Annotated in this window: 48 protein-coding genes, 2 tRNA genes, 1 other RNA gene and 2 pseudogenes (2 of these 53 running past the window's edge); 22 read left to right on the forward strand and 31 right to left on the reverse strand. The window is 72.2% G+C overall.

The features are described 5' to 3' along the window. The 4 genes in view from NMK34_RS29245 to NMK34_RS29260 are tightly spaced (at most 13 nt apart) and all read left to right on the forward strand, a layout consistent with a single transcriptional unit that may run on beyond the window. On the forward strand, positions 1-866 hold the 3' portion of the coding sequence (locus NMK34_RS29245; protein WP_318336016.1) for an acyl-CoA dehydrogenase family protein. The gene continues 274 nt to the left of window position 1, outside the view; 866 of the gene's 1,140 nt are visible here — the last part of the coding sequence; its start codon lies beyond the left edge, outside the window; its stop codon occupies positions 864-866. Then, positions 863-2,470: an acyl-CoA carboxylase subunit beta gene (locus tag NMK34_RS29250; RefSeq protein ID WP_262013421.1), complete on the forward strand. Its 1,608-nt coding sequence runs from the start codon at positions 863-865 to the stop codon at positions 2,468-2,470. Before NMK34_RS29245 ends, NMK34_RS29250 begins: the two co-directional genes overlap by 4 nt. Positions 2,471-2,483: 13 nt before the next feature. Beyond that, on the forward strand, positions 2,484-4,496 hold the full coding sequence (locus NMK34_RS29255; protein WP_318336017.1) for a biotin carboxylase N-terminal domain-containing protein: 2,013 nt from the start codon (positions 2,484-2,486) through the stop codon (positions 4,494-4,496). Further along, positions 4,493-5,656 (forward strand): acyl-CoA dehydrogenase, encoded by a 1,164-nt coding sequence (locus tag NMK34_RS29260; RefSeq protein WP_318336018.1) that lies wholly within the window; start codon positions 4,493-4,495, stop codon positions 5,654-5,656. The genes NMK34_RS29255 and NMK34_RS29260 overlap by 4 nt, the downstream gene beginning before the upstream one ends. Before the next feature lie 58 nt (positions 5,657-5,714). On the opposite strand, the gene NMK34_RS29265 is transcribed toward NMK34_RS29260, so the two are convergent. Continuing rightward, a complete protein-coding gene (locus NMK34_RS29265; RefSeq protein ID WP_318336019.1) occupies positions 5,715-7,493 on the reverse strand; it encodes an alpha/beta hydrolase in 1,779 nt (592 codons plus the stop codon). A gap of 235 nt (positions 7,494-7,728) precedes the next feature. Here NMK34_RS29265 and NMK34_RS29270 point away from each other — a divergent pair, with 235 nt between their 5' ends. Next, a complete protein-coding gene (locus tag NMK34_RS29270; protein ID WP_318336020.1) occupies positions 7,729-8,193 on the forward strand; it encodes a hypothetical protein in 465 nt (154 codons plus the stop codon). On the opposite strand, the gene NMK34_RS29275 is transcribed toward NMK34_RS29270, so the two are convergent. The 7 genes from NMK34_RS29275 to NMK34_RS29305 all read right to left on the reverse strand — a co-directional run bounded on the left by NMK34_RS29275 (position 8,180) and on the right by NMK34_RS29305 (position 15,893). Further along, entirely contained in the window at positions 8,180-9,655 is a 1,476-nt protein-coding gene (locus NMK34_RS29275) for a serine/threonine-protein kinase (RefSeq protein WP_318336021.1), read from the reverse strand. The genes NMK34_RS29270 and NMK34_RS29275 overlap by 14 nt on opposite strands. A 30-nt stretch (positions 9,656-9,685) precedes the next feature. Further along, a complete protein-coding gene (locus NMK34_RS29280; protein ID WP_318336022.1) occupies positions 9,686-10,144 on the reverse strand; it encodes a hypothetical protein in 459 nt (152 codons plus the stop codon). A 134-nt stretch (positions 10,145-10,278) separates the two neighbouring features. Then, positions 10,279-13,860 (reverse strand): adenylate/guanylate cyclase domain-containing protein, encoded by a 3,582-nt coding sequence (locus NMK34_RS29285; RefSeq protein ID WP_318336023.1) that lies wholly within the window; start codon positions 13,858-13,860, stop codon positions 10,279-10,281. Continuing rightward, on the reverse strand, positions 13,857-14,651 hold the full coding sequence (locus tag NMK34_RS29290) for an MBL fold metallo-hydrolase (protein WP_412098934.1): 795 nt from the start codon (positions 14,649-14,651) through the stop codon (positions 13,857-13,859). The genes NMK34_RS29285 and NMK34_RS29290 overlap by 4 nt, the downstream gene beginning before the upstream one ends. Before the next feature lie 116 nt (positions 14,652-14,767). After that, positions 14,768-15,229: a RidA family protein gene (locus tag NMK34_RS29295; protein WP_135242382.1), complete on the reverse strand. Its 462-nt coding sequence runs from the start codon at positions 15,227-15,229 to the stop codon at positions 14,768-14,770. 5 nt (positions 15,230-15,234) lie between these two features. Beyond that, complete coding sequence (locus tag NMK34_RS29300; RefSeq protein ID WP_013289021.1) at positions 15,235-15,390, reverse strand: DUF4177 domain-containing protein; 156 nt, start codon at positions 15,388-15,390, stop codon at positions 15,235-15,237. A 62-nt stretch (positions 15,391-15,452) separates the two neighbouring features. Next, positions 15,453-15,893: a hypothetical protein gene (locus tag NMK34_RS29305; protein WP_318336024.1), complete on the reverse strand. Its 441-nt coding sequence runs from the start codon at positions 15,891-15,893 to the stop codon at positions 15,453-15,455. A 336-nt stretch (positions 15,894-16,229) separates the two neighbouring features. Here NMK34_RS29305 and NMK34_RS29310 point away from each other — a divergent pair, with 336 nt between their 5' ends. The 3 genes from NMK34_RS29310 to NMK34_RS29320 are packed head-to-tail and all read left to right on the forward strand — an operon-like array spanning position 16,230 to position 19,035. Then, the gene (locus tag NMK34_RS29310; RefSeq protein ID WP_318336025.1) at positions 16,230-16,808 is read left to right on the forward strand and encodes a hypothetical protein; all 579 of its coding nucleotides are present in this window, start codon (positions 16,230-16,232) and stop codon (positions 16,806-16,808) included. Positions 16,809-16,857: 49 nt separating this feature from the next. Next, a complete protein-coding gene (locus NMK34_RS29315) occupies positions 16,858-17,832 on the forward strand; it encodes an ArsA-related P-loop ATPase (protein WP_318336026.1) in 975 nt (324 codons plus the stop codon). Positions 17,833-17,886: 54 nt separating this feature from the next. Further along, a complete protein-coding gene (locus NMK34_RS29320) occupies positions 17,887-19,035 on the forward strand; it encodes an ArsA family ATPase (protein WP_318336027.1) in 1,149 nt (382 codons plus the stop codon). A 9-nt stretch (positions 19,036-19,044) separates the two neighbouring features. Here NMK34_RS29320 and NMK34_RS29325 read toward each other — a convergent pair whose 3' ends face one another. Next, a complete protein-coding gene (locus NMK34_RS29325) occupies positions 19,045-19,365 on the reverse strand; it encodes a WhiB family transcriptional regulator (RefSeq protein WP_043327856.1) in 321 nt (106 codons plus the stop codon). A 402-nt stretch (positions 19,366-19,767) separates the two neighbouring features. On the opposite strand from NMK34_RS29325, the gene NMK34_RS29330 reads away from it, so the two are divergent. Beyond that, entirely contained in the window at positions 19,768-22,212 is a 2,445-nt protein-coding gene (locus NMK34_RS29330) for a transglycosylase domain-containing protein (RefSeq protein WP_318336028.1), read from the forward strand. Positions 22,213-22,289: 77 nt separating this feature from the next. Here NMK34_RS29330 and NMK34_RS29335 read toward each other — a convergent pair whose 3' ends face one another. Beyond that, the gene (locus tag NMK34_RS29335) at positions 22,290-22,745 is read right to left on the reverse strand and encodes a GatB/YqeY domain-containing protein (protein ID WP_194801991.1); all 456 of its coding nucleotides are present in this window, start codon (positions 22,743-22,745) and stop codon (positions 22,290-22,292) included. Between the two features lie 25 nt (positions 22,746-22,770). Here NMK34_RS29335 and NMK34_RS29340 point away from each other — a divergent pair, with 25 nt between their 5' ends. The 4 genes from NMK34_RS29340 to NMK34_RS29355 all read left to right on the forward strand — a co-directional run bounded on the left by NMK34_RS29340 (position 22,771) and on the right by NMK34_RS29355 (position 25,808). Beyond that, a complete protein-coding gene (locus NMK34_RS29340; protein WP_318336029.1) occupies positions 22,771-23,664 on the forward strand; it encodes a metallophosphoesterase in 894 nt (297 codons plus the stop codon). 131 nt (positions 23,665-23,795) lie between these two features. Next, a tRNA-Pro gene (locus tag NMK34_RS29345) sits at positions 23,796-23,872 on the forward strand. A gap of 81 nt (positions 23,873-23,953) precedes the next feature. Next, a complete protein-coding gene (locus tag NMK34_RS29350) occupies positions 23,954-24,628 on the forward strand; it encodes an HAD-IA family hydrolase (RefSeq protein WP_318336030.1) in 675 nt (224 codons plus the stop codon). A 76-nt stretch (positions 24,629-24,704) separates the two neighbouring features. After that, complete coding sequence (locus NMK34_RS29355; RefSeq protein WP_318336031.1) at positions 24,705-25,808, forward strand: ionic transporter y4hA; 1,104 nt, start codon at positions 24,705-24,707, stop codon at positions 25,806-25,808. Between the two features lie 49 nt (positions 25,809-25,857). Here NMK34_RS29355 and NMK34_RS29360 read toward each other — a convergent pair whose 3' ends face one another. Continuing rightward, complete coding sequence (locus NMK34_RS29360) at positions 25,858-26,331, reverse strand: hypothetical protein (protein ID WP_318336032.1); 474 nt, start codon at positions 26,329-26,331, stop codon at positions 25,858-25,860. Between the two features lie 110 nt (positions 26,332-26,441). Between NMK34_RS29360 and NMK34_RS29365 the strand changes: the two genes are divergently transcribed. Continuing rightward, on the forward strand, positions 26,442-27,731 hold the full coding sequence (locus NMK34_RS29365; protein ID WP_318336033.1) for an MFS transporter: 1,290 nt from the start codon (positions 26,442-26,444) through the stop codon (positions 27,729-27,731). A gap of 90 nt (positions 27,732-27,821) precedes the next feature. On the opposite strand, the gene NMK34_RS29370 is transcribed toward NMK34_RS29365, so the two are convergent. The 3 genes from NMK34_RS29370 to NMK34_RS29380 all read right to left on the reverse strand — a co-directional run bounded on the left by NMK34_RS29370 (position 27,822) and on the right by NMK34_RS29380 (position 31,450). Continuing rightward, a complete protein-coding gene (locus NMK34_RS29370; RefSeq protein ID WP_318336034.1) occupies positions 27,822-29,564 on the reverse strand; it encodes a bifunctional metallophosphatase/5'-nucleotidase in 1,743 nt (580 codons plus the stop codon). Between the two features lie 401 nt (positions 29,565-29,965). Next, the gene (locus NMK34_RS29375; RefSeq protein ID WP_318336035.1) at positions 29,966-30,658 is read right to left on the reverse strand and encodes a histone deacetylase; all 693 of its coding nucleotides are present in this window, start codon (positions 30,656-30,658) and stop codon (positions 29,966-29,968) included. A gap of 12 nt (positions 30,659-30,670) precedes the next feature. Continuing rightward, the gene (locus tag NMK34_RS29380; protein WP_318336036.1) at positions 30,671-31,450 is read right to left on the reverse strand and encodes a phosphodiesterase; all 780 of its coding nucleotides are present in this window, start codon (positions 31,448-31,450) and stop codon (positions 30,671-30,673) included. Between the two features lie 178 nt (positions 31,451-31,628). On the opposite strand from NMK34_RS29380, the gene NMK34_RS29385 reads away from it, so the two are divergent. Further along, positions 31,629-33,086 carry a diguanylate cyclase gene (locus NMK34_RS29385; RefSeq protein ID WP_318336037.1) on the forward strand — a complete coding sequence of 486 codons (1,458 nt, stop codon included), beginning with the start codon at positions 31,629-31,631 and terminating at the stop codon, positions 33,084-33,086. Between the two features lie 159 nt (positions 33,087-33,245). Here NMK34_RS29385 and NMK34_RS29390 read toward each other — a convergent pair whose 3' ends face one another. Both NMK34_RS29390 and NMK34_RS29395 read right to left on the reverse strand, forming a co-directional pair. Further along, a complete protein-coding gene (locus NMK34_RS29390) occupies positions 33,246-34,307 on the reverse strand; it encodes an aspartate-semialdehyde dehydrogenase (protein ID WP_318336038.1) in 1,062 nt (353 codons plus the stop codon). 6 nt (positions 34,308-34,313) lie between these two features. Then, positions 34,314-35,579, reverse strand: a complete 1,266-nt coding sequence (locus tag NMK34_RS29395; RefSeq protein ID WP_135242401.1) for an aspartate kinase — start codon at positions 35,577-35,579, stop codon at positions 34,314-34,316. Between the two features lie 238 nt (positions 35,580-35,817). On the opposite strand from NMK34_RS29395, the gene NMK34_RS29400 reads away from it, so the two are divergent. Next, positions 35,818-36,579: a hypothetical protein gene (locus tag NMK34_RS29400; RefSeq protein WP_412098935.1), complete on the forward strand. Its 762-nt coding sequence runs from the start codon at positions 35,818-35,820 to the stop codon at positions 36,577-36,579. 10 nt (positions 36,580-36,589) lie between these two features. Here NMK34_RS29400 and NMK34_RS29405 read toward each other — a convergent pair whose 3' ends face one another. Beyond that, complete coding sequence (locus NMK34_RS29405; protein WP_318336039.1) at positions 36,590-37,576, reverse strand: ArsR/SmtB family transcription factor; 987 nt, start codon at positions 37,574-37,576, stop codon at positions 36,590-36,592. Positions 37,577-37,654: 78 nt separating this feature from the next. Between NMK34_RS29405 and NMK34_RS29410 the strand changes: the two genes are divergently transcribed. Next, positions 37,655-38,929, forward strand: coding sequence for an MFS transporter (locus tag NMK34_RS29410; RefSeq protein ID WP_052165683.1), 1,275 nt, complete (start codon positions 37,655-37,657; stop codon positions 38,927-38,929). Positions 38,930-39,167: 238 nt separating this feature from the next. After that, a complete protein-coding gene (gene leuA, locus NMK34_RS29415) occupies positions 39,168-40,913 on the forward strand; it encodes a 2-isopropylmalate synthase (RefSeq protein ID WP_318336040.1) in 1,746 nt (581 codons plus the stop codon). 121 nt (positions 40,914-41,034) lie between these two features. Here the strand turns inward: leuA and NMK34_RS29420 are convergent, their stop codons facing one another. Beyond that, positions 41,035-42,480 carry an MFS transporter gene (locus NMK34_RS29420; RefSeq protein WP_318336041.1) on the reverse strand — a complete coding sequence of 482 codons (1,446 nt, stop codon included), beginning with the start codon at positions 42,478-42,480 and terminating at the stop codon, positions 41,035-41,037. 108 nt (positions 42,481-42,588) lie between these two features. Between NMK34_RS29420 and NMK34_RS29425 the strand changes: the two genes are divergently transcribed. Together NMK34_RS29425 and NMK34_RS29430 are read left to right on the forward strand one after the other, a co-directional pair. Beyond that, the gene (locus NMK34_RS29425) at positions 42,589-43,248 is read left to right on the forward strand and encodes an HNH endonuclease family protein (RefSeq protein WP_318336042.1); all 660 of its coding nucleotides are present in this window, start codon (positions 42,589-42,591) and stop codon (positions 43,246-43,248) included. Continuing rightward, positions 43,230-43,676, forward strand: a complete 447-nt coding sequence (locus NMK34_RS29430) for a hypothetical protein (protein WP_318336043.1) — start codon at positions 43,230-43,232, stop codon at positions 43,674-43,676. Before NMK34_RS29425 ends, NMK34_RS29430 begins: the two co-directional genes overlap by 19 nt. Before the next feature lie 52 nt (positions 43,677-43,728). On the opposite strand, the gene NMK34_RS29435 is transcribed toward NMK34_RS29430, so the two are convergent. The 9 genes from NMK34_RS29435 to ffs form a co-directional block, all read right to left on the reverse strand. After that, positions 43,729-44,832, reverse strand: a complete 1,104-nt coding sequence (locus NMK34_RS29435; protein WP_318336044.1) for an oligopeptide/dipeptide ABC transporter ATP-binding protein — start codon at positions 44,830-44,832, stop codon at positions 43,729-43,731. Continuing rightward, positions 44,829-45,944, reverse strand: a complete 1,116-nt coding sequence (locus NMK34_RS29440) for an ABC transporter ATP-binding protein (RefSeq protein ID WP_194803311.1) — start codon at positions 45,942-45,944, stop codon at positions 44,829-44,831. The genes NMK34_RS29435 and NMK34_RS29440 overlap by 4 nt, the downstream gene beginning before the upstream one ends. 11 nt (positions 45,945-45,955) lie before the next feature. Continuing rightward, positions 45,956-46,924: an ABC transporter permease gene (locus tag NMK34_RS29445; protein WP_135242407.1), complete on the reverse strand. Its 969-nt coding sequence runs from the start codon at positions 46,922-46,924 to the stop codon at positions 45,956-45,958. Next, positions 46,921-47,925: an ABC transporter permease gene (locus NMK34_RS29450; protein WP_135242408.1), complete on the reverse strand. Its 1,005-nt coding sequence runs from the start codon at positions 47,923-47,925 to the stop codon at positions 46,921-46,923. Before NMK34_RS29450 ends, NMK34_RS29445 begins: the two co-directional genes overlap by 4 nt. A 78-nt stretch (positions 47,926-48,003) precedes the next feature. Further along, entirely contained in the window at positions 48,004-49,665 is a 1,662-nt protein-coding gene (locus tag NMK34_RS29455; RefSeq protein ID WP_318336045.1) for an ABC transporter substrate-binding protein, read from the reverse strand. Between the two features lie 321 nt (positions 49,666-49,986). Beyond that, entirely contained in the window at positions 49,987-50,580 is a 594-nt protein-coding gene (recR, locus tag NMK34_RS29460) for a recombination mediator RecR (RefSeq protein ID WP_013289050.1), read from the reverse strand. A gap of 8 nt (positions 50,581-50,588) precedes the next feature. After that, on the reverse strand, positions 50,589-50,897 hold the full coding sequence (locus NMK34_RS29465) for a YbaB/EbfC family nucleoid-associated protein (RefSeq protein ID WP_228533033.1): 309 nt from the start codon (positions 50,895-50,897) through the stop codon (positions 50,589-50,591). Between the two features lie 110 nt (positions 50,898-51,007). Beyond that, complete coding sequence (locus NMK34_RS29470; protein WP_318336046.1) at positions 51,008-53,959, reverse strand: DNA polymerase III subunit gamma and tau; 2,952 nt, start codon at positions 53,957-53,959, stop codon at positions 51,008-51,010. Between the two features lie 107 nt (positions 53,960-54,066). Then, positions 54,067-54,156, reverse strand: an RNA gene (gene ffs / locus NMK34_RS29475) — signal recognition particle sRNA small type. An 81-nt stretch (positions 54,157-54,237) separates the two neighbouring features. Here ffs and NMK34_RS29480 point away from each other — a divergent pair. Further along, positions 54,238-54,322 (forward strand) — tRNA-Ser (locus tag NMK34_RS29480). Between the two features lie 89 nt (positions 54,323-54,411). Here the strand turns inward: NMK34_RS29480 and NMK34_RS29485 are convergent. Then, positions 54,412-55,353, reverse strand: a pseudogene (locus NMK34_RS29485) (tyrosine-type recombinase/integrase); the annotation flags it as partial. Here NMK34_RS29485 and NMK34_RS29490 point away from each other — a divergent pair. Beyond that, positions 55,349-55,951 (forward strand): annotated as a pseudogene (locus NMK34_RS29490) (HAD family hydrolase); the annotation flags it as partial. The pseudogenes NMK34_RS29485 and NMK34_RS29490 sit on opposite strands and share 5 nt — an antisense overlap. A gap of 91 nt (positions 55,952-56,042) precedes the next feature. Here the strand turns inward: NMK34_RS29490 and NMK34_RS29495 are convergent. The 3 genes from NMK34_RS29495 to NMK34_RS29505 all read right to left on the reverse strand — a co-directional run. Further along, the gene (locus tag NMK34_RS29495) at positions 56,043-56,420 is read right to left on the reverse strand and encodes a hypothetical protein (RefSeq protein ID WP_318336047.1); all 378 of its coding nucleotides are present in this window, start codon (positions 56,418-56,420) and stop codon (positions 56,043-56,045) included. A 1-nt stretch (position 56,421) separates the two neighbouring features. Continuing rightward, positions 56,422-56,964, reverse strand: coding sequence for a hypothetical protein (locus NMK34_RS29500; protein WP_318336048.1), 543 nt, complete (start codon positions 56,962-56,964; stop codon positions 56,422-56,424). Between the two features lie 306 nt (positions 56,965-57,270). Next, positions 57,271-57,303 carry the 3' portion of an IS5/IS1182 family transposase gene (locus NMK34_RS29505; protein ID WP_013285023.1) on the reverse strand. The gene runs 750 nt beyond the window's last position, so 33 of the gene's 783 nt are visible here — the last part of the coding sequence; its start codon lies beyond the right edge, outside the window; the stop codon is at positions 57,271-57,273.

A 57,303-nucleotide genomic window follows, 5' to 3' on the forward strand; every position in this document is an offset into this window, starting at 1 on the left:
ACGGGATCGCGCTGCCGCACATGGTCGAGACCCAGGACGAAGGGCTGATCGACAGGTACGTCCGCCCCGCGCTCGCCGGGACGATGATCGGCGCACTGGCGATCACCGAACCGGACGGCGGCTCGGACGTGGCGGGCATCCGCACCTGCGCGGTCCGCGACGGCGACCACTACGTGGTCAACGGCGCCAAGACGTACATCACCAGCGGGGTCCGCGCCGACTTCGTCACCACTGCGGTCTGCACCGAGTTCCCCGGTTCGGACTCGGTCAGCCTGCTCGTCATCGACAAGGGCACGCCCGGGTTCACGGTGGGGCGGCGGCTGGAGAAGCTGGGCTGGCACTGCTCCGACACCGCCGAGTTGTCCTTCGTCGACGTGCGGGTGCCGGTGACGAACCGGGTCGGCCCGGAGGACACCGGATTCCTCGCCATCATGCAGCAGTTCGCCAACGAGCGGCTGTCGCTCGCCACCCAGGCGTACGCGACTGCGCAGCGCTGCGTGGACCTGGCCGTGCAGTGGTGCCGGGACCGCCAGACGTTCGGCCGGCCGCTCGTCGGGCGCCAGGTGGTCCGGCACAAGCTGGCCGAGATGCACAGCCGCACCGACGCGGCGCGGGCGTACGTGCACGACGTCGCCGAGCGGGTGGCCGCCGGGCAGCCGGTGGTGACCGAGGTGGCGATGGCGAAGAACGTGGCGGTGGCCACCTGCGACTGGGTGGTCGACGCCGCGCTGCAACTGCACGGCGGCTTCGGCTACATGCGCGACGCCGAGGTGGAGCGGCACTACCGGGACGCCCGTCTGCTCGGCATCGGCGGCGGCACCACCGAGATCATGAACGAGATCATCGCGAAGGGCATGGGCCTATGAGCACGACTGTCCTGCAGAGCACCATCGACCCGTCCGCGCCCGCCTTCACCGCCAACCGGGAGGCGCTGCTGGAACGCCTGGCCGAGCTGGAGGAGGCGCTCGACCAGGCTCGGGGCGGTGGCGGCGAGAAGTACGTGACCCGCCACCACGGTCGCGGCAAGCTGCTCCCCCGGGAGCGGATCGAGCTGCTGCTCGACCCGGACAGCCCGTTCCTGGAGCTGTCGTCGGTGGCCGCGTACGGCACGGACTTCCCGGTCGGCGCCAGCACCGTGACCGGTATCGGCGTGGTCGAGGGCGTCGAGTGCCTGATCGTGGCGAACGACCCGACGGTACGCGGCGGCGCGATCAACCCGTGGTCGCTGGCGAAGACCCGGCGGGCGGGTGAGATCGCGGCGGCGAACCGGCTGCCGATGGTGAACCTGGTCGAGTCGGCCGGCGCGGATCTGCCCACCCAGGCGGAGATCTTCATTCCCGGCGGCCGGGTGTTCCGTGACCTGACCCGGCTGTCGGCGCAGCGGATCCCGACCGTCAGCGTGGTGTTCGGCAACGCCACCGCCGGCGGCGCGTACGTGCCGGGCATGTCGGACTTCACCGTCATGATCCGGGACCGGTCGCAGGTCTACCTGGCCGGGCCGCCGCTGGTGAAGATGGCCACCGGTGAGGTCACCGACGACGAGTCGCTCGGCGGCGCGGCGATGCACGCCACCACGTCCGGCCTGGCCGACTTCCTCGCCGAGGACGAGCGCGACGGCATCCGGCTGGCCCGGCAGTGCGTGCGCCGGCTCAACTGGCGCAAGCACGGCCCGCCGCCACGCAACCCCCACCCGCTGCCACCCCGGTACGACCCGGAGGAGCTGCTCGGCATCGCCAGCGCCGACCTGAAGGTGCCGTTCGACCCGCGCGAGGTGCTGGCCCGGGTGCTCGACGACAGCGCGTTCGACGAGTTCAAGCCCGGCTACGGCACCGCGCTCGTGACCGGCTGGGGTGAGCTGCACGGCTACCCGGTCGGTGTGCTCGCGAACGCGCGGGGCGTGCTGTTCAGCCAGGAGGCGCAGAAGGCGGCCCAGTTCATCCAGCTCGCCAACGCGGCGGACACACCGCTGGTCTTCCTTCAGAACACCACCGGCTACATGGTCGGCACCGAGTACGAGCAGCGCGGCATCATCAAGCACGGCGCCCTGATGATCAACGCGGTGTCGAACTCGAAGGTGCCGCACCTGACGGTCAACCTGGGCGCCTCCTACGGCGCCGGCAACTACGGCATGTGCGGCCGCGCGTACGAGCCCCGGTTCCTGTTCACCTGGCCGAACGCGAAGTCGGCGGTGATGGGCCCGGCGCAGCTCGCCGGCGTGCTGTCCATCGTGGCCCGGCAGGCCGCCGCCGCCCGGGGACGCGAGTACGACGAGGACACCGACGCCGCCATGCGGATGATGGTCGAGCAGCAGATCGAGTCGCAGTCCGGGGCGCTGTTCCTGTCCGGGCGGCTCTACGACGACGGGGTGATCGACCCCCGGGACACCCGTACCGTCCTCGGGCTGTGCCTGTCGGCGATCCACAACGGACCGGTGAAGGGCGCCGACGGTTTCGGCGTCTTCCGGATGTAGGGGGCGTACTCAATTGATCACGAAGCTTCTGGTCGCCAACCGGGGCGAGATCGCCCGCCGGGTCTTCGCCACCTGCCGCGCCCTCGGCGTGGCCACCGTCGCCGTGCACTCCGACGCGGACGCCGACGCGCCGTTCGTGGCGGACGCCGACCAGGCCGTCCGGCTGCCGGGGAACACGCCGACCGAGACGTACCTGCGCATCGACGCCATCCTGGACGCGGCCCGGCGTTCCGGCGCGGACGCCGTCCACCCCGGCTACGGGTTCCTGGCCGAGAACGCCGAGTTCGCCGCGGCGGTGACCGACGCGGGCCTGACCTGGGTCGGGCCGTCCGCGAAGGCGATCGCCGCGATGGGCGACAAGATGGCCGCCAAGGCGCTGCTCGCCGACGCGGGCGTGCCGATGCTGCCCACCTGGACCGACCCGGCCGAGGTCACCGCCTTCCCGGTGCTGGTCAAGGCCGCTGCCGGTGGCGGCGGCCGGGGCATGCGGATCGTCCGCGACGCGGCCGGCCTGGCCGAGGCCGTCGCTGGTGCGCGCCGCGAGGCGGCGGCGTTCGGCGACGGCACCGTCTTCATCGAGCGGTACGTGGAACGTGGCCGCCACGTCGAGGTGCAGATCTTCGGCGACACCCACGGCACCGTCGTGGCCCTCGGGGTCCGCGACTGCTCGATCCAGCGCCGCCACCAGAAGATCGTCGAGGAGGCGCCGGGTATGCTGCCCGACGACGTGCGGGCGGCGCTGCACGAGGCGGCGGTGGCGGCCGGGCGCGCAGTCGACTACGTCGGCGCGGGGACCGTGGAGTTCCTGCTCGCGCCGGACGGGCAGGTGCACTTCCTGGAGATGAACACCCGCCTCCAGGTGGAGCACCCGGTCACCGAGCTGACCACCGGGCTGGACCTGGTGCGGCTGCAACTGCTCGTCGCCGAGGGCGAGCCGCTGCCGGTCACCACCACGCCGCCGGCCGACGGTCACGCCATCGAGGTACGGCTGTGCGCCGAGGACCCGGCTCAGGGTTTCCGACCGGCCACCGGCACGCTGCACCGGTTCGCGATCCCCGGGGTGGCAGCCGAGTTCGGCCCGGCCCGGGGGCTGCGCCTGGACTCGGGTGTGGTGGACGGCTCGACGGTGAGCGTGCACTACGACTCGATGCTGGCGAAGCTCGTCGCCTGGGCGCCCACCCGCACCGAGGCGGCCCGCGCGCTCGCCGGCGCGCTGGCCCGCGCCGAACTGCACGGCGTGGCCACCAACCGGGACCTGCTGGTCCGTGTGCTGCGCAGCCCGGAGTTCGCCGCGGTGGACGTGGACACCGGCTTCCTGGACCGGCACCCGGAGGTGTTCGCGCCGCTGCTGCCGGCGGAGCAGCTTGCGGTGGCGGCGCTGGCCGCCGCGCTGTCCGGTGCGGCCGCGCGCCGGGCCGCCGCACCGGTGCTGGCCGGGCTGCCGTCGGGCTGGCGCAACGTGCCGTCCGTCCCGCAGGTCACCCGCTTCACCGGCCCGGACGACGAGGAGATCGAGGTGCACTACCGCCTCGACCGCACCGGCGCCCTCGCCGAGTGGGGAAGGAAGGGCCCCCTCTTAACGGATCCGGTAGAGGAAGGGTCCCCTGTTAACACCGAGCTGCCGGTGGTCGAGCTGGTGACGGCCACCCCGGACCGGGTGGTGCTCGACGTCGACGGGGTGCGGCGGGCCTTCCGCGTACACCGGGCGGGGTCGTCGGTCTTCGTGGACGGCCCGGACGGGGCGGCGAGCCTCACCGAGCTGCCCCGCCTGCCCCTGCCCACCGCGGAGCTGGCGGCCGGGTCGCTGCTCGCGCCGCTGCCCGGCGCGGTGACCCGGGTGCACGTCGAGGTCGGTCAGCGGGTCGCCGCCGGTGACCTGCTGCTGACCCTGGAAGCGATGAAGCTCGAACATCCCGTGCTCGCCCCCGCCGACGGCGTGGTGACGGAGCTGCCGGTGCCGGCCGGCGGCCAGGTCGAGACGGGTGCCGTACTTGCCGTGGTGGACCCCGAGGAGGACCCGCAGTGAACTTCGACCTGACCCCCGAGCAGGACCAGCTCCGCGACGCCGTGCGGGCGTTGGGCCGCAAGTACGGCCACTCCTACTTCGTCGAGAAGGCCAGGTCGGGGGAACACACCACCGAGCTGTGGCACGAGGCCGGACGGCTGGGCTACCTGGGCGTGAACATCCCCACCGAGTACGGCGGCGGGGGCGGCGGCATCACCGAGCTGGCGCTGGTGTGCGAGGAACTGGCCGCGACCGGCTGCCCGCTGCTGCTCCTGGTGGTCTCCCCCGCCATCGCCGCCACGATCATCAACAAGCACGGTACGGAGGAGCAGCGCAAGAAGCACCTCCCCGGCCTCGCCGACGGCTCCCAGAAGATCGTCTTCGCGATCACCGAGCCGGACGCCGGATCGAACTTCCACCGCCTCGCCACCGTGGCCCGGCGCGACGGCGACGACTGGCTGCTCAGCGGCCGGAAGATCTACATCTCCGGCGTGGACGAGGCCGGGCACGTGCTGGTGGTGGCCCGCACCGAGGACGCGTCCACCGGGAAGCTGAAGCCGGCGCTGTTCATCGTGCCGACCGACGCGCCCGGGCTGGAGAAGTCCAAGCTGGACATGGAGATCCTGTCGCCGGAGAACCAGTTCCTGCTCTTCCTCGACGACGTCCGGCTGCCCGCCGACGCGCTCGTCGGCGAGTCGCTCGACGCCGGGCTGCCCGCGCTGTTCGCCGGGCTCAACCCGGAGCGCATCACCGTCGCCGCGATGGGCGCCGGCACCGGCCGGTACGCGATCGAGAGAGCCAGCGACTACACGTCCACCCGCAAGGTGTGGGGCGGGCGTTCGATCGGCTCGCACCAGGGCGTCTCGCACCCGCTGGCGCACGCGGCAGTGCAGGTCGAGCTGGCCCGTCTGATGATCCACAAGGCGGCGACGCTCTACGACGCGGGCCGCGACCTGGAGGCCGGCATCTCCGGCAACATGGCCAAGTACGCGGCCGGCGAGGCCGCCGCGCTCGCCGTCGACACCGCCGTCCAGGCGCTCGGCGGGGCCGGCATGACCACCGAGTACGGCGTGGCGACGCTGCTCGGCGCGGTACGCGCGGGCCGGATCGCCCCGGTCAGCCGGGAGATGATCCTCAACTTCGTCGCCCAGCACGTCCTCGGCCAGGACAAGTCCTACTGACCGAGGTGGGCCCGGGGTACGGCGGGTGCCCGATCACCCGCCGTACCCCGGGGGTCCGTCAGCGGACGGTCAGCGTGCCGACCGCCGGGCGCGGCGTCGCCACCGGCGGCAGCCGCTTCGGCTCGCCCCGGCGCGGCTCGCCCGCCCGGGCCAGCTCGCTCTTCGACGCGTCCGCCCGGCCGGCTGCCGCGTCCTCCTGGAACGGCTGCGCGTCACCGACGCAGAGCGTGCCCTTGGCCGGCAGCTTGCCGGTGAGCAGGTACGCGTCGATCCGGCCGGTCACGCACGCCGAGGTGCCGTACGCGGTGTGGCCCCAGCTGTCGCTGCTCAGCAGGCGGCTGTTCGGCAGCAGCTTCGCCGAGCTGACCGCGCCCTGGTAGTTGGTCGCCGGATCCCAGTAGTTGCCGACCACCAGCACCGGGGCGGCGGTGACCCGGTTGAACGGCCCGGTCCAGGCGTCCTCGTCCCGCACCGTCCAGGTGTTGCGGGCGCAGGGCGAGGTGCCCCAGGCCCACGCCCGCCCGAAGTACGGCGCCCGCTTGTCCTCCTTCGCCGACAGCGCCGGCCAGGCGTCGGCGCTCTTCGGGTGGTACGCGTCGGTGCAGTCGACGGTCAGGAACGTCTCCAGCCCGTTGTCGTACGGGAAGTCGTACCCCCGCTGTTGCCGTGCCTGAGCGGCGCGGGCGGCGAGTGCCTTGCGGGCCGTGGCGGTGGCGGCCTTGCCGGCGGCCGGGTCGGTCAGGGCCAGGAGCTGGACGGTCAGGTCCACCACTGACTGCCAGCCGTACGGGTCGTAGAGCGCGCCGAGCGTGGCGCCGACGAAGTCGGCGTAGCTGACGGTGAAGGAGCCGAAGTCCGGGTCCTCGATCACCACCGGCTTCTTGCGGAGTCGCTTGGCCACCGTGTCGTACGCGGCCAGCGGGTTGCCGGTGGCGGCCAGCTCGCACTGCTCGGCGCCGGCCTTGCCGCACCGGACGAGGATCTCCCGCAGCGCCCGGTACGCGCCGTCGGCGCTGCGCAGACGCGTCTCCTGGAGCTGGTTGCGAGCGCTGCCCTGGCCGACCCAGGCGTTCGGGTCGAGCACGCCGTCGACGACGAGCGCGCGGAAGCGGTCCGGGAACATGTTGGCGTAGTACTGGCCGAGCGCGGTGCCGTAGCTGAAGCCGAGGTAGCTGAGCAACTTGTCACCGACGGCGCGGCGCAGCACGTCCATGTCGCGGGCCACCTCGGCGGTGGAGGCCGCGCCGGTGAGCGGCTTGCCGGTGGTGGAGCACGCCTTGCCGACCGCCTTGGACGCGGCGACGTACGCCTTCTCCTCCGCCTTGGTCCACGGGAACGCGACGTTCAGCCCGGCGTACGCCCGGGTCTGGTCCTTCACCGAGCGGAAGCACTTGATGTTCTCGCTGGCCTCGACACCGCGCGGGTCGACGCCGACGATGTCGAAGCGGTCGAGCAGGTCGTCGCCGAGGAAGTAGGGCGCGGCGAGCGCGATGCTCGTGCCGGAGCCACCCGGGCCACCCGGGTTGAGGAAGAGGCTGCCGACCTTGCGCTGCTGGTCGCGGGCCTTGACCCGGAGCAGTGCGACCTCGGTGGTGGCGCCCTTCGGGTTGTCGTAGTCCAGCGGGAGCCGGACCGTGGCGCACTCGGCGTAGTCGTAGCAGGCGTACCAGTCGAGCTTCGGCGTCGGCACGCGGTCCACCCGGCGTGCCTCGGCGGCGGTGGTCCGGTCGTGCGCGGGTGGTTGCGGAGTCGCCGCCGCGGCGGGCGCGACGGCCGGTCCGGCGAGGAGGACGCCGGCGATCCCGGTTGCGGCCAGGGATCGGATTGCACGGGGCATGAGGCTGCCTTCCGTCGGGGAACAGTTCCGTCGAGGAGACCTCGACCCCCGTCACTGTAGGGATGGACGCCCACGTTAGTGGCCCCCAAACGTGGATCGATACGGCAAACAACCAGATGATGTAACGACTTTTTCTCGATCGTCGCTACCTGCGACTCCGAAGTGGAGTGTCGGTGACGGGAAGCTGTCTCATCCCGCCGGTTGACAGGTGGACGCGCTGGGCCATGCTTGTCGGGTGAGATCGTTCCCGAAGCCCGATGCGCGGGCGAAGGCCGTCGTCGCGTCCCTGGCGACGGTGGCGGCGGTGATGACCCTCGCCGTGTGGCGTCCGCCCGGCATCCTGTCGGTCGTGCTGGCCCTGGTCTGCGTGCTGCTCGCCATGATCACGGGAGTGACGATCACCGCCGCGCGCCAGCCCGGCGGCACCGGCGGGTCCGCCCCGCAGGCCGAGACCTGGCCGGTCCCCCACCAGGGGTACGGAGTGGACGCCGACACGCTGGAGGCGATCGACCCGCGCGCGGTGCGGAACCTGCGCACCCCGGCGGGCCACCCGATCGACGCGGACACGCTGGAGACGCTGGACCCGCGCGTGGTACGCGGCATGCGTGCGCCGACGGCGGTGGACGCCGACACGCTGGAGACGCTCGACCCGCGGTCGGTGCGGCAGAGCCGGACCGTGAACGGGCTCAGCGACCGGTGAGCGTGGGACCGGCGAGCGCGTTGACGCCCCGGCCGGCCAGACAGCGGTAGGTGCGGTCCGCCCCGGCCTCCGGCGGCAGCACCTCCAGGTTCCACCCGCTCGCCGACTTGCCGCCGCTGACCAGCCGGAACGTGTCGGCGTTGCACACCCTGCCGACGGCCGGGTCGGCCGCGACCGTCTCGTGGCGGGCCCCGGCGAGCGCGGCCGGCAGGTCACCGGCGGCGTAGGTCTCCCAGGTGTGCTGGCCGTCACACGGCACGCGGCTCGCCTCGGCCCGGTCGCGGCGCAGCCGTACCGGACCGAAGCACTCCAGTTCCGTCGCGCAGCGCGCCCCGGCGGGCAGCCGCACGTCGGCGGACGCGCAGCCGGGCACCGGCGCCACCCCGGCCACCCCGCTGGTCGCCGGCGTGGGCGTGACGGCCGGCGCGTGGCCGCCGGCGACCCAGCCACCGCCGGCCGAGGCCGCCAGCGCCAGCACGCCGGCGCCGCCGAGGAACCAGCGCTTGGGCCAGCGCCGGCCACGCGAGGCCACCGTCGGGTGGTCGTCGTCCGCGGGCGGTCGCGGGTTCGGCCCACCCGTGCGGTGGAAGCGGTCGCCGGTGCCGTCGTCGTACCGGCCGCCGGTCGCCGGGGCGCCGTCGAGCGGCAGCGAGGTGAGCAGGCCGCGCAGCTCGACCGCCGAGGGCCGCGCGCCCGGGTCGTTCGACATGCCCAACCGGAGTACGTCGATCAGCTCGCCCGGTACGCCGGGCAGACCCGGGATCGGCTGCTGGAACATCTCCAGCACGGTCACCAGACTCGGGTTGCGTTCGGAGTGCCAGCGCGGCGGACGGCCGTACATCAGCGCGTAGAGCGTGGCGCACAGCGAGTACACGTCGACGGCGGGCGTGGGCGGGCTGTGGTTGAACGTCTCCGGTGGCGCGTACGCCGGGGTGAGCGCCTCCAGCATCACCGAGGAGTCGCGGAACTCGGCGAGCACAGCCAGGCCGAAGTCGGCCAGGACCGCGGAGTTGAACTCGGAGTGCAGGATGTTCGCCGGCTTGACGTCGCGGTGCAGGACGCCCGCCGCGTGCGAGTGGGCCAGCGCGTCGGCGATCTTCACGCCGAGGTCGCGGGTCTCCGCCGGACCCAGCGGTGAGGTGCGCATCCGCTCGGCGTACGAGCCGTCGCACAGCTCCATGATGAGGTAGGGGTGCTGGTCGACGGTGACCCCGACGTCGAACAGGTCGACCACGTGCGGGTGGGACGACATCCGCCCGGCGGCACGGGCCTCGCGCAGGAAGCGGGCCTGGTCGCGTTCGCTGTCCAGCGTGCGGTTCTCGATCTTGACCGCGACCTCGCGTCCCACCGAGATCTGGGTGGCCCGGTAGATGGTGGCGTAGCCGCCCCGGGCGAACACCTGCAGATCGGTCAGACCGGGCACGATGGGCAGCCGCAGGGCGCCGGGCGGGGTCTCGGTCACGACTCGAAAATACCCAACGATCCGGACCCGTCAGCGGGCCGCGTCGGTGGCCGGCGCCGGCTCCGGCGCGGACACGGCAGTGGCGGGAGCCGCCCGGCGGGCGTCCCACCACAGGCCGGCCGCCGTGGCGAGCGCGCCCAGGCCCTCCCACGCGGCGACCGCGAAGAAGCGGTCCGGCGCGACGTCGGAGAGCACCGCGATGGTGAACACGGTGAAGGTGACCAGGCGGAACCACACGGTGAACCGGTAGAACGGCCGCCACTCGGTGGCGACGGCGAGCAGGTAGTAGACCCCCATGTTGAACGAGGCCATCGAGGACGCGGTGAGGAACGTGCCGGTGTAGTCGCCCGGAGCGCGCTCGGCCGGCACCTCGAAGCCGAGCAGGCGCAGCTGCGTCTCCGGCCAGATCAGACCGAGCGCGCCGAGCAGCAGCGCGAGGAGCCCGAAGACCGCGATCGTCCAGCCGGCGCCCGAGCGCGGCAGCCTCATCGTTCCTCCCCAGCGTGATCTGCCGGTGGCGCAGGCGCGCACCGGGAGGCGACAGCCGATCCACGACTGTGGCCGCCCCACGCTAACCGGCTCCACCGACGAACACATCCCCGGAACCGTCAGAACACGGGCGATCAGCCGCCGGCGAGCCGTACCCGCAACGCGTCCGCGACCATCCGCTCACTGCGCTGCTCGGTGGCGTACGCGAGGCGTACCGCCTCCTCCGCGTGCGTCAGCGCCTCGGCCCGGCGACCGCAGGCATCAAGCGCCTCGGCCAGCACGAGCAGTGCCACCACCTGGCTGCGGACGTCCTCCGCCGGGGCGGTGATCGACCGCTGCGCCCAGTCGAGCGCCTGTTCGCGCTGGCCGTGTGCGAGCAGCGCGGCGGCGTACCGGGCCATCGTCTGCCGCCGGGAGAACAGCAGCGAGGGCGCGTTCGCCGCGCCGGTGGCGACAGGCGCGAGCAGCCCCACGGCGGTGCCCGGGTCACCCGCCGCGAGGCGGGCCATGGCGAGCAGCACCCGGGGCGCGACCTGGGCCGGCGCCTGCGGGTTGTGCGGCTCCACCCGGGTCAGCACCGACCGTGCCTCCCGCTCGGCGGTCTCGTGGTCGCCCATGTCCAGCGCCACGAAGCCGCGCAGCGTACCGGCCATGCCGGTGAGCAGCGGGTGGGTGGTGCGGTCGGCGTACTCGAGCGCGTCGGTGAACAGGTCGGCCGCGTGTTCCGGCTCGCCCAGCCCGCGCGCCACCACCCCGCGCACCACGAGCGCGAAGCCCTGCCCCCAGTCGTCGCCCACCTCGGCGAAGTCCCGGTACGCGCGCCGCGCCGCCCGGTCCGCCTCGGCCAGGTCGCCCAGCTCGGCGGTGGCGTACGCCTCGACCGCGCGCAGCGTCCCCACCGCCCACGCCTCGCCGACCCGCTCCCCGAACGGCAGGAACACCCGTGCCATCCGGCACGCCTCCCGCAGCCGGCCCGCCAGCAGCCGGGCGAACGCGGTGGTGCCGCGCAGCCAGGCCCGCCCGTACGGATCCTTCAGCTCGGCGAAGAGCCGGGCGGCCCGGCCGAGCACCGCGTCGGTGCCGGCGAAGTCACCCCGGGTGGTGGTCACCCAGGCCAGGTTCTGCAACGACCACGCCTGCCCGCGCGGATCCCGGGCGGCGAGGCTGACCTGATAGGACGCGGCCAGCCGGCTGCTCGCCTGCCCGAGCCGGCCGGCGATGAAGTCGGCCATGCCGAGCCGCCGCATCGCCGAGGCCCGCAGCGTGGGCAGGTCGGCGTCGGTGGCCGCCTGCAACGCCTCCTGCCAGTTGCACTCGGCCCGCTCGGCGTCACCGAGGGTCTGCTGGGCCTGCCCGGCCAGCAGCAGCGCGGCGGTACGGGTGGCCGGGTCGCCGGTGTTCGCGGCGATCTTCTCGGCGAACGCGAGCGCGTCGGCCGGCCGGCCGACCTGGAGCAGCGCCCGGGCGTGCACCACCCGGTCGGCCGCCGGCACCCCATCGCGGGCCAGCTCGGCCGCGCGTTCGGCGTACTCGACCGCCAGCGCCGGCTCCCCCGACCGCAGCGACCGGCGGGCGGCCCGGCCCAGCGCGGCCACGCCCAGCGGGGTGACCGCCCGGGCCGGCGCGTCCGGGCGCAGCTTGACCGCGTCGGCGAGCGCTGTGGCCCGCTCCACGTGCTCGGCGACGAAGTCGTCCCGGGCGGCCTCGGTGAACGCGCCCCCGGGTGCGCCACCGGCCTCGTCGACGCTCTCCGGCGCGGCCCAGCGGGCCAGCGCCGCGTGCCGCTCGGCCAGCTCGGCCTTGCTCACCCCCGCGTATGCGGCCTCCCGCATCAGCGGGGTGGCGAAGGCGAACCCGCTGCGGGTGCGGTGCAGCATGCGCCGTTGCAGCAACTCCTCCACGGCCCGGTCCAGCTCGACGGCGGCCACCGCCGCGGGCCGCCCGTCCTGCCCGACCCGCTGTTCCCGCAGCGCCTCCAGCGCACCCGCCGGTACGGTGTCGCCCACCACCGCGGCGTCGCGCAGCGCCGAGCGGGCGTTCGGCGGCAGCGCGTCGATACGCGCGGCGAGCACCGCGGCCAGATCCCGGGAGAGCAGCCGGCTGCCGAGCGAACCGGGGGCGAGCCGCCAGCCGACGTCGGCGCCCCGCCCCGGCCCGGCGGTGAGCGCACCGCGCTCCATCAGCAGCGTGACCAGCTCGGCCAGGTAGAACGGGTTGCCCTGCGCGGTGGCGAGCAGCCGGTCCGTGTCGGTCTGGGGCATGCGGCCGCCGGACAGATAGCTGGTGAGCAGCCGGGAGGCGTCCGCGCCGCGCAGCGGCGGCAGCGCGTGCACCTCGGCGTCCGCGACGCGGGTCAGCGCGCCGGCGGTCCGTACCAGCTCGGGGCGGCCGAGCAGCAGCACCAGCACCGGTCCGCTGAGCCGGTTGAGGGTCAGCGCCAGCGCCTTGAGCGTCTCGGCGGTGGCGTCGTGCAGGTCGTCCACCACGATCACCAGCGGCGCCTCACCGGCGAGCGCGCTGAGCAGGTCCGCCACGGCGGTGGGCACCGCCTCGTCGTCCGGCGGGGGTCCGGCCGCGTTCCACTCGCCGTTCTCGGTGGCGGGCGGGAGTTCGGCGTACCCGAGCAGGGCCAGGAGCTGGTCCACGGCGATCGGCGGCGGGTCGCCGGGGAGCCGGGACAGGCGCTGGCCGAGCCGCCGCAGCCGCTCCTCGACGGCCGGCCGGGTGACGGCGGTGGCCGCGTCGCCCGGCAGGCCGACGGCGGCCCGGACCAGGTCGGCGAGCGGGGCCAGCCGGCGGCGCTCGCCGAACGCCGCGCAGCGCACCGAGAGGACGCGGGCGCCGGTGTGCGCCGCGTACCGCCCGGCGCCGACGTCGTAGCCGGCGGCGAGCCGTTCCACCTCGGCCGCGAACCGGGACTTGCCGATCCCCGCCTCGGCGGTCATCAGCAGCACCCGGGGCTCGCCCCTGTCGATCACCTCGGCGAGCCGGCCGGCGACCCGGCCGATCTCGGTCTCCCGGCCCACGAACGGTGCCTCGTCACCGAGGCCGGACCGGGTGCCGGGCGCGTCGAGCAGGCCCAGCAGCTCGTACGCCTCGACCGGTTCCCGCTTGCCCTTGAGCCGCAGCGGCCGCAGCGCCCGCCAGGAGGCGACGTGCCGGGTGGCAGCGGAGGTGCGCGCCCCGGCGTAGACCGCGCCGACCGCGGCGGCGTCGGCCAGCCGGGCGGCGGTGTTCACCGTGTCGCCGATGACCGTGTACTCGATCGCCGCCTGGATGCCCGCGATCACGTCCCCGGTGTTGAGGCCGACACGCAGGCCCAGCGGCGCGCCGCCGCCGCGCTCGTCGTCGAGCACCCGCCGTACCGCGCGCTGCATGGACAGCGCGGCGCGGACCGCCCGCTCGGCGTCGTCCTCGTGCGCCACCGGCGCGCCGAAGACCGCCATGATGCCGTCGCCGGTGAGCTTGTCGACGTGCCCGCCGAACGTCTTGACCGCGCCCGCGAGGGCGGCGAGCACCCGGTCGGTGACCGCGCCGACCCGTTCCGGATCGAGGTCCTCCGACCAGGAGGTGAAGTCGGACAGGTCGCCGAAGAGCACAGTCACCACGCGGCGCTCGGCGGCGGGCAGGGTGGCGGCAGCCGGAAGCGCCGCCCCACAGTTGTGGCAGAACCGCGCCCCGGGCACGGCGACGGTTCCGCACACCGGGCAGGTCACGGCTGCTCCACTCCGAGGTGTTCGAGCTGGGCCCGGACCGACCACTCGGCGGCCCACCACAGCGACCTGTCGACGTCGGCGTAGACCACGGCGACCACCTCGGCCGCGGTGGTGGCGCCCGCGGCGACGGCGGCGCGCACCTGGTCCAGCCGGGCCCGCCGGTGGGCCAGGTAGAAGTCGGCCGCCACACCGCAGTCGGCGAGCGCCGGGCCGTGGCCCGGCAGCGCCGGGATCCCCCGGTACGCGGAGAGCAGCTCCAGGCTCGACAGGTAGTCGCCGAGGTGCCCGTCCGGGTGGGCGACCACTGTGGTGCCCCGGCCGAGGATGGTGTCACCGGTCAGCACGACGTGCTCGCCGTCGTGCGCGGCGACCAGGCAGACCGAGTCGGCGGTGTGCCCGGGGGTGAGCAGCAGTCGCAGGTCCAGCCCCACGTCGATGGTGGTGTCGGCGGTGAGCGGCTCACCGCCGGCGGTGTGCGCCGGGTCGGCGGCGAGCACCGGTACGCCGTCGAGCAGCTCACGCAACCGGGGCGCGCCCTCGGTGTGGTCGGCGTGCCCGTGCGTGATCAGCACGCATCCGATGCGTCCCTGCGCCGCGATCGCGGCCAGGTGCCCCTCGTCGGCGGGCCCCGGGTCGACCACGACGGCGGGCGCGTCCGGCCCGGCCCGCAGCACCCAGGTGTTGGTCCCGTCGAGCGTCATCGGCCCCGGATTCGGCGCACGCAGCAGCGTCACCCACCCCGGCAGCCCGTCCGCAAGCGCCCCCGCCGCACCGGCCATACGCCCACCCATGGCTGCGATCGTACGACTCCGCCCGCCGCTCCCCGCGATCTTGCAGTTCCGGCCCGAGCTTTGTCCCCGTCTGGGGCTTCTGCCGGGGCCACAACCGCAAGATCGCGGGCTCAGCGTTACGCGACCTCGACGATGACCTCTACCTCTACCGGGGCGTCGAGGGGGAGCTCGGCCACGCCCACGGCGCTGCGGGCGTGGCGGCCGGCCTCGCCGAACACGGCGCCGAACAGGTCGGAGGCACCGTTGATCACGCCGGGCTGACCGGTGAAGCCGGGCGCACTGGCCACGAAGCCGGTCAGCTTCACGACCTTCACCACGTTCTCCAGCCCGACCAGCGCGTCGATCGCGGCGAGCGCGTTCAGCGCGCACCGCTCCGCCAGGTCCTTGGCCTGCTCGGCCGAGACGCCGTTGCCGACCTTGCCGGTGGCGAGCAGCTTGCCCTCGGCCATCGGCAGCTGGCCGGACACATAGACGTGCTGCCCGGACTGGACGGCCGGCACGTAGCTGGCCACCGGCGGCACCACCTCGGGCAGTTCGAGGCCGAGCTCGGCGAGCTTCGCGTGAGGTCCGTTGCTCATGGAGGTCAGCCCTTCGGACGCTTCAGGTACGCGACGAGCTGCTCCGGGTTCGGGCCGGGGACCACGGAGACCAGTTCCCAGCCGTCCTCGCCCCAGTTGTCGAGGATCTGCTTGGTCGCGTGGACCAGCAGCGGCACCGTGGCGTATTCCCACTTCTGCATCGGAGGAGGGCTCCCTTGCCTGACTTGGACTTCGGTCAGGCACAGCCTACGGTCCGCCGCGGTCACCAGGACGCGGGACGCGGCTCCGGTGCCGGTGGCGGCTCGCCGCACGGGCCCTCGTGCTCGAAGCGCTGCGGGCACCGGCTGCGGTCGGGCAGCAGCAGGTCGCAGAAGACCCGGTGCCTGTTGTTCTGGTCGTCGGCGGTGGAGACGGTGGTCTCGCCCGCGTCCAGCTCCACCAGGAAGCCCAGCGAGGTGGCCACGGTTCCGGCGAGCGCGGTGGCCGCCGCCAGGTCGGACACCCGGACCTGGAGATGGATGACGTAGCCGGGCTCGTCCTCGTCCCGCCCCTTCCCGCCGGAGCGGGTCAGCGTCCGGACCGCCTCGGCCGGCGGGCCGTAGGAACGCTCGTTGAACGGCGCGCCCGGCACCTCGGCCTCACCCGGCCGTCCGGCCCGGTCACCGGGGAACTGGCCTCGGGGACTGTTCTCCGCGTCGCGCATCCTTCGCCTCCGGGCGTCGTACCTGTACAACAAACACCGCCATCCGGCTCGGAGCCGTCCCCGGCCCGGCTCTCCGCGTCGGGGACGAAGGTAGATCCTGCGACAAGTCCCGGCAACGGGACGCGCACGCTTCGTCACGTCCAGTCACATTTGCGACACAAGGCTGGTCGGGAACGCGGTAGCCGTGTCCGCCCGGCGGGGCGCGTACGCGGGGCTGGCAAGCGCACCGCCGACCGATACCCTTCCGGACTGGACGCGCGCCGACGCGCGCCCGCACACCTCGACCCGTGCCCGTCGCCTGGGGCGGCGACGGGAGCCGCAACCCGGGGGAGACAGATGACCCAACCGCCCGCCGGTGGCGACACCGGCACGCCCGGCGACCCGAATCCGCAACCGCCGCCCGTCGGCGGCGCGCCGCCGGGATCCGCACCCGCAGCCGGTCCGCCGGCGTACCCGTCCGACACCCCGCCGCGAAAGCGACCGGCGGTGCTGATCGTCTCGCTGGTGCTGGCCGCCGCGGTCGTGCTCTGCGGCGGTGGGGGCACTGCCGCGTTCCTCGCCTTACGCAACAGCGAGGACGGCCAGGGCGCGAAAGAACCGCAGGTAGCCGTGGACGGCTTCCTCAAGGCCGTCTACCAGGAGCGCGACCCCGAGAAGGCGGCCACGTTCGTCTGCTCGGCGGCCCGTGACGACGAGAAGATCGCCGCCAAGGTCACCGAGGTGCGGGAGTACGTCGCGCAGTACCAGAACCCCCGGTTCCGCTGGCCCACCCCGACGGTCGACAACCAGACCGGGGACCGGGCCACCGTCTCCGCGCGGGTGACCATGACCACCGCCGACGAGAAGGTCGCCGAGCAGGCGCTGCGTTTCACTGTGGTGCGGAAGACGGGTTGGTGGGTCTGCGAGGTCGGCTGATCCCGCCGGCCGGACAGGGCTGGTCCCAACGGCTGGTTAGGCTCGACGGGTGGCAGCTAGTGAGCAGCCGGCCGAGTCCGCCGGCAGATGGCCGGCCCGCCTGCACGTGGTGACCGGCAAGGGCGGCACCGGAAAGACCAGCGTGGCCGCCGTGCTGGCCCTCGGCCTGGCCGCCGGGGGCCGGCGCACCCTGCTGGTCGAGGTGGAGGGCCGGCAGGGCATCGCACAGCTCTTCGGCACCGACCCGCTGCCGTACGAGGAACGGCACCTCGCCGACGCGCCCGGCGGCGGTGAGGTGCGGGCGCTGGCGGTGGACGCCGAGGAGGCACTCCTCGAATACCTGGACATGTTCTACAAGCTCGGCGCGGCCGGCCGGGCGCTGCGCAAGCTCGGCGCGATCGACTTCGCCACCACGATCGCGCCGGGCCTGCGCGACGTGCTGCTCACCGGCAAGGTCAAGGAGGCGACCACCCGCACCAGCGGGTCGCGCCGGACGTACGACGCGGTGGTGCTGGACGCGCCGCCGACCGGGCGGATCGGCCGCTTCCTGAACGTGACGGCGGAGACCGCCCGGCTGGCGAAGGTCGGCCCGATCAAGACCCAGAGCGAGGGCGTCTCCGCGCTGCTCCGGTCCCCGATGACCGCGGTGCACGTGGTCACTCTGCTGGAGGAGATGCCGGTCCAGGAGACGCTCGACGCGGTCGCGGAGCTGACCCAGCTCGGTTTCCCGGTCGGCCGCGTGATCGTCAACGGTGTCCGCCCGCCGGTGCCGGCCGGGCGGGCGGTGACAGCGGCCGAGCTGAAGCGCGGGCTGGCCTCCGCCGGCCTGCCGACCGACGGCCCGACCGTGGCCGGGCTCGTCGAGGAGGCTCGTGACCAGCAGGTACGCCGTGAGCTGGAGGACTCCCTGCGGGGTGACCTGGTGGATCTGGGCCTGCCCCTGGTCGAGTTGCCGCTGCTGCCCGAGGGGGTCGACCGGGCCGGGCTGGAGACGCTCGCCGAGGCCCTCGTCCGGGCGGATTGACTCACACCTGCGGCCGGCACGGAGCAGAGAGGCCCTCGGGACCGATACGCTCGATTGGTGCCTTCCGAAGACGCGGCGCCTCCGCTTGACGTCGACCAGATCCTCGCCGACGACGGCGTACGGATCGTGGTCTGCTGCGGGGCGGGCGGCGTCGGCAAGACGACCACCGCCGCGGCGCTGGCGCTGCGGGCGGCCGAGCGGCACGGCCGGCGGACGGTGGTGCTCACCATCGACCCGGCCCGCCGGCTGGCGCAGTCGCTCGGCCTGACCGAGCTGGACAACACACCCCGGCAGGTGAAGGGCATCGACGTCGAGGCCAGCGGCGGCGAGCTGCACGCCATGATGCTCGACATGAAGCGCACGTTCGACGACGTGGTGCTCCAGCACACCGACCCGGCGAAGGCCGCGGAGATCTTCGCGAACCCCTTCTACCAGGCCATGAGTTCCACCTTCGCCGGCACGCAGGAGTACATGGCGATGGAGAAGCTGGGCCAGTTGCACGCGCGGGGCGAGTGGGATCTGATCGTGGTGGACACGCCGCCGTCGCGGTCCGCGCTCGACTTCCTGGACGCGCCGGCCCGGCTGTCCCGGTTCCTCGACGGCCGGATGCTGCGGCTGCTGCTGGCGCCGGCGCGCAGCGGCGGGCGGAGCATGTTCAGCCTGGTCACGGCGAGCTTCGGGATGTTCTCCAAGGTGGTGCAGAAGGTGATCGGCGCCCAGCTGCTCACTGATCTGTCCGGCTTCGTGGCCGCCCTCGACTCGATGTTCGGCGGGTTCCGGCAGCGCGCCGAGCAGACGTACCGGATCCTGCAGGCCCGGGAGACGGCGTTCCTGCTGGTCGCGGCGCCGGAGCCGGACGCGGTCCGGGAGGCCGCCTACTTCGCCGGCCGCCTGCGGTCCGAGCGGATGCCGCTGGCCGGGCTGGTGCTCAACCGGGTGCACCGGCCGGCGGCCGACCTGTCCGCCGCGGAGAGCCTGGCCGCCGCCGAGCGGCTGGCCGGCCTGGGTGGGCACGAAGGCACCGTCGAGGTGTTGCGCGCGCATGCCGCGCTGGCCCAGCAGGCGGTACGCGAGGAGCAGGTGGCGGCGCGGTTCACCGAGGCGTTCCCGGCGGTGTCGGCGGTGTCGGTGACGGCGCAGCCCGCCGACGTGCACGACGTCGACGGGCTGCGGACGATCGGCGAGGCGATCAGCCGGAGCTGACCGGTGCGGTCAGGTGGCCGTGGTGACCAGGACCTTGTCCTTGCCGGCCTTCTCCTTGGCGTTCTTCTTCATGGCCGCCTCGAACATCTTGCGCCAGCTGGTGACCTGCGGGTGACGGCGCAGCAACGCCCGGCGCTCGCGCTCGGTCATGCCACCCCACACGCCGAACTCGATCCGGTTGTCGAGCGCGTCGGCCAGGCACTCGTACCGAACTGGGCAGCTCCGGCAGATCCTCTTCGCCACGTTCTGTTCGGCGCCCTGTACGAACAACGCGTCCGGGTCTCCGTTCTGACATGCCGCCAGTGACGGCCAGTCAGTGATCATGCCCATCTGTACACGTCCCCCCTTGCAGTACCTACCGACTTCGCGCGAGCAGCCGTCGTACTTCCCCCCGGTCGTTCGCCCCGGCCTCCCCAGGGCGGCACGAACGACACCGGCTGCGATCGCCGCCACCATCATGCTGTGTAGTCGCCCGATTACGCAACGTTGTCGGCGAAATCCATCATTCCGGACACTCCCGGCTTCCCGGGCTTTCGCCCCGCGACTACCCCGCCCGATTACGTAAAAACGCTGCGCCGCTCCCGGAGTTCGGCGAGACTTCCGCCGGATCCCACGCAACCTCGGACCAGGGCTCGTGCGTTTAGCACAACGAGGCCGGCGCGTGCAGGAAATGGGGAAACTTCCCCGCGCGCCCGCCGATTCCTGCTCGCGTACCCTGTCGAGGTGACCTGGATGCGGAAACGTGACCACAACGTGCTGACCAACGCCGCATCGCTGCTGATCTGCGGCCTGTTGGCCGGAGTGGTGGTCGCCGCGGCGGCCTTCCCCGTGGCAGCGATGTCCGGACTGGCCGCCAAGGCCGGAGCGGAGACGTTCGAGGCGCTGCCCAAGGAGCTGACAGTCGCCCGGGCCCCGCAGATCACCAAGCTGCTCGCGTCCGACGGCAAGACCGTGCTGGCCACGATGTACGACGAGAACCGCAAGGACGTCCAGCTCAAGGACATCTCGCCGTACATGCAGAAGGCCATCATCGCGGCCGAGGACCACGACTTCTACAAGCACAACGGCGTGGACATCAACGGTGTGGCGCGGGCCTTCGTCAACAACCAGGCCGCCGGCTCCTCCCGGCAGGGCGCGTCGACGCTCACCATGCAGTACGTCCGGCTGGCCATCTCCTACTCGGCCACGCACCCGGCCGACGTCGTCGCCGCGACCGAGGACACCAGCGGTCGCAAGCTGCGCGAGATGAGCCTGGCGCTCCAGGTCGACAAGGAGCTCTCCAAGGACGAGATCCTCCGGCGCTACCTGAACATCGCCGCGTTCGGCAACGGCGCGTACGGCATCTGGGCGGCCAGCCAGGTCTACTTCAACAAGCCGCCGAGCAAGCTCGACATCCAGGAGTCGGCGATGCTCGCCGGCATGGTGAAGGCCCCCACCTCGTTCGACCCGACCACCAAGTCGGGCTACCCGGAGGCGGTCGGCCGGCGCGACTACGTCATCCAGAACATGGTGCAGATCGGCGCGATCAACCAGCAGGAGGCGGACGCCGCCAAGAAGATCAAGCTCGAGGTCAGGGGCAAGCGCACCCCGAACGGCTGCACCCAGACCACCACCCGCTCCTGGGGCTTCTTCTGCGACTACCTCTACCGCTGGTGGCTCCAGCAGGAGACGTTCGGCGCCACGTCGTACGACCGGGAGCGGCGGCTCAAGAGCGGCGGCTACACGATCATCTCCACGCTGGACGTCCAGGCGCAGAAGGGCGCCGACAAGGCCGTCCGCAACAAGCTCGGCGAGAGCAGCAAGGCGGCCCGGATGGTGGCCGCCGTCGAACCGGGCACCGGCCGGGTCCGCGCCGTGGCGGTGAACCGGAACTTCAAGCTCGACGACCCGGCCGACCCGCAGAACAAGATTTCCAGCGACCCGAAGAAGGCCAAGAAGAAGATCCGGGGCAACTACCCCAACACGGTGAACCCGCTGGTCACCGGTGGTCCCGGCATCGCCGGCTACCAGGCCGGCTCGACCTTCAAGATCTTCACGCTGGTGGCCGCGCTGGAGAAGGGCTACCCGCTCAGCTACCCCATCAACGCGCAGCCGGTGTTCAAGTCGGACTACCCGGTCGAGTTCAACTCCCCCGCCGCCTGCCCGGGCACCAGCAAGTACTGCCCGAAGAACGCCAACCCCGCGATGGCCGGCATGCACAACATGTGGAGCGGCTTCGGCTTCTCGGTGAACACGTTCTTCATCGACCTGCAGCAGCGGGTCGGCGCGGAGAACGTGGTGAAGGCCGCGCAGAAGCTCGGCATCACGTTCCGCTCGTCGAGCGACGCGCAGCTCGCCGCCAACCCGCACCAGTGGGGCGCGTTCAGCCTCGGCGTCTCCCAGACCACGCCGCTGGAGCTGGCGAACGCGTACGCCACGCTCGCCGCCGACGGCACGTACTGCGAGCCGATCCCGGTGCAGGAGATCCGCGGCCCGGACGGCGAGAAGCTGGACGTCGCCAACCCCCGCTGCGAGCAGCGCGTCAGCACCGAGGTGGCCCGCGCCGCCGTGGACGCCGCGCGCTGCCCGGTCGGTGACCGCTCCTCCACCACCAAGTGCGGCCCCGCCACCGCCGGCAACGTCCGCAACATCGTCAACGCGCCGGTGGCCGGCAAGTCCGGCACCACCGACTCCGACCGCACCTCGGCCCTGGTCGCGATGACCAAGCAGTACGCGGTGGCCGGCATCATGGCCGACCCGGACTGGCCGCAGACCAACCAGAAGATGGGCCACGACGAGACGCCCCAGGGCATCAACCCGGCGGTCTACCAGACGCTGCGCGACGCGATGAAGGGCAAGGAGCGGAAGAACTTCACGCCGCCCAGCGGCAAGATCGTCCTGGGTGACCAGCGCTCCATCCCGGGCGTGAAGTGCGAGTCGATCGACACCGCGAAGTCCCGGCTGAAGGGTGCCGGCTTCGAGCCGGTGGTCTCCAGCAACAAGGTGCCGTCGGAGTGCCCGGCCGGCACCGCCGCCGGCACCAGCCCGGACGGGCGCACCATCAAGGGTGGCGTGGTGATGATCGAGGTCAGCTCCGGCCAGGGCACGGGCACCCCGGAGCAGGGCGGCACCGCGACACCGGACCGGCCGGGTGGGCCGGGCGGGGGCAACGGCAGACCGGGACGACCGGGGAACTGACCCCGGACAGCAGACAGCGACGGCCACCTCCCCCGGGAGGTGGCCGTCGTCGTTTCCGCGCTACCGGAGCGCCCGGGTCAGAGGCCGAGCTGGCGGCGTACCTCGGCGGCGACCCGACCACCCTCGGCCCGGCCGGCCACGGCGCCCTGGGCCGCCTTCATGGCCGGGCCCATCTGCGCCTTGCCGGTGAAGCCGCCCGCGGTGAGCGCCCCCGAGACCAGCTCGGCCAGTTCCTCGTCGGAGAGCTGCTTGGGCAGATAGCGCTCCAGCACCTCACCCTCGGCGGTCTCCTTGCCGGCCTGCTCGGCGCGCCCGGCGTCGGCGAACGCCACCGCCGCCTCGCGGCGCTTCTTGGCCTCCTTGGTCAGCACGGCGAGCACCTCGTCGTCGCTGAGCTCGCGCTTTTCCCGGCCGGCGACCTCGGCGTTGCCCACGGCGGCCAGTGCCATCCGCAGCGTGGAGGTGGTCAGCTCGTCGCGCGCCTTGAGAGCGGCGCGCATGTCGGCGGTGAGACGGTCCTTCAGCGTGCTCATGGACGGTGAAACTACCCTGAACGCCATGCGAAAGCGCACACTATTCCGGCTCGCGGCCGGAACCGTCGCCGCCGGCGCGGCCACCCTGGCGTACGCGTCGCTCATCGAGCGCAACATGTTCACCCTCCGCCGGTACGACGTACCGGTGCTCCCGACCGACGCCGAACCGCTGCGGGTACTGCACCTCTCCGACCTGCACATGATGCCCGGCCAGCGACGCAAGCAGGACTGGGTGGCCTCGCTGGCCGCGCTCGACCCGGACCTGGTCGTGGTCACCGGCGACAACATGGCGCACCCGGAGTCGGTGCCGGGCGTGCTGCGCGCCCTGCAGCCGCTGCTCGACCTGCCCGGCGCGTTCGTCTTCGGCTCCAACGACTACACCGGCCCGGTCTTCAAGAACCCCTTCACCTACTTCCTGCCCGACCGGGAGTACACCGAGGGCGTGCCGCTGCCGTACGAGGAACTGCGCGACATCCTCACCGGCGCCGGCTGGGCCGACCTGAACAACGCCCGCACCACGCTCAAGGCCGGCGGGCGGGAGATCGAGCTGGTCGGCGTGGACGACCCGCACATCGAACGGGACGACTACGACGCCGTGGCCGGCCGGGTCAGCGGCGACACGGCGCTGTCGATAGCGGTGTCCCACTCCCCCGAGCCGATCGTGCTGGACCGGATGGCCGCCGACGGCTTCGGTCTGCTGCTCGCCGGGCACACCCACGGCGGTCAGGTGTGCGTGCCCGGGTACGGCGCCCTGGTGACCAACTGCGGGCTGCCCCGCTCGATGGCGCGCGGGCTGCACCGCTGGCCCGGCTCGGACTCCTGGCTGCACGTCTCCGCCGGCCTCGGCACCCACCCCACCGCCCCGATCCGCTTCGCCTGCCCCCCAGAGGCCAGCATCCTCACCCTGATCCCCCGCTGACCCCCCGGCAGATCTTGGTACGCGGCCGCCCCTCGGAGGGCTGATCCGTACCAAGATCTGCCGGGTACGCGGGGCGGGGGGTACCGAGTTTGACCGTGGGGGCGGGTGGGCTACTATTTGTCGGCACGCCTCGGGGTGTGGCGCAGCTTGGTAGCGCGCTTCGTTCGGGACGAAGAGGTCGTCGGTTCGAATCCGGCCACCCCGACCAGAGGTAAGAGGGCACATCCGATCGATCGGATGTGCCCTCTGCGTCTTCCCGGCCCCGCCACCGTCGCAGTAGGATCCCGCCATGCCACGGCCGGTCGTCTTCGACCTCTTCCACACCCTGGTCCACGGCGCCGACGACGAGCGGGACCGCGTGGTGGGCGAGATGGCGCTCATGGTCGGGGTCGATCCGGCGGCGCTCGTCGACGCGTACCACGCCACCTGGCGGGACCGGCTCGTCCGGTGGAACGCGGCGGAGACGGTCCGCATCCTCGCCGGGCGCCTCGGTGGTTCGCCGACGGATGAGCAGGTGGCCCGGGCAGCCGCGCGCCGGCTGGCCCTCGCCCACCGGGTGCTGGGCCGCGTCTCGCCCGCCACGCTGGACGTGCTCGACGCGCTGCGGGAGCGCGGGCACCGGCTGGCCCTGATCAGCAACGCCACCTCGGAGACGGCCGAGGCGTGGCCGGGCGGCCCGCTCGCCCGGCGTTTCGACGTCACGGTGTTCTCCTGTGAGGCCGGGCTGGCCAAGCCGGATCCGGCGATCTACCGCGCCGCCGCGCAGCGGCTGGGCTTCGCGCCGGCGGACTGCGTGTACGTGGGCGACGGCGCTGACGGCGAGCTGGCCGGCGCGGCGGCGGCCGGCATGACGGTGCTGCGGACGACGGAACACCAGGACACCGATCCGGGCTGGACCGGAACCGTGATCGGGAACCTCCGTGACGTGCTCGCCCACGTGGAGCAACCGGCCTCGATCGAATAGATCGACAGGACTACCCGAAGCCACCCCGCCACGCGCGGTTGACCTCGCTGCCTGGCAAAGTATGCGCATGCCGCCGATGATCCGATCCCGCCTGACCGATTGGACCACCGTCGCGCCCCTGGTCGCCGTGCTCGTGCTCGTGATGACCTGGGGACGGGAGCTGCCCGGCCCGCTCATCTTCGTGGTGGCGGGCCTGCTCGCGGCGGCCGTCCTGGCGGCTGTCCACCACGCCGAGGTGGTCGCGCACAAGGTCGGTGAGCCGTACGGGTCACTCGTGCTCGCGGTGGCGGTCACCGTGATCGAAGTCGGTCTGATCGTCACACTGATGATCAGCGGTGGCGACAAGACGCAGGCGCTGGCGCGGGACACCGTCTTCGCCGCTGTGATGATCACCTGCAACGGCATCCTCGGCCTGTCGCTGCTACTCGGCGCGCTGCGGCGAAAGGTGGCGGTCTTCAATCCGGAGGGCACCGGCGGGGCGCTCGCCACGGTGGCCACGCTCGCCACGCTCAGCATGGTGGTGCCGACGTTCACCACGAGCCGGCCGGGCCCGGAGTTCTCCCCCGCGCAGCTCGCCTTCGCGGCGGTCGCCTCGCTCGCGCTCTACCTGCTGTTCGTCATGGTGCAGACCGGCCGGCACCGCGACTACTTCCTCCCGGTCACGCAGGAGGGCAGCATCCTCGCCGAGGACAAGACCGGCGACGGGCACGCCGAGCCGCCGTCCACCCGTACCGCACTGGCCAGCCTGGCCCTGCTGGTGGTGGCGCTCGTCGCGGTGGTCGGCGACGCGAAGACGATCTCCCCGGCGATCGAGACGGCGGTCAGCGCGGCGAACCTGCCGCAGGCGTTCGTCGGCGTGGTCATCGCGCTGCTGGTGCTGCTGCCGGAGACGCTCGCCGCGGCTCGGGCGGCCCGGCGGGACCGGGTACAGATCAGCCTCAACCTCGCGCTCGGTTCGGCCATGGCCAGCATCGGCCTGACCATCCCGGCCATCGCGATCGCCTCGATCTGGCTGGACGGGCCGCTGGTGCTGGGCCTGGGCGGCACCCAGATGACGCTGCTGGCGCTGACCGCGGTGACGGCGGTGCTCACCGTCGTGCCGGGCCGGGCGACTGTGCTCCAGGGCGGGGTGCACCTGGTGCTGCTCGCCGCGTTCGTCTTCCTGGCCGCCAGCCCGTAAGCGGGCCCACCGCCGGGCCGCGCGCCGACAAGCGCGCCGGCAAGAACCGTCAGTCGTGCGTCTCCGTCCGCGCCACCTCGGCGAACGCGGCGGTCAGGTACTCGGCGAACGGCCGCCCGGTGACCGCCAGCAGATCGGCCACCAGCAGCGGCGCGTGCCGGGCGATCGCCGCCGGGTCGGGCGGGTTCTCGTCGTCACCCGGGTCGTAGACGCCGAGCGCGCCGGCCAGCAGCACCAGCAGCACGTGCGGGTCGACGCCGGGCCACCAGGTCGCCGCCGACCGGACGCACTGTTCCAGCACCTGGCGTACGTCGTCGCCGTCCAGCCCGTCCGGGTGGCCCTCCTCCAGCAGCAGCCGGACCACGCCGCCGAGGACCAGCCCGGACCGGTCGGCGGCGGCCAGCCGCGCGACGGCCGGGGCGTACGCCTCGGCGTCGCGGGCCTGCGCGGCGCTCACCGCGTCGGTGGCCGTCTCGGCGATCTCGCGGGCCGGTGCGGGCAGGTGCCGCCAGGTCGTCGTCACCGGCCCAGCATGGCAGAGCACGTGTGCTCGCTCACCTTCCGGCCCGGCGACCGCGCGTGTAAGGGGTAAACGGGTCGCGGTAGTCGTACCCGCCGAACAGAATCCCTGCCATGCTGCGCCGCGCCCTGCCCGCCCGTCCCGAAGCCCGCCGGATCCTGCTCGGCACCCTGTTCTCCGCCGTCGGGCGCGGCCTCACCCTGCCGTTCCTGTTCATCTACCTCACCGACGTACGCGGCCTGACCGACACCCGGGCCGGGTTGGTGATCGGCTGGTTCGGCGCTGTCACGCTGGCTCTCTCGCCGCTGGCCGGCACGTTCATCGACCGGTTCGGCGCGCGCCGGGTGGTGCTGCCCTGCCTGGTGGTCGAGGCGATCGGCACCGGCTCGCTGGCGCTCGTCGACTCGACCGCCTCGGCGTTCGGCGTGATGACGCTGATCGCCGTCGGCAGCTCGGCGATCTGGGCCGGGCAGAACACGATCCTCGCCTCGCTGACCGACGACGGCGAGAGGCAGCGCGTCTTCGGGCTCAACTTCGCGCTGCTCAACCTGGGTATCGGCACCGGCGGCCTGATCTCCGGCGCGGTGGTCGACGTGGCCCGCCCGATCACCTTCGAGGTGATCTACCTGCTGGACGCGGTGAGCTACCTGACCCCCGCGTTGATCCTGCTCACGCTGCCGCACGTCGGGCGCCGCCCGGCCGTGGCCGCCGGCGCGAAGGCTGACGACCAGAGGACCGGCGGCTACCTCACGGTGCTGCGGGACCGGCCGTTCCGCCGCCTGGTCGTCTTCGGCCTGGTGCTCACCACCTGCGGGTACGCGCAGATCGAGGTGGGCTTCGCGGCGTACTCGGTCCGGGTGGTCGAGGTGACGCCCCGGGTGGTGGCGTGGGCGCTGGCCGCGAACACCGTCATGATCGTGCTCTCGCAGCTGCTGGTGATCCGGCGGCTGGAGGGACGCAGCCGTACCCGTGCGCTCGCCACCGTCGGCGCGGTCTTCGCCGGCGCGTGGCTGGTGCTCGGCGCGGCGGGCGTGGTGGGCAGCGGCAACGCGGTGCTCGCGGCGCTCGGCGTGGTGGCCTGCTCGGCGATCTTCGGGTTCGGCGAGACGATGCTGTCGCCGGTCATGCCCGCGATCACAAACGCGCTCGCCACCGACGAGCTGCGCGGCCGGTACAACGCGATGAGCTCGATGATCTTCGGGATCAGCGGCGTGGTCGGCCCGGTCACCGCCGGTCCGCTTATCGGCGCGGCGAACGGCCGGGTCTGGGTGGCCGTCGTGGTGGGCGGCTGCCTGGCCGCCTCGCTGCTGGCGCTGTCGCTGCGCCCGCTGCTCACCGCCGCGCAGGACGGCCGCCCGACGGCCGCCGCGACGCCTGCGCCCGAGCCCGCGCGGGCGACCTGACAAGCCGGCGGCCCGCGACGAAACGGGCCGCCGGACGCGAACGGGCCCCGAAGCGAACGCTCCGGGGCCCGTCGGTGGTGCGGTCGGCCGTCAGCCGGCAGCGACCTCGGTGGTCGTGCGGATCCGGTCCAGCGCCGGCGGGGAGACCGGCGACTTCTCGGTCAGGTACGCGGTGAAGGCGTCCAGGTCGATCTGGCCGGTCACCGCGTTGGTGCCGCCGGTCAGGACGCTGAAGCCGTCACCGCCACCGGCGAGGAAGTTGTTCACGGTGACCCGGTAGGTGGCGGTGTCCGTCACCGGGGTGCCGTTGATGGTGAGGCTGCCCCGGACCACGCGGGTGCCGGCGCACGGCGTGCCGGCCGGCGCGGTGGTGCCGTTGACGTCCACGACGTAGTTGACGGTCGAGGACGCGTAGAGCACGCGCGCGACGGTGAACTGCTGCTCCAGCATGCAGTAGAGCTGCGCGCCGGTCAGGTCGAGCGTCACCAGGTTGTTGGCGAACGGCTGCACGGTGAACGCCTCGGCGTAGGTGACCGGGCCGGCGTCGAGGTCGGCGCGTACGCCACCGGGGTTCATGAACGCGGCGACCGCGTTCTGCTCGGTGTCGGTCGCGGCGAGCTGCGCGTCGGCGATCAGGTTGCCCAGCGGCGACTCACCGGTCTGGTACGTCGGCTTGCCGTTGGCGTCGACCCCGGTCTGGTACAGGTTCTCCTGGGTCTTGGTGATCGCGGCGGTGGTCTCGCCGACCACCCGGTCGGCCACCGGGCCGAGCGCGGTCTTGTACCGGTTGATCAGGTCGGTCGAGGGCCGGTCCGGCTCGACGTCCCGGGTGACCACCACGTTGTTCGCGGACGCGGTGACCACGTCGCGGGTACGCGGGTCGATCTTCAGGTCGATCTGGGTGACCAGGCGACCGAACGAGCTGGCGCTGGTGACCAGCTTGCCGTTGATGTTGCAGTTGTACGCGGCGTGGGTGTGCCCGCTGACGATCACGTCGATGGACGGGTCCATCCGGTTGGCGATGTCCACGATCGGGCCGCTGAAGCCGGTGCAGTCGTTGATGCCGCCACCGTTCTGCACACCGCCCTCGTGCAGCAGCACGACGATGCTCTTGACCCCGAGCAGGCGCAGGATCTTGGCGTACTTGTTGGCGGTGTCGGCCTCGTCGGTGAACCGCAGGCCGGCGACACCCTGCTGGCTGACGATGTTCGGGGTGCCCTCCAGGGTCATCCCGATGAAGCCGATCGGGACACCCTTGACGATCTTGATGCCGAACGGCTGCATCAGCGGCAGACCGGTGGAGGTCTTGAAGGCGTTCGCCGAGAGGTACGAGAACTTGGCGCCACCGAACGGGGTGCCGTCGGCGCAGCCGTCCACCGGGTGGCAGCCGCCGCGCTGCATGCGCAGCAGCTCGGACGCGCCCTCGTCGAACTCGTGGTTGCCGACGCTCGCGAACTCCAGCCCGGCGAGGTTCATCTCCTCGATGGTGGGCTCGTCGTGGAACGCGGCGGACAGCAGCGGCGAGGCGCCGATCAGGTCACCGGCGGCGACGGTGACGGTGCCCTTGCCCTGCCTCTTGGCCTCGGCGCGCATCGACTTCAGGTGGCTGGCCAGGTATTCCGCGCCACCGGCCGGCTGGCCGTCGATGGTGCCGCTGGATCCGCTCGGCGGTTCCAGGTTGCCGTGGAAGTCGTTGATCGCGAGCAACTGGACGTCGACCGGCTTCGGGCGGGCCTCGGCCTGGTCGGGGGTGACGGCGACCGCGGTGAACGCGGTCGCGGCGAGTGCGGCCAGGCCGACGGCGGCCCGGCGTCGCATCCCGGTGACGGACATGGAACTCCTCGTGAGATGCCGGTATGTGGCGTCCGGGCGATGGTGCGCCCGGCGACCCTGGTCCGTGCCGTGACAGGTGTCGATCGCGGAGGGCGGTACTCGGGGGAACGCCGCCCCGCCGGGGTAGCTTCTCATCCACCGGCCGCCAGGTCGAACGGGGTGGCATCAGGAATCGTCGCTGTCTCGGGCGGCCCGCACCGGTCTGCCGGACGAGTCGGACATGACGGTCAGGTGAAATTCCGCGCGGCGCACGCTGTCGATGCCCGCCGCCGTCGAAGGCGCCGGCTCCCAGGGACAGGGAGCCGGCGCCGCCGCTCATGTCACGCGGAAATCGTTGCGCTGGCAACCGTCCTTGCCGGAATCACCTCCTGCCGGACACCCATCGCGGACCGAACGGTCGTTCATGTACGACGGCCCGGCATATCGAGCGAACTGTCCGAACTCGACTCACTGCCGGGCGTGCCGGTTGGAAGCCCGCTGTGGGCGGCGGCGACCAGCCTGCGCAAGGCGGGCCGGGTCCACCGCCCGGCCACCCCCGGCCGGCCCGCCAGGTAGCCGACGGTGCGCGCGGCGTCCCAGCCGTGCGCCTCGCGCAGCCCGCGCGCCAGCATCCCGAGATAGATCGGCGCGGGCCGGGTCCACCGCACCTCCACCGCCCGGTGCGGCGCGGTGAACGTGAGCATCGGCAGGCCCTCGTGGACGCCGACGCGCAGCAGCGTCTCGTAGCGGCCCGGCCCGAGCGTCGCCCGCCCGGTCTCGACCGCCGCGAGGATCCCGGCCAGGTCGGCGCCGGGCGGCCGGTACATCTCCTGCGCGGCGATGTCCGCGAACTGCTCGACGGTCACCAGGTAGCCGCGCGCCGCCGCCCGCCCGGGCAGCAGCGGGTCGTAGAACGCCATGCCGCCGGTCCAGGCCCGCGACTCACCGGCGAAGTAGACACCGCCGGGGATCAGCACCGGAACCGTCCGGCGCGGTGACCGGCGGTCCCGGCAGCCGGGGTACGTGCGCAGCCCGCCCGGTGGACACCCGCCCCGCAGATACCAGTCGAGCCGGGCGGCGTGCAGGTTCGAGCCGTACGCGACGTACCAGAGCATCGGCGGCGCGGCTCAGAACCAGCAGGTGCGCCCGGCGGCGTGGCTGACCTGGACGGTGTGCGTCACGCAGCCGCCGTCGGCGATCCGGTGCAGCAGGAAGGCGGTCGGCTCGGCGACGAAACCCGGCTCCTCCTCCTCGGTCATGCTGAGGCTCACCTGGATCCAGGTGCTCGGCGCGGTGGTCAGCACCGTACCGGCGAACGCGCTGGCCACCTGGCGGTGCAGGTGCCCCGCGGCGACGCGTACGACATGGGGGTGACGGCCGACCACGGCGGCGAGCGCGTCGGCGTCGGCCAGCCCCATCGCGTCCATGCCCGGCACACCCACGGTGACCGGCGGATGGTGCAGGCACACGACGGCGGGCGCGTCGGTACGGCCGGCGAGCACCCCGTCCAGCCAGGCGAGCTGCTCGTCGCCGAGCCGCCCGCCGGGGCTGCCCGGGGTGAGCGAGTCGAGCACCACGAGCGTCGCGTCCGGCAGGTCGACGTGGTAGTGCGCCGAGAAGCCACCGGCCAGGTAGGGCGTGCCGCCGAACGTGTCGAGCAGCGACTCGCGGTCGTCGTGGTTGCCGGTCACCAGGTGCACAGGCAGCGGGAACGCGCCGACGATCTCGCGCAGGGCGAGGTATTCGTCCGGCCGGCCGTTGGCGGTGAGGTCACCGGTGATCACCACGCAGTCGGGCCGGGGACGCAGGGCGAGCACCGTGCCGAGCGCCCGGTGCAACCCGGACGCCGGGTCGGCCGCGAGCGGGCCGGTGGTCACGTGCGGGTCGCTGAGCTGGGCGATGAGCATCGGCCGCCTCCTCGGGTGCCCGGGCCCCCACGCTATCGCCGCACACCCTCCCCGCGCAGGCCCGCTTCTGCCCACAGGCTGCGTCCACAGCCTGTGGATAGCACATGTGTACGAAGGTCGGCGGCGGTTGCGCTGAGTACCCTTGATCGCGACCCGACCCCCTCCGAGCAGGAACGACGTGGACCACGAGCGAGTCCTCCGCGACGTCACGGTGCGCCTTCCCACGGCGTCCACCGTCCCGGAGGCGTGCCAGTGGACCGTCGCCGCGCTCGCCCGGCACACCCCGGCGACCGCCACCGTCCTGCTCCGCGTCCACGACCGTCTGCGCTGCGTCGCCGCCACCGGCGCCTGGCAGGTCTTCTCGCACGTGCCGGCCACCGCCGACGGCACCCCGCCGGGCCGCCACCGGCCCGAACCCTCGGTGGTGCGGCGGGTCTACGCCTCCGGGATCACCGCCGCCGTGCCCGACGTCGCCGCCGACCCCGACTACCTCGAGGTCCGCCCGGACGTCACCGCCGAACTCTGCGTGCCGGTACGCGACCCGGACGGCCGTCCGATCGGCGTGCTCGACCTGCAGTGGAGCGAGCCGGTCGTGCTCGCGGCCTGGCGGGAGACCGCCGAACTGGTGGCCGACCGCCTCGGCGGGCGGATCGCCGCGCTCGGCGGGCCGCCGGCCGAGAGCCGCAGCGAGAAGCTGTTGCGGCACGCCGCCGCGTTCACCGCCGCGCCGACCGACTGGGACCTGATGACCGCCGCGCTCGCCGCGGCCCGGGACGTGTCAGCGCTCTCCGCCGCCGTGCTGGTGCTCACCGGCCGGCGCGGCCCGCGCCTCGGCGCGCCCACCGGCACCCCTGGGGCGCTGGAGGCGCGCATCCGGGCCGAGCTGGACGAGGCCGGACCGGTGGCGCTGCACCGCATGATCGACCGGGCCCACCGGTACGGCTCGGCGTACACGCTGGGCGAGGCGGGCCACCCGCCCACGGAGGAGTACCTGCCGCTGACCCGGGCCGGCGCACGCACGCTCGTGGCGGTGCCGGTCGGTACACCCGCCTCCGGTGGCGTGCTGCTCGTGGCCGACGAGCAACGCCTGTGCCCCGACCCGACCACCGTCAACCTGATCGAGTTGCTCGCCGGGCAGGCGTGGACCTGCCTGGACCGGCTGCGTACGCTCGCCCGGCTGCGCGAGCAGGCAAGCTCGGACCCGCTCACCGGGCTGCGGCACACCGGTCCGTTCGGGCAGCGGATCGCCACCGCCACTCCGGGGCGTACCGCGCTGCTGGCGATCGACGTGGACGGGTTCAAGGACGTCAACGACACGTACGGCCACCAGGCCGGTGACCGGCTGCTGGTGGGCCTGGCCCGGGCGCTCGAAGGCGCGTTGCGTCAGGGCGACGAGCTGTACCGGACCGGCGGCGACGAGTTCGTGGCGGTGATCGAGGTGAGCCGCCCGGAGGAGGCGGTCCGGATCGCCGAACGGCTCACCGAGGCGGCCCGCCGTACCGGCCGGACGATCAGCGTCGGCGTCGCCCTGCCGAGACCCGGCGAGTCCCCCGAACGCACCCTGCACCGAGCCGACCAGGCCCTCTACGCGGTCAAGCGCCACGGCCGAGACGGCGTCCACCTCTCCGCCGCCTAACCCACCCCGCCCTCTCCCCGCCTCCCGCCCCCTCTCCCAGCCCGTCGATCATGGAGTTGGCGGTGACAAATCGGGCGGCGATTGCCGTCAACTTCATGATCGACGGGCTCTGGGCGGGCGCGGGGCGGGGGGCGGGGGCGGGGGCGGCGGGGGCGGGGCTTATGGGCGGGTCAGGTCCCTGGCCAGGAGTTCGGCTATCTGGGCCGTGTTGAGGGCGGCACCCTTGCGGAGGTTGTCGCCTGTCACGAAGAGGTCCAGGGCCCTGGGGTCGTCGACCGCCCGCCGGATGCGGCCCACCCAGGACGGGTCGGTGCCGACCGCGTCGATCGGCATCGGGAACTCCCCCGCCGCCGGGTCGTCGACCAGGATCACGCCCGGGGCGTTGCGCAGCGCCTCGCGGGCACCTTCGGCGTCCACCTCGGTGGCGAAGACCGCGTGCACGGCGACCGAGTGACCGGTCACCACCGGCACCCGTACGCAGGTGGCGGACACTTTGAGGTCGGGCAGCCCGAGGATCTTGCGCGACTCGTTGCGCAGCTTCATCTCCTCGGAGGACCAGCCGCCGTCTGCCAGCGAGCCCGCCCACGGAACGACGTTGAGCGCCAGCGGCGCCGGGAACGGACCCAGCTCGTCGCCGACTGCCTGTCGCACGTCACCGGCCCGGGAACCGAGCACCCGATCCCCGGCGATCTTGCCGAGCTGGAGGTGCAGCGCGTCCACGCCGGCCTGCCCCGCCCCCGAGACCGCCTGGTACGACGCGAGCACCAGCTCGCGCAGCCCGTACTCGCGGTGCAGCGGCGCGACCGCCACGATCATCGCCAGCGTCGTGCAGTTGGCGTTGGCGATGATGCTCTTGGGCCGGTTGCGTACCTGCTCGGGGTTGATCTCGGGGACCACGAGCGGCACGTCACGGTCCATCCGGAAGGCGCCGGAGTTGTCCACCACCACCGCGCCGCGCGCGACGGCGACCGGTGCCCACTGCGCGGAGACGTCGTCCGGCACGTCGAACATCGCCACGTCGACGTCGTCGAGCGCGTCGGCGGTGAGCGCCTGGACGGTCAGTTCCTCGCCCCGGCACTGCAGGCGCCGGCCGGCCGACCGCTCGGAGGCGAGCAGCCGGATCTCGCCCCACACGTTGCGCCGGGAGGAGAGGATCTGGCACATCACCGTACCGACGGCACCTGTCGCCCCGACCACGGCGAGGGTGGGCAGCGACGCCACGGCGCGTTACCGCCCGGTGCCGGCGTAGACGACGGCTTCGGTGTCACCACCCAGCTCGAAGGCGTCGTGGATGGCGCGGACCGCCTTGTCCAGGTCGGTGTCGCGGCAGACCACGGAGACCCGGATCTCCGAGGTGGAGATCATCTCGATGTTGACGCCGGCCGCGCCGAGGGCGGCGAAGAAGCCGGCCGCCACGCCCGGGTGCGAGCGCATGCCCGCGCCGATGAGGGACACCTTGCCGACGTGGTCGTCGTACAGCAGGCCCTTGAACTTGACCGACTCCTGGATCTTGCTGAGCGCGGTCATCGCGGTCGGGCCGTCGGCCTTGGGCAGCGTGAACGAGATGTCCGTGCGGCCGGTGCCCTCGGTGGACACGTTCTGCACGATCATGTCGATGTTGATCTCCGCGCCGGCCACGGTGTCGAAGATCGACGCGGCGGCGCCCGGCTCGTCGGGCACGCCGACGATCGTGATCTTCGCTTCGCTGCGGTCGTGGGCGACCCCGGTGATCAGTGCCTGTTCCACAGGAAGGTCCTCCATCGATCCGGTGACCATCGTGCCGGTGTTGGTCGAGTATGACGAACGGACGTGGATCGGCAAGCCCGCGCGCCGCGCGTACTCGACGCTGCGCAGGTGCAGCACCTTCGCGCCGCAGGCGGCCAGCTCCAGCATCTCCTCGTAGGTGATCTGCTTGATGTGCCGGGCGTTCGGCACGATGCGCGGGTCGGCGCTGAAGATGCCGTCCACGTCGGTGTAGATCTCGCAGACGTCCGCCTCCAGCGCGGCGGCGAGCGCCACGGCGGTGGTGTCCGAGCCGCCGCGCCCGAGCGTGGTCACGTCCTTGGTGTCCTGCGAGACGCCCTGGAAACCGGCGACGATGACCACCGCGCCCTCGTCCAGCGCGCCCTTGAGCCGCCCCGGGGTCACGTCGATGATCCGGGCCCGGCCGTGCACCGAGGTGGTGATCACGCCGGCCTGCGAACCGGTGAACGAGCGGGCTTCGTACCCCAGGTTGTGGATGGCCATGGCGAGCAGCGCCATGGAGATCCGCTCCCCGGCGGTGAGCAGCATGTCCAGCTCGCGGCCCGGCGGCAGCGGGCTGACCTGGTTGGCCAGGTCGAGCAGCTCGTCGGTGGTGTCGCCCATGGCGGACACCACGACCACCACGTCGTCGCCGGCCTTGCGCGCGGCCACGATGCGCTCGGCCACCCGCTTGATCCGCTCGGCGTTGGCGACGGAGGACCCGCCGTACTTCTGCACCACGAGTGCCACGACGGTGCACTCCCTCCCAGCGACGACCCTGAGCGTGCCGACGCCGCCGGCGCTCTCGGTCCGGCGGCGCGTGTCGAACCGCCTCAGCCTATCGGGCGGCCCGCGACGCCGGGTCGGGTGATCCCACCATCCGGCCCCGGCGTGGGGCGGCTCACCAGCCCGGAAGGACGCGACACGCCAAGCGGTACAGCCGTACGGTGGGCTGACCTGGACCCTCCCCACGACGCAGAATGAGCCGGTGCACGCTCATCGACGTGCGGCCCGCCTGACCGGCGTGCTCGCGCTCACCCTGCCGGTACTGCTGGCCGCCTGCGACGGCGGCAACCCCGAGGCGGCGCCCACCGGCACCGCCGACCCGGTCCCGGTGCAGGTCGACGCCGCCCGCGAGGAACTGGCCGGGTTGGCCGCCGCGGCGCAGGACCGCCACCTCACCGCCACGTACGCGTTCACCCCCGCCGAGGGCACGCCCCGCACGGTGGCCTTCACCAGCGCCAACGACGGCAGCTGGCGGGTCGACGTGCCCGGCTGGGGGCACGCCGGCACGGTGGACGTCTCGCTCGCCGGCACCTCCGACGGGCTGTTCCAGTGCGCGCTGCCCTCGGCCGGCTGGCCGCAGGCGGCGACCTGCGTCCGCCTCGGCGACGCCGACGACGCGGTGCCGCGCCGGCTCGACCCCCGCGTGCAGCACCCGTTCACCGACTGGCTGGAGGTGCTGACCGACAGGCGTGCGCCGCTCGCCGTCTCCCCGGCCGATCCGCTGCCGGGAGCCGACGGCCCCTGCTACACGGTCGACAGCACCTCGGCGTCGCTGAACGCGCCGCTGGACGTGGGCATCTACTGCTTCCGGGAGGACGGCACACCGGCGGCGGTACGGGTCGGGTTCGGCACGCTGACGCTGACCGGCGAGCCCGGCGCCGCGCCGGGCACCGTCGAGCTGGCCGGCGCGGTGACCGACGGCGAGCCGGTCAGCCGGGACGCCCCGAGCCCCGGCACGCCCTGACGCGTCCCGCTCAGCCGCCCCGCGCCGCGCGGACCAACGCGGCACCGACCTCGCTGTTGCGGTAGAGCACGTGCCGCCCGGCGCGGGACCGGGTGACCAGACCGGCGGCGTGCAGCGCGGAGAGATGCTGGGACACGTTCCCGGCGGACAGCCCGGTGAGCCGGGCGAGGTCCGTGGTGGTCGTCGCCGCGTCGAGCAGGTTCAGCAGGACGGCCCGGCCGCCGCCGACCACCCGGGCGAGCGCGTCGCCGGCCGGTTCAGGTCCGCGTTCCCACAGCGTCCCGACCGCCCGCACCGGGTACGCCGCGGCGGGCAACGAGTCCTCCAGCAGGTTCCACAGCACCCGCCGGTCGGTGAACACACTCGGGTTCAGCGCCAGCCCCCGCCCCCGCAGGTCGAAGTCCCGCTCGAACGGATCGTCGCTCACCACGCGGTCGCCGAGCCAGCGCAGGCTCGGGTGCAGCTGCTCGAACAGCCGGCCGGCGCCGCCCTCGGCGAGCTGGGCCGCCCGGTACGCCACGTCGGCGTCCAGCAGCGCCCGCATGCGCGGCCAGTCGGGGGCGATCGCCTCCTCGTACCAGACCCGCACCGCCTCCACCAACTGCGGCAGCAGCCCGGCCGGGTCGGCGAGCAACGCCCGCCCGAACGGGCTCAGCGGACGGCTCGGAACGGTGGCCAGCAGATCCTGCACCACCACGTCCGGCGGCGTCGCCGCGATGTGGTCGAGCTGGTCCGCCATGTCCGCGTCCGGGCGGGCGGCCGGCGTCAGGAAGTCCGGTAGCCAGCGGCGCGGCCGGGCCAGGTCCGTCAACGGGCGGACCCGATCGGCCACCTCGGGGCGGCGCAGCGTCGCCCGGGCACGGTCGATCCACTGCAGGTGCACCGCGTAGCGGACCGGCTCGGCCAGCGCCCACATGCTCATCACGGTCTCGTTCGCCGGCGACACCGCGAACCGCACGCCCGCCACGTCGGCCAGGTTGAACCGCAACTCGGACACGAGCACCCCCGGACGCCGGATTCGGCCCAGACTAAAAGGTTCGACCGGAGCGCGGGGGGCACGGTTTGCTCACCTGTCATGGGGGCCAGACAGAGCATCCGCACCGCCGTCCGTCACGTCGTACCGCCTGCCGGTCTGACCCGCGCCCTGGCCGTGCAGGCCATGGTGTTCGCCGTCGGTCACGGCCTGTTCCAGGCCGGCAGCGCCGTCTTCTTCACCCGGGCGCTGGGTCTCAGCCCGGCCCAGGTGGGTCTCGGCCTCTCCCTCGCCGCCGGGGCGTCCCTGCTCGGCACCGTGCCGCTGGGCGGGCTCACCGACCGGTACGGGCCGCAGCGGGTGTGGATCGTCTGCCTGCTGCTGGACGCGGCGCTGTTCGCCGCGTACCCGTTCGTCGGCGGCTTCGCCGGGTTCCTCGCGGTGGTGATCGCGCTGGCCGTGACGGGCGCGGCGACCGGCGTCGCCCGCCAGGTCTACTCGATCAACGTGCTGCGCCCGGAGGAACGGGTCACCGCGATGGCCTACCAGCGCTCCTCGCTGAACGTCGGCTTCGGGCTCGGCGCGCTGATCAGCGGCCTGGTGCTGGCCGTCGACACGATCTGGGCGTACCGCGGGATGGTCTGGTTCATCACCGTGGTCTTCCTGGTGACCGCCGGCTTCGTGCGCCGGCTGCCCCGGCTGCCGGAGGTGACCCGCACGGCCGAGCCGATGAGCCGGCTGGCGGTGCTGCGGGACCGGCCGTTCATGACCGTCGCGCTGCTGTCCGGGCTGCTCACCGCGCACCAGACGCTCTACCTGACGGTGATGCCGCTGTGGATCCTCACCCGTACCGACGCGCCGAAGACGATCATCGCCGCGCTGGTGCTGCTCAACACCGTGCTGGTCGTGCTGTTCCAGGTGCGGGCCAGCCGGGGCGCGGACACCGCGCCGGGCGCGGCCCGGGCGTCCCGCCGGGGCGCGGTGCTGATCGCCCTGTTCTGCGTGGTACTGCCGGTCTCCGGCGCGACCACGGGACCGCTCACCGTGGCGGTGCTGGTGGCCGCCGCGACGCTGCTCATCCTGGCCGAGCTGATCGAGTCGGCGGGCACCTGGGGACTGACCGCCACGCTGCCGCCCGCCGCCCAGCGCGGCGCGTACGTCGGCGCCTTCGGGCTCGGCTCCCAGTTGCAGTTCCTGATCGCTCCGGCCGGGCTGACCGCGCTCGGCGTGAGCACCGGCGGCTGGGGCTGGTACCCGGCGGCGGCGCTGTTCGTCCTGGTCGGGCTGGCGATCGTGCCGGCGGTGGCCCGGGCGGAGCGGACGCCTCGGCTACCGGGCGTGTCCAGGTCCACCGACTCGGTGACTCTGATCCCATAGTCCGGACCAGCCTTCCCACCGCCCGTCCCACCACGTAGGGTGACCTCGTCATGTGGCGCGCGTACCTTCTCCTTGGCTGCCGCGACGAGGCCTGACCGGCCGGCACCTCGTCGCGGAGTCGCTACGCGCCGTCCAGCACATCCGATCTTCTTCTCGGCACCGCCGCGCACCGTCGCCCGGCAGCCCGCCGACACCTTTCCGATCTGCTGACGCCACATGTTCCAGGGAGCACTCCGAGATGGCTCAACCTGTCACCGCCACCGATCCGTTCGCCAGCCAGCGCCCCAGCCGGATGCCGGTCCACCGCTACGTCCCGTACGACAGGGAGTTCGGTGTCGACCTGCCGGACCGCTCCTGGCCGACCCGCCGCGTCGAGGCCGCGCCCCGCTGGTGCGCAGTCGACCTCCGCGACGGCAACCAGGCCCTGATCGACCCGATGTCGCCCGAGCGTAAGCGGCGGATGTTCCAGCTCCTGGTGCAGATGGGCTACAAGGAGATCGAGGTCGGCTTCCCGTCGGCGAGCCAGACCGACTACGACTTCGTACGGCAGCTCATCGAGCAGGACCTGATTCCCGAGGACGTCACCATCCAGGTGCTGACCCAGTGCCGGGAGCACCTGATCGAGCGGACCTTCGAGTCGCTGCGCGGCGCCCACCGGGCCATCGTGCACTTCTACAACTCCACCTCGACGCTGCAGCGCCGGGTGGTCTTCGGCCTGGACCGCGACGGCATCACCGACATCGCCACCCAGGGCGCGCGGCTGTGCCAGAAGTACGCGGAGATCCACACCCCGGACACCGACATCCACTACGAGTACTCGCCGGAGTCGTACACGGGCACCGAGCTGGAGTACGCGCTGGAGGTCTGCTCGGCGGTCATCGACGTGATCGACCCGACGCCGGACCGGAAGCTGATCATCAACCTGCCGGCCACCGTCGAGATGGCGATGCCGAACGTCTACGCCGACTCGATCGAGTGGATGCACCGGCGCCTGCCCCGGCGGGACAGCCTGGTGCTGAGCCTGCACCCGCACAACGACCGGGGCACCGGCGTGGCCGCCGCCGAGCTGGGCCTGCTGGCCGGCGCCGACCGGATCGAGGGCTGCCTGTTCGGCAACGGCGAGCGCACCGGCAACGTCGACCTGGTGACGCTGGGCCTGAACATGTTCTCCCAGGGCATCGACCCGATGATCGACTTCTCGAACATCGACGAGATCAAGCGCGCCGTCGAGTACTGCAACCAGCTGCCGGTGCACGAGCGCCACCCGTACGCGGGCGACCTGGTCTACACCGCGTTCTCCGGCTCGCACCAGGACGCGATCAACAAGGGCTTCGCCGCGCTGAACGCCGACGCCACCGCGGCCGGGGTGCCGGTCGACGACTTCACCTGGGCCGTGCCCTACCTGCCGATCGACCCGAAGGACCTGGGCCGCACCTACGAGGCGGTCATCCGGGTCAACTCGCAGTCCGGCAAGGGCGGCGTCGCGTACATCATGAAGACCGAGCACCAGCTCGACCTGCCGCGCCGCCTCCAGATCGAGTTCTCCGGCGTGGTGCAGCAGGTCACCGATCACGACGGCGGCGAGGTCGAGCCGGGCGCGATGTGGGAGATCTTCGCCCGCAACTACCTGGTGGACCACCAGGTGGACCCGGCCGTCAAGCTGGCCGAATACACCATCGGCACCGTCGACGGCAAGGTCGAGATCGACGCCCGCGTCGGCTTCGGCGGCGAGACCCGCCGGCTCACCGCTGTCGGCAACGGCCCGATCGACGCGTACGTCAACGCGTTGCAGGCCCTGGGCGTGGCGGTACGGGTGCTCGACTACCACGAGCACGCGCTGTCCTCCGGTGGGGACGCGCAGGCCGCCGCGTACGTGGAGTGCGAGGTGGACGGCCGTACGGTGTGGGGCGTCGGGGTGGACGCGAACATCGTGACCGCCTCGATCAAGGCGGTCACGAGCGCGGTGAACCGCACCCGCGCCTGAGGTGCTTGAGGTGTAAGGAAGGGCCCCTTCTTAACGCGTTCTGCATAGGAGGGGGCCCTTTTTAACGCCCGCGCCCGAATGGCCCGTGTGTTAACAAGGGGCCCTTCCTCTACCGGAGGCGTTAAGAAGGGGCCCTTCCTTCCCCCCGCCCGGGGCGGTGGATCAGCACGGCGGCGAGCACCGCGCCTGCCAGCAGCAGCCCGGCGCACCACGCCAGCGCCCCCCGGTACGCGTCGGCGAGCGCGCCCTTCTGCTCGTACCCGGTGCCCGACAGCCCCACCAGCAGCGGCAACGCGGCCACCGCGAGCAGGCCACCGGCTCGGGAGGCGGCGTTGTTGAAGCCGCTCGCCACCCCGGCGAACCGGTCCGAGACGGCGCCGAGCACCGACGTGGTCAGCGGCGCCACCACGAGCGTGAGCCCGGCGCCGAACAGCGCCACGCCCGGCAGCACGTCCACCCAGTACGACGCGCCCGGCCCGACCCGCCGCAACAGCAGCAGGCCCACGGCGGCGATCACCGGGCCGACGGTGAGCGGCAGCCGGGGGCCGATGCGGGCCGACAGCGCGCCCGCGCGCGGCGAGCCGACCAGCAGCAGCACCGTCATCGGCACCGTGGCCAGGCCGGTGAGCAGCGCCGACCAGCCGACCACGTTCTGCAGGTAGACGGCGAGGAAGAAGGTGAACCCGCCGAGCGCCGCGTACACCACGACGGTGAAGACGTTCAGCACGGAGAACAGCCGGCTGGAGAACAGCCCGGTGGGCAGCATCGCGGTGTCGCCGCGCCGCCGCTCGACCAGCACGAACACCACCACGGCGACCACTCCGAGCACCGCCGCGGCGAGCACCGCCGGGGAGTCCAGGCCGCGCGCCGGGGCGTCGATCAGCGCGTACGTGACGCCGCCGAGTGCGAGCGCGCCGAGCAGCGCGCCCGCCACGTCGAACCGCCGCCGCCCGCCTCCGGTACGCGAGACCTCCTCGTCCCGGCTCTCCGGCACCCAGCGCAGCGCGGCGAGCACCACGCCGACGGCCAGCGGCAGGTTGACGAAGAAGATCCACCGCCAGGAGAGCGTGTCGATCAGCCAGCCGCCGAGCAGCGGGCCGAGCGCGGTGGACACCCCGGACAGTCCGGACCAGGTGCCGATGGCCCGGCCCCTGTCGTCGGGGTGGAAGCTGGCCTGGAGCACCGACAGCGAGCCGGGGGTGAGCAGCGCCCCGCCGGCGCCCTGGAGGAACCGGGCGGCGACGAGCCATCCGGTGTCCTGGGCCAGCCCGCAGAGCACCGACGCCGCGGCGAACCAGACGACGCCGATCAGGAAGACGCGCCGTCTGCCGAACCGGTCGCCGAGCGCACCGCCGAGCAGGACGAACGCGGCGAGCATGAGCAGGTAGCCGTTCACGGTCCACTGCAGACCGGCGACTGTGGCGTCGAGTTCGGCGCCGAGGCGCGGCAGCGCGACGTTGACGACTGTGCTGTCGAGGAACACCATGCCGGAGGCGAGGATCGCGGCGAGCAGGGTGCCGCGTCCGGCGGCGGAGCCGGTACGCAGCGTGGGAGCGGGTGCGGTCACGTCTCACCACTCTGCCCGCCGCCCATCCTCGACGCCACGAATCGCGGAAACCGCCGCCGGGTACTGTGCGGACTCGCCCGGAGCACGCAAGCTGGAGAGGTGTCGTCTGTGCGTACGAGATCAGGAGCCCGAGCCGGGCTGGCGGCCGCGCTGAGCGCGGTGCTCGCCCTCGGCGTGGCCGGCTGCGACGTGTCGGTCACCGAGCCGGAGGCGCCACCGAGCGCCGCCGGGAACGTCGACAAGCAGCTCGGTGAGCTCACAGTGGCCACGGCCGGGTCGATGAAGGGCTACAGCCGTTCCCGCTTCCCGCACTGGCGCGGCACCGGCAAGAACTGCGACGTCCGCGACAGCGTGCTGCAACGCGACGGCGAGGGCATCAAGCTGTCCGGCTGCAACGTGGTGGGCGGCCGGTGGGAGAGCGTCTACGACGGTGTGGTGCTGAACGATCCGTCGGACGTGGACGTCGACCACACCGTGCCGCTGGCCGCCGCGTGGCGGTCGGGTGCGGCCGAGTGGGACGACTCGAAGCGTGGCGACTTCGCCAACGACCTGACCCGGCCGCAGCTCATCGCGGTTTCGGCGCGGTCCAACCGGGCAAAGGGTGACCAGGATCCGTCCCAGTGGAAGCCGCCGAACCGGTCGTCCTGGTGTCAGTACGCGGCGGACTGGGTGACGGTGAAGCACTACTGGCGGCTGACTGTGACAAGTGCCGAGAAGGCCGCTCTCACCGACATGCTGGAGGGCTGCACATGGGCGAGCAAACCGTGACCGGGCCGGATGCCACACCGGCCCCGGCGGGCACGCCGGACACAGACGCCGCACCCGCCGGTCCGGCGTCGGCCGGGATGACGGCGGACGGCCGGCAGCCGGAGCCCGCCGACGTGGCCGGGGCGGGCATGACCGCCGACGCGGTGCCGGGGGCGCCGGCCGGGGGCGCGCCGGGCGGACCGGCGGACCGCACCTCGGACATCACGGCCGGTCCGGGCGGGGTCATGACGGACGAGGTGGGCGTGGTGACCGGCGAGTTGACGCTGCGCACCGAGCACGCCGACGGCCGGGTGACGCTGCGGGTGCAGTACAAGGACGCCGACGAGTGGTACGCGGTCACCGGCGGTTCCGCGCCGCTGGCCGACCCGGCCGCGCTGGACGCCGTGCACACGATCGCGGTGGGCCTGCTCAACCGCCCCGAGGGCTGACAGACGAGAAGCGCGTCCCCACCCGGGCCGGGTGGGGACGCGCTTCGTCGGGTCAGACGTACGATCCGGGCTCGCTGGGCGCGGAGACCACGCCCGGGTCCTCGCCCTCGCCCTCCGGCCGGGTGATCTTCGCGGTCACCTCGTGCGGGCGCAGCTCACCGGCGGCGATCTGCTCGGCCCAGTGGCAGGCCACCCGGCTGGCGCCGATCTGGCGCAGTTCCGGCCGCTCGTCGGCGCAGCGGGTCGGCTGCGCCCACGGGCAGCGGGTGTGGAACCGGCAGCCCGACGGCGGGTTCGCCGGCGAGGGCAGGTCACCGGCGAGCAGGATGCGCTCGCGGCGGTCCTCCACGTCGGGGTCCGGCACCGGCACCGCCGACATCAGCGCCCGGGTGTACGGGTGCAGCGGCTCGGTGTAGAGCCGGTCGCTCGGTGCCTCCTCCACGAGCGCGCCCAGGTACATCACGCCGACGATGTCGGAGATGTGCCGCACCACCGCCAGGTCGTGCGCGATGACCAGGTAGGTCAGGCCGAGGCTGTCCTGGAGTTCGTCGAGCAGGTTCACCACCTGCGCCTGGATCGACACGTCGAGCGCGGAGACCGGCTCGTCGGCGACGATCAGCTCCGGGCCGAGCACCAGGGCGCGGGCGATGCCGATGCGCTGGCGCTGGCCGCCGGAGAACTCGTGCGGGTAGCGGGACAGCGCCCATTTGGGCAGGCCCACCGCGTCGAGCGTCTCGCCGATGATCCGCCGTCGGTCGTTGCGGTCGGAGCCGATGCCGTGGGTCTGGAGGCCCTCGGTGAGGATCGACTCGACGTTCTGCCGGGGGTCCAGGCTGGACATCGGGTCCTGGAAGATCATCTGCATCCGGCGGCGCATCGCGCGCAGCTTGCCGGCCGGGAGCGTGGTCAGCTCGACGCCGTCGAACTTCACCTCGCCGCTGGTCGGCGGGTTGAGCTGGAGCAGCGCCCGGCCCAGCGTGGACTTGCCGCAGCCCGACTCGCCCACCAGCCCGTACGTCTTGCCGCGCGGAATGCTGAGGTCGACCCCGTCGACCGCCTTGACGTGCCCGACGGTCCGGTCGAAGATCACGCCCCGGCGGATCGGGAAGTGCACCTTCAGGTCGCGGACCTCGACGAGGATGTCGTTGTCGCTCATGGGGTCTCCTCCTCGCGCGGAGCCGGTCCGAAGCCGGGCACGGCGGGCGGGTCGGCCGGTTCGGCCTGGGCCGGTACCGCACCCGGTTCGGTGGTCGTCGGCGCGGTCGCGCGGGCGTCCGCCTCCGGGGTCAGGCCGGGCACCGGCACCGGGTTGACGCAGCGGTAGCTGCGGGCGTCGTGGGTGATCACCAGCTCCGGCGGCTCGCCCACGCACGCGTCGACGCGGCGGGCGCAGCGCGGGGCGAACGCGCAGCCGTCCGGCCAGGGCAGCACGTCACGCACCGAGCCGGGGATGGGGTTGAGCCGTTCGCCGCGGCCGGCGTCCAGGCGCGGCACCGAGCCGAGCAACCCCTCGGTGTACGGGTGCCGGGGCTGGCGGAACAGCGGACGCCGGGTGGCCGTCTCCACCACCCGGCCGGCGTAGAGCACGTTGATGGTGTCGCACATGCCCGCGACCACGCCGAGGTCGTGGGTGATCATCACCAGTGCGGTGCCGGAGTCCCGGACGAGGTCCTTCAGCAGCTCCAGGATCTGCGCCTGGATGGTGACGTCGAGCGCGGTGGTCGGCTCGTCGGCGATCAGCAGCCGGGGCTGGCAGGCGACAGCCATGGCGATCAGCGCCCGCTGCCGCATGCCGCCGGAGAGCTGGTGCGGGTACTCCTTGAGCCGCCGTCGCGGGTCCGGGATGCCCACCCGGTCGAGCAGGGCCGCCGCCTCCTTGGTGGCCGCCTCGCCCTTCATGCCCCGGTGCCGGGCCAGCACCTCGGTCACCTGGAGCCCGATCGGGATGACCGGGTTCAGCGAGGACAGCGGATCCTGGAAGATCATCGCCACGTCCCGGCCGCGGATGTCGCGGCGGGACCGGTCGTCGAGCTGGAGCAGGTCGGTGCCGTCGAAGACCGCCTTGCCGCCCACGCGCAGGCCCGGCTGCTTGGGCAGCAGGCCCATGATGGCCAGCGACGTGACGCTCTTGCCGCAGCCGGACTCGCCGACCAGGCCGACCACCTCGCCGGCGTCGACCGAGAAGGACACCCCGTCCACCGCGTGCACGGTGCGCTGCCCACGACGGGCGAACGTGACGGAGAGGTCGTCCACTTCGAGCAGTGCCATGGCTGACTGACCTACTTCCGCAGCTTCGGATCGAGAGCCTCGCGCATCGCCTCACCGAGCAGGGTGAACCCCAGCGCGGTGATGATGATGCCGAGCGCCGGATAGATCGCCAGGCCCGGCCGGATGCCCAGGTACGGCTGCGCGTCGGCGAGCATGACGCCCCACTCCGGGATGGCCGAGTCGGGGTTGCCGAGACCGAGGAAGGACAGCGCGGCCGCCTCGATGATCGCGGTCGCCAGCGTCAGCGTGGCCTGCACGATGACCGGGGCGATCGAGTTCGGCACCACGTGGGTGAGGGCGATCTTGGAGCGCTTCACGCCGAGCGACGTCGCGGCCAGCACGTAGTCACTGTTCGCCTGCGCGATCATCGAGCCGCGCAGCAGACGGGCGAAGATCGGCACGGACACCACACCGACCGCGATCATCACGGTGGTGAGGCTGGCGCCGAGCAGCGCCGCGATGCTCACCGCGAGCAGCAGGCTCGGCATGGCCAGCAGCATGTCGATGAAGCGCATCAGGGTGGTGTCGATCCAGCGGCCCCAGCGCCCGCCGAGGCCGGCCGCGGCACCGGCGACGCCGCCGATCAACGCGCCGACCGCGAGGCCGATCAGGGTGGAGACGACGCCGACGAGCAACGTCTGCCGGGCCCCGACGATGAGCCGGCTGAACTCGTCCCGGCCCTGGTGGTCGAAGCCGAGCCAGTGGTCGGCGGAGGCGCCCGGAATGATGCCCTGGCCGGACTTGACCAGGCCCTCGCGGATGCCGATGGAGTCGGTCGGGCTGTACGGGACGAGGAACGGCCCGATGACCGCGACCAGGACGAAGATCGCCAGGATGACCACGCCGATGACGGCGGCCGGGTTGCGGCGCAGCCGGCGGAACGCCTCCTTCCAGAGGCTCACCCCCTGCTCGTCGTCGCGGGCGGCCAGTTCGGCGAGCCGGTCGATCTTCTCGCGCTTCTTGCCAGTGGTGATGGTCATCGCACCCTCACCCTCGGGTCGATCACGCTGTAGGAGAGGTCGACCAGGAGATTCACCAGCACGTACACCACCGCAATGATCATGATGAAGCCCATCAGCACCGGGTAGTCGCGCTGACTGATCGACTCGGCGACGAACGCGCCGATGCCGCTGAACGCGAACACGGTCTCGGTGAGCACCGCGCCGGAGAGCAGGAGACCGGTCTGGAGACCGATCGAGGTGGCCACCGGAAGCATGGCGTTGCGCAGCACGTGCCGGCGGCGGACGGTCCGCTCGGTCAGGCCCTTGGCCTCGGCGGTGCGGACGAAGTCCTCGTTGAGCACCTCCAGCACGCTGGCCCGGGTGATCCGGACGATGATCGCGAGCGGGATGCTGGCGAGCGCGATACCCGGCAGCACGAGGTGCCAGAGCGCGTCGGCGGCGGCGTCCCACTCGCGGGTCATGAGCCCGTCGATGACGAAGAAGTTGGTGACCCGGGTCGCCCCGATGGTCGGGTCCTGCCGGCCGCTGGAGGGGAACCAGCCCAGGTTCTCCGCGAAGATCGCCTTCAGCACGTACGCCAGGAAGAAGACCGGGATGCAGATGCCGATGAGCGATCCGCCGACCGAGGCGTGGTCGAGGAACCGGCCCCGGCGGCGGGCGGCCAGGTAGCCGAGCGGGATACCGATGCCGACCGCGAGCACCATGGCCATGATCGTCAGCTCGACGGTGCCGGGGAACCGCTCCACGAACTCCGTGGTGACCGCCCGCTTCGTACCGGTCGAGGTGCCGAGGTCGAGCCGGATCATCCGCCGCAGGAAGCGGGCGTACTGGACCAGGATCGGCTCGTCGAGGCCGAGGTTGCGCCGGATGGCGGCGCGCGTCTCGGGCGTGCCCCGTTCACCGAGGATCGCGGTCTCGGGCCCGCCGGGAAGTCGGTGGAGCCAGATGAACAGCAGGACGGAGAGCCCGAACAGCGTGGGTATCAGCTGTAGCAGGCGTCTGATGATGAACCGGAACACGGGCGCCTCGGAGGGTGTGCGGAGGGGTGCGGGCGGGCGCTGTGGTCACAGCGCCCGCCCGCGTACGGTGCCTTCAGATCACTTGAACTCTGCGGTCGCGTACCGCTCGTCGGTGAGCGGGCTCGCCTTGATCCCGGTCACGTCCTTGCCGAACACGATCGCCGGCGGGGAGTGCGAGATCGGCACACCCGGCAGGAAGTCCATGATCGACTTGTTCAGTGCCTTGTACTTCTCCGTACGGGCCGCCGCGTCGGCGGTGGTGTCGGCGTCCTTGAACTGCGCGAAGAGCTGGGCGTTGTTGAAGCCCCACTCGTCCTTCGGGCGGTCGAAGAAGGTGCCGATGAAGTTGTAAGCGTCGCCGTAGTCACCGGTCCAGCCGAGGAAGTGCAGGTCGTGCTTGCTGCCGGAGGTGGTGGCGTTGAGGTAGTCCGGGCTCCACTTCAGCGGGATGGCCTGGACGTTGATGCCGACCGCCTTGAGGTCCGCCGAGAGCAGCTCGAAGATGTCCTTCGGGTTCGGCATGTACGGCCGGGTGACCTCGGTCGGGTAGTGGAACTTCAGCGTCAGGTTCGACGCGCCCGCCTCGGCCAGCAGGGCCTTCGCCTTGGCCGGGTCGTAGTCGTACTTGGTGACGTCGCCGTTCCAGCCCTCGACGGTGTCGGGCATGAAGTTCATCGCGACCTTGGCGCCCGGGGGCAGCTTCGAGTCGACGAGGGCCTGCCGGTTCAGCGCGTGCGCGATGGCCTGCCGGACCTTCAGGTCGGCCAGCTTCGGGTTCCCCTTCTGGTTGATCGCCAGGTAGAGGACGTTGAAGGCGGGCCGGGTGAGGACGTTGAAGCCCTCCTTCTTCAGCGGCTCGACGTCGGCCGGGCCGACCAGGTCGTAGCCCTGGATGTCACCCGAGCGGAGCGCCTGCTTGCGGGCGTTCTCGTCCGAGATCGTCTTGAAGATGATGGTCTTCAGCTTGGCCTTGTCGCCGTAGTAGTCGTCGTTGCGCTCGATGGTGAGCGTCTTGTTCGCGACGTCCCACGCCTTGAACTTGAACGGGCCGGTGCCGGTCGGGTGCTCCATCGCGTACGCGGGGTACTTGATGTCCTCGGCGGTGCCGGTCACGTTGCTGGCGTCGTACTGCTCCATCGCCTTGGGGCTCTGGATCGAGAACGACGGCAGCATGAGCGCGGCCGGGATCTTGCTGGAGACCCGGGTGAACGCCAGGTCCACAGTGGTGGCGTCCTTGGCGGTGCAGGACTTGAAGAGGCTCGGCGGCAGGTCCGGGTTCTCGTTCTTGGCGAACCCGCCCATGACGTCCTGCCAGTACGCGGTCACGTCCGGGCTCTGCATGAGGCCCTTGGCGTTGTACCAGCGGTTGAAGTTGACGCAGACGGCCTCGGCGTTGAAGTCGGTGCCGTCGTGGAACTTGACGCCCGAGCGGAGCTTGAAGGTCCAGGTCGTGCCCGCCGCATCCGGCGTCCAGGACTCGGCGAGGCCCGGCGTCACCTTGGTGCCGCCCTCCTCCGGACGGACCAGGGTCTCGAAGACCTGGCGCGCAACGCGCAGCGACTCACCGTCGCTGGCGAAGCTGGGGTCGAGCACCTTCGGGTCTCCGGCGACGCCGAAGACGAGGGTGTCCTTCTTGCTATCTCCGGAGCCACTCTCACGGTCGCTCTCGGCGCAGCCTGCAACCGCGAGGGCCGCGACCGCGACGGCCGCGATTGCGACCTTCGGCCTGGATGCACGCATGGTGCTTCACCTCGTCCTTGGGGGTACGGACAACGTGGTGACAGGGTCACCGATGTGCGCAGACCTTAGCCCTCGGGTGGACGGCGCGGAAACGGGCGGGGGACGGGTTGGTATCGAATCGTGTCTGTTCCGCAACGAGGCATACGAATCGAAGGAGGATCACTTACGCTGCCGATGTTTCGTCGGCTAGAAGGCCGAATTTATTACGTCGATCCGGTCCCGGACGCACGTTCCTGTCAGATCGACGGACATGCCGGTCCGGCCCGGAGACACGTCCGGCGGGCACCCCGCAGGGCACCCGCCGGAGGCGGCACACTGGATTCAGACGGCCCGGCGGCCCTCGAAGGCCCGGCCCAGCGTGATCTCGTCGGCGTACTCCAGGTCGCCGCCGACCGGCAGTCCGCTCGCGAGCCGGGTCACCGCGATCCCCATCGGCTTGACCATCAGCGCCAGATAGGTGGCTGTCGCCTCGCCCTCGGTGTTCGGGTCGGTGGCGAGGATCAGCTCGCGGACCTCGCCGCCGCCGAGGCGGGTCATCAGCTCACGGATCCGCAGGTTGTCCGGGCCGATGCCCTCCAGCGGATTGATCGCGCCGCCGAGCACGTGGTAGCGCCCGCGGAACTCGCCGGTCCGCTCGATCGCCACCACGTCCTTCGGCTCCTCGACCACACAGAGCACCTCGTCGGTGCGCCGTGGGTCGCGGCAGATCCGGCACTGCTCCGACTCGGCCACGTTGTAGCAGGTCGTACAGAACCGGACCAGATCCTTGACCTTGCGCAGCGCGCCGGCCAGCCGGTTCACGTCGGCCGGATCCGCCGACAGCACGTGGAACGCGATCCGCTGGGCGCTCTTCGGGCCCACGCCCGGCAGCCGGCCCAGCTCGTCGATCAGATCCTGGATGGCACCCTCGTACATCTGCCGGCTCAGAACCCGGGCAGGCTGAGGCCGCCCATGCCGCCCGCGACCGGGCCCATCTTCTTCTCGGTCAGCTCGCGGGCCGCCTCGGCGGCGTTGTGCACTGCGGCGACCACCAGGTCTTCGAGCGTCTCGACGTCCTCCGGGTCGACCGCCTTCGGGTCGATCTTGATCGCCTTCAGCTCGCCGGTACCGGCGACCGTCGCGGTGACCAGCCCTCCGCCGGCGGTGCCGGTCAGCTCCGCCTCGGCCAGCTCGGCCTGGGCCTTGGCGATCTGCTGCTGCATCTTCTGCGCCTGCTTCAGCATCTGCTGCATGTTCGGCTGTCCACCTGGGCGCACGGACCGCACCTTCTTCCACTCGTCTGCTCGGGCCGCCGCTCAGCCTAGTCGGGCCACGGCACCACTGAATCGCGGTCGGCGCGCGCTCAGCGCGCGTCCACCTCGTCGATCTTCTCCGCGCCGAACGTCTCGCGCAGCAGCTGCACCGCCTGCTCCTCGCTCGACTGCCGGGCGGTCCGCTCGTCGATCACGTCGTCGAGCGGCTCGTCGCCCGGATCGAACCCCTCGTAGGCGGGCGCCGCCACGGGCGCGCCCCCGCCCCGCACCGGGCCGTCGAAGTCCGGGTCGTAGGGCGGCTCGCCCGCCCACTCGGCATCGGCCGTCTTCCGCGCCGGCTGCGCCGCGCGCGGCCCCTTGCCGGCACCACCGCCCGCGGCGGCAGCCGCCGCGGCCGCCCGCGCCGCCGCGATCGCGCTGTTCTTCGGCCCCGCCGGCCTCGCCCCATCGGCAGGCGCCGCCGCAGGTCCAGCCGGCTTGGGTACGACGACAGGGGCGGTAGCGGTCGCCGTGCCCCCGCCCGGACGGGCCGCCGCCGGCCAGTCCTCCGCACCCCCGGTGCTCGCCGCCGAGGCGGTGCCGGTGGCCGAGGCCGCGCCACCGGGTCGGGCCGGCTCCGGCCAGTCCTCCTCGCCGGCCTGGTCACCGGCAGCGGTCGCCGCCGTCCGGTGCGAGGCGTCGGCCGAACCCGCGTCGGCCCGGCCCGCCGGTCCTCCGGCCTGGCTTCCCGCGCCTTGGCTGCCGGTTGCCGGGTTGCCCGTGGCTCGGCTGCCCGTGGTGCCGCCCGAGCCGGACACCGGCTGTCCCGGGGCGCCGCCGGACGCGGGGTGCCCGACGGCAGCGGAATCCGGACGGCCCGGACCGGGGTGGGCACCGGCGTCCGGGCGGACACGCCCCGCGCCGGCGTCCGGACGGCCGTGAGCAGCACCTACTGCCCCGGAATCCGGCCCACCGGACCCGGCGTCGGACGCCGGGCGGGGCGGTGCGCTGTCGGAGGCGCTGCGGGCCGGTGCGGCGTCGCCCTGCGGGCGGCTAGCTCCGGACGGGCGGGACGGGCCACCGAGCGAGGCCGCGCCACGCTCGCCGGCCACCTCGCAGCGGATCTGCCAGCGACCGCCCAGCTCCTCGTAGAGCGCATCGGTCAGCACTGCGGCGTGGTCGGCCATCATCTTCGCCAGCACCGTCGACTTCACGGTCAGCACCAGGGTGTCGCCGTCCAGGTCGCGTACCACCGCGTCCCGCATCAGCGCAGCGATCCGCTTGTTGCTGCGGTTCACCTTGCCGACCACCTCGGGCCAGACGCGGCGCACCGCTACCGCGTCGAGCGCGCCCGGATTGCCCGCGCCGGGGCGGGGCGGCTCGGGCGTGGCCGGGTCGGGCATCACCGCGGACGGCGGTACCGGGCGTCGGGCAGCGGCCGGACCGGAAGTCGCCGAGCCGGCGGCGGCCCGCTCGGCGGCGGCCGACGCAGGGAACCCGGCGTCCGTGCCGGTGTGGACCCCGGCAGCCGCTGGCGCTCCGGTCGCCACCGAGGCGTGACCCGGGCCGGACCCGGCAGCGGCCGGACCGGAGTCGGCAGCCGCATCGGCCGGGGCGGAACGGGGGCCGGTGGCGGCATCGGCCGGGGCGGGACGGCCGGTGGCCCCGACGGCAGAGCCGGGGCGGGAGCCGGGTGTGGTGCTCCGGGCACCTGCCGCAGCGGCGGCAGCGGCACGTGCGGCGGCGGCCCCGGTCGGGGCACCGGCAGCCGCCGGCGTGCCGGCGGAATCCGGATGGACCGCGGCGGCAGCCGCGCCCGGGGCGGGAGGCGCCGGGCGTACCCCCTGGGTCTGGGTGGGGTGCGCGGAGTCGGCGGCGGCCGGCGGCAGCTCGGCGCCCCCGAGCGTCAGCCGGCGTTCCATCCGCTCCAGACGCTGGAGCAGACCGGCGGAGGAGTCGTCCGCGCCGGGCAGGAGCATGCGCGCGCAGATCAGCTCCAGCAGCAGCCGGGGCGCTGTGGTGCCGCGCATCTCGACCAGGCCGTTGTGCACGATGTCGGCGCAGCGCGACAGCGTGGCCGGGCCGAGGCGCTGCGCCTGGGCGGCCATCCGCTCGATCTGGTCGGCCGGGCCGTCGATGAGGCCCCTGGTGGCGGCATCGGGCACCTGCTGCAGGACGATCAGGTCGCGGAGCCGTTCCAGCAGGTCGGAGGCGAAGCGACGCGAGTCGTGCCCGGCCTCGGCGACCCGGTCGACGGTGGCGTACGCGGCGGCGCCGTCACCGGCGGCGAGCGCGTCGCACATCTCGTCGATCAGCGCGGCGTCGGTGACCCCGAGCAGCGCGGCGGCCCGGGCGTAGCCGACGCCCTCCGGGCCGGCGCCCGCGATGAGCTGGTCGAGCACGGAGAGGCTGTCGCGCATGCTGCCCCCGCCGGCACGCACCACCAGCGGGAAGACCGCCGGCTCGACCTTGACGCCCTCCGCCTCGCAGAGCTGCTCCAGATAGGGGCGGACCACCTTCGGCGGGAACAGCCGGAACGGGTAGTGGTGGGTCCGCGACTTGATCGTGCCGAGGACCTTCTCCGGTTCGGTGGTGGCGAAGATGAACTTGACGTACTCCGGGGGCTCCTCGACCAGCTTGAGCAGGGCGTTGAAGCCGGCCGACGAGACCATGTGCGCCTCATCGATGATGTAGATCTTGAAGCGGCTGCGGGCCGGGGCGAAGAACGCCTTCTCGCGCAGCTCACGGGCGTCGTCGACACCACCGTGGCTGGCCGCGTCGATCTCGATGACGTCGATCGAGCCGCCGCCGTCGGGAGCCAGCCCGCGACACGAGTCACACTGCCCGCACGGTTCGGGGGTGGGGCCCTGCTCGCAGTTGAGGGAGCGGGCCAGGATCCGGGCGCTGGAGGTCTTGCCGCAGCCCCGCGGACCGGAGAAGAGGTAGGCGTGGTTGAGCCGCCCGCTGCGCAGCGCCTGCGACAGCGGCTCGGTGACCTGCTCCTGGCCGATCATCTCGGCGAACGTCCGCGGCCGGTACTTGCGGTAAAGGGCCAGTGCCACCCGTCCCGCCTCCTCTCGACCGAGCCATTCTGCGCCGGTCGGCCCCGGGTGACCACCCACCACCCCGTGACCCGACCCGCAGCGACGTTACCCGGCCCGGGAGACAGAAAGGCCTCCCGTGCACCCGGCAGAGCTCGCTTATCCTTGCTGCCTTCCGGCCCTGGGGAGGTTCACGAGGTACCGCCGCACGGGAGGTGACGCCAAGCCTACCCGAAGGGTTGTGGATCTTCCGGGAGGGTGGGGTGGCCCGCCGTCGAGGGACCTGTATCCTGGCTCGCGGAGGATTCGCCTAGAGGCCTAGGGCGCACGCTTGGAAAGCGTGTTGGGTTCACACCCTCACGAGTTCGAATCTCGTATCCTCCGCTCTCTTGAGCAGGACAAACGGAAGGGCCGGCCCCGTCAGGGACCGGTCCTCCGTCGTCTCTACGGTCGCTCTCGTCTCAGTTGTCGTCTCACTTGCCTTGTTCCGGTCCCTCTGGCTGCCGGTCACGGGTCTCCCCCGGCCGGCGCGGCGGGTCGCCCCAGAGCAGTCCGCCGAGCTGCTGCGCGATGTCGCGGCGAACCTGATTAGTCATGTGCTGGTACCGAACGGCCATCGCCGAGTTTGACCACCCCATGATGCCCATCACGGCGCGGCCGGAGACGCCGAGGACCAGGAGCACGGTGGCGGCGGTGTGCCGCGCGTCGTGTAACCGGCCATCCCGCACACCGGCGAGCTTGAGCAGTCGCTTCCATTCGTCGTAGTCGGTCGCCTGATGGATCGCCTCGCCGGTCGGTGAGGCGAACACCCAGCCCTCATCGCGCCAGAGCTGGGCGGCGGTTTCGCGCTCGGCGTCCTGTTCCTTCCGGTGCTGCCGGAGTAGGTCGATCAGGGCATCTGGCAGGCCGATGGAGCGGCGGCCGGCGCGCGATTTGGTGTCCGCTGCTACCGGCCGCTCGTTCACCCGGTCCGGGCACTGACCGGGCAACTTCTGCTCACACTTCCCGTCGCAGCCGTGCCGCCATTTCGGCCGCAGAAGCGCGCGGCGCACGGTGAGCGTCCCGTGGTCCAAATCCACGTCCGGCCATTTCAGGCCGAGCGCTTCGCCCTGGCGCAGCCCGAGGGCGAGCGCCACGGCCCACCGGGCACTGTTCCTCCGCGATGCTGCCGCTCGAAGGATCGCCTGCACCTCGGGGACGGTGTACGGCTGCACCTCGGAATCTGGGAGGCGGGGCGGCTTGGCCAGCGCGGCGGGATTCCGGGCGAGGTGCCCACGGCGGACCGCCTCGCCGAGGGCCGTGCGAATGGTCCGGTGCGCCTGGTGAGCGGTGCCGGCCGCGCTGCCGTTGGCCATCATCCGGCCGTACAGCATCTCCAGGTGCTCTGGCTCCAGGCGGTCGAGGCGGTGGGCGCCGCAGGTCGCCGCCGAGCTGGTCGACGTGCTGCGGCAGCGCGGCGTCAACGTGGCGCCAGACCTCGCTAGCGAGCCGGACCCGCTGGAAGTACTTCGCCAGATTGGGGCGACTGGCGACCAGGGCCTTACGCGGGCGGTAGAGGACGCGCTTTGCGCAGCCGAGCGCCGGGCCGCCGAGACTGCCAAATCAACACCCTACGGCCGGGAGGTAATCATTGCTGCCCGTCAAGCCGGCATGTCGGTGGCAGTGGTTAGCAACAACTCTGCTGGTGCCGTATGCACCTATCTGGCGCGGCACCGGCTTGACGGACACATCTCACCGATCGTCGGTCGGCCGTACGCTGATCCATTTCACATGAAACCGAACCCCCAACCAATCCTGCAAGCCGTCCAGACAGTCGGTGAAGCGCCTAGCCGCTGCGTCCTCATCGGTGACTCATTGTCAGACATTGAGGGAGCGCGAGCCGCCGGGGTGCGCGTAATTGGCTACGCGAATCGGGAGGCGAAGATTCGCGCCTTCCGAGCAGCCGGAGCTGACGTGGTCATCGCGAACATGAGAGAAGTGGCGCTTTCTCTCCTTGACCACGCAAGTAAATAGTGCCCGCCCTGGATGCATAAGCGAGTGTGCCATTCGTGCAGGGCGTCGCGCCGTCGAGACTGCTTCAAGATCGTGCGCACGGACAGCCTGATCAGAAAGGGACATCATCTTTAAAGGTGCCGCTTTGCAGGTCCGCCAGGGTTCGATCGAGCAAATCATCAATTCCTAGAGCCTGTCGGCGAGCTTGGTCATACAACTCCTCTAGGGACGCATTCCATTGCGACGCTGTCCCAGATGTGTCCCATTCAGATACAAGCTCTGCCACAACGGTCCCTCTCGGGTTAAGCAGATAGAGCCCGTAGTTATAATCGCCGTCGTCATCCATCCAACGAGAAAGCTTAACGCCGGAATTTGGACCGGAGGAAAGGAATTCGTTCTCGCCTCTTGCGGGGTTCCAGGACACGTCACCGGCCGCAGTGCCATCCAACAGCAGCTCGACAAGCGAGACCAGTTTCGCCTGCACGGTCATGTCAGCCATTCTCGTCTTCTCCAGTCACCTGCGTCACGTTCTCTCCAGCCCAAGCGCTTAGCTGGTCACATACCCGGCCGATCGACTCCCGGGCCTTGTCGCAACGGTCAAGCACTGACTCGCCTTTGAGATTCTTTCCCATCAGCAGAGTGCCTGCGGATGCCGCTTGCCCAACGCTCTCTTGCAGAGATTTCAATATCCGCCTCTGACTAGAGTCGGCAGATGTCAACATGCCATGAATATTGTTCGCCTGCCAGCGCCAGCTATCTAGATGCCGTCTGGCTAGGCGTTCGTTGCTCTCATCAATTGCGAAGTCCAACTCTGAGGCTATCCACCGCAACTGAGGTATCAATACGAGAAGTTGATTCGCCCTGATTTGGGATTGCGTTCGCCGAATGGCAGTGTTGGCCGATGCCGCTGCGTCCTTTGCATCGGAGGCCTGCTTGAACGTTAACCACAGACCAAATAGGCCAAGTGGAAAGCCCACGACACCAACCCAGTCGCTCCAAGGAAGGTCATACCAGGCGTGCGCGGCTATGGACACTGGGCCAGTGTAGTCCGACTAGGACTTCGGCACCGATCCGGCACGGTGCCTTCCTTGAAGCCACCTAGCTGCGGCGCAGACCACCAGTCTCAGTTCTGGTCTCGTTCGTCCACGTACGACGGCGACCTGCCCCGGCCGGTGGCTCTTGCCCGCCCAGGTGACGGACCCACCTGTCGGCCTGTGGACGCTGCCGAGCAGACTTGGGAAGCGTGTTGGGTTCACACCCTCACGAGTTCGAATCTCGTATCCTCCGCTCGCAGAACGTCAGGGCCGGCCCCACAGGGACCGGCCCTGAGTGAGCCATTTTCATCCTGCGTGGCGGTCGGCTTCGACGCGGTG

It is taken from the genome of Micromonospora sp. BRA006-A, from assembly GCF_033433935.1.
Lineage (GTDB): Bacteria > Actinomycetota > Actinomycetes > Mycobacteriales > Micromonosporaceae > Micromonospora > Micromonospora aurantiaca.

Excerpts from the sequence above, each read along its gene's own strand:
- NMK34_RS29410 (WP_052165683.1), top strand. The coding sequence starts at position 37,655 with ATGGGGGCCAGACAGAGCATCCGCACCGCCGTCCGTCACGTCGTACCG.
- NMK34_RS29265 (WP_318336019.1), bottom strand. The coding sequence starts at position 7,493 with ATGCCCCGTGCAATCCGATCCCTGGCCGCAACCGGGATCGCCGGCGTC.
- NMK34_RS29300 (WP_013289021.1), bottom strand. The coding sequence starts at position 15,390 with ATGCAGAAGTGGGAATACGCCACGGTGCCGCTGCTGGTCCACGCGACC.
- NMK34_RS29375 (WP_318336035.1), bottom strand. The coding sequence starts at position 30,658 with ATGCTCTGGTACGTCGCGTACGGCTCGAACCTGCACGCCGCCCGGCTC.
- leuA (WP_318336040.1), top strand. The coding sequence starts at position 39,168 with ATGGCTCAACCTGTCACCGCCACCGATCCGTTCGCCAGCCAGCGCCCC.
- NMK34_RS29350 (WP_318336030.1), top strand. The coding sequence starts at position 23,954 with ATGCCACGGCCGGTCGTCTTCGACCTCTTCCACACCCTGGTCCACGGC.
- NMK34_RS29250 (WP_262013421.1), top strand. The coding sequence starts at position 863 with ATGAGCACGACTGTCCTGCAGAGCACCATCGACCCGTCCGCGCCCGCC.
- NMK34_RS29440 (WP_194803311.1), bottom strand. The coding sequence starts at position 45,944 with ATGGCACTGCTCGAAGTGGACGACCTCTCCGTCACGTTCGCCCGTCGT.
- NMK34_RS29305 (WP_318336024.1), bottom strand. The coding sequence starts at position 15,893 with ATGCGCGACGCGGAGAACAGTCCCCGAGGCCAGTTCCCCGGTGACCGG.
- NMK34_RS29340 (WP_318336029.1), top strand. The coding sequence starts at position 22,771 with ATGCGAAAGCGCACACTATTCCGGCTCGCGGCCGGAACCGTCGCCGCC.
- NMK34_RS29355 (WP_318336031.1), top strand. The coding sequence starts at position 24,705 with ATGATCCGATCCCGCCTGACCGATTGGACCACCGTCGCGCCCCTGGTC.
- NMK34_RS29330 (WP_318336028.1), top strand. The coding sequence starts at position 19,768 with ATGCGGAAACGTGACCACAACGTGCTGACCAACGCCGCATCGCTGCTG.
- NMK34_RS29455 (WP_318336045.1), bottom strand. The coding sequence starts at position 49,665 with ATGCGTGCATCCAGGCCGAAGGTCGCAATCGCGGCCGTCGCGGTCGCG.
- NMK34_RS29310 (WP_318336025.1), top strand. The coding sequence starts at position 16,230 with ATGACCCAACCGCCCGCCGGTGGCGACACCGGCACGCCCGGCGACCCG.
- NMK34_RS29465 (WP_228533033.1), bottom strand. The coding sequence starts at position 50,897 with ATGCAGCAGATGCTGAAGCAGGCGCAGAAGATGCAGCAGCAGATCGCC.
- NMK34_RS29370 (WP_318336034.1), bottom strand. The coding sequence starts at position 29,564 with ATGTCCGTCACCGGGATGCGACGCCGGGCCGCCGTCGGCCTGGCCGCA.
- NMK34_RS29290 (WP_412098934.1), bottom strand. The coding sequence starts at position 14,651 with ATGGGTGGGCGTATGGCCGGTGCGGCGGGGGCGCTTGCGGACGGGCTG.
- NMK34_RS29295 (WP_135242382.1), bottom strand. The coding sequence starts at position 15,229 with ATGAGCAACGGACCTCACGCGAAGCTCGCCGAGCTCGGCCTCGAACTG.
- NMK34_RS29335 (WP_194801991.1), bottom strand. The coding sequence starts at position 22,745 with ATGAGCACGCTGAAGGACCGTCTCACCGCCGACATGCGCGCCGCTCTC.
- NMK34_RS29365 (WP_318336033.1), top strand. The coding sequence starts at position 26,442 with ATGCTGCGCCGCGCCCTGCCCGCCCGTCCCGAAGCCCGCCGGATCCTG.
- NMK34_RS29280 (WP_318336022.1), bottom strand. The coding sequence starts at position 10,144 with ATGAGGCTGCCGCGCTCGGGCGCCGGCTGGACGATCGCGGTCTTCGGG.
- NMK34_RS29495 (WP_318336047.1), bottom strand. The coding sequence starts at position 56,420 with ATGACCGTGCAGGCGAAACTGGTCTCGCTTGTCGAGCTGCTGTTGGAT.
- NMK34_RS29445 (WP_135242407.1), bottom strand. The coding sequence starts at position 46,924 with ATGACCATCACCACTGGCAAGAAGCGCGAGAAGATCGACCGGCTCGCC.
- NMK34_RS29325 (WP_043327856.1), bottom strand. The coding sequence starts at position 19,365 with ATGGGCATGATCACTGACTGGCCGTCACTGGCGGCATGTCAGAACGGA.
- NMK34_RS29435 (WP_318336044.1), bottom strand. The coding sequence starts at position 44,832 with ATGAGCGACAACGACATCCTCGTCGAGGTCCGCGACCTGAAGGTGCAC.
- recR (WP_013289050.1), bottom strand. The coding sequence starts at position 50,580 with ATGTACGAGGGTGCCATCCAGGATCTGATCGACGAGCTGGGCCGGCTG.
- NMK34_RS29380 (WP_318336036.1), bottom strand. The coding sequence starts at position 31,450 with ATGCTCATCGCCCAGCTCAGCGACCCGCACGTGACCACCGGCCCGCTC.
- NMK34_RS29430 (WP_318336043.1), top strand. The coding sequence starts at position 43,230 with ATGGGCGAGCAAACCGTGACCGGGCCGGATGCCACACCGGCCCCGGCG.